Raw genomic sequence first — 57,509 nt, forward strand, 5'->3', positions numbered from 1 at the left:
CTTAGGAGGACAGTTGCTGCCGCAAACCTGGATTGGTATGTTAGGAATTGTGCCGATTGCAATTGGTGTGAATCGCTTGCTCAGCCGCGATCAGGAGGAAGAATCGGAGCAGAATTTAACTGTAGCCGCATCTGCCTCACCCTTTGCGAATTTTCTCTCACCACAGGCTTGTAGTATCGCCGCGATCACAATTGCCAACGGAGGAGACAATATTGGCATTTATATGCCTTTGTTTGCAAGCTGTACAGTAGAAAGTTTACTGGTAATTCTGAGTGTATTTCTTTCACTAGTTGGAGTTTGGTGCTACGCAGCTTACCAGTTAACGCGAGTGCCAATGATTGCAGAGACCCTGACTCGCTATGGCAACCTGCTGGTACCATTCGTTTTGATTGGCCTGGGTGTGATGATTTTGTTTGAGAGCCATACTCTAGAAGATCAGAGCCTATCTATGCTGGCATTGATTGTCAGCGCTGTTGCAACGGTAATGATGAATCGCAAGGTGCTATTACCGCAAAAGAACTAACCAGAATTATGGGCGGGCTGGCCATCGCTACAAAGTTAGCCGCTCAATAAGCTTGTTGCCAAAGTATCTCTCGTTGGCAGCATTAATCTAAGAAAGGGAGAATGTTAAGGAGAACGATGATGAAACCATTGAAAGCGATCTTGGTGTGTCTGGTTGTGTTGATCAATTTGTTAATTGTCCAACCTGCATTCGCCGATGCTCCCAAGTTAGACAAAAACCCCGACTACCAGCAAATTACGACTACTCTGGGTGAGTTGCTCCAGGCTAGAGAAACCCAGCAGTTGCCCGAAGGAATTTCTTCGGCACAAGAACTGCAACAAAAGATAAGTGAACTGCAATATCAGAAATACATTGTGGAGTCGGGTAAGGGTGTGACCGAATGTTTCAATAACACCGGACGCACGATTGCGGTCTACGGCCCAACGGGCAAAAAGTCAACCTCTAAATTCGACAATACGCTCTATTTGCTGCCGAGCGGTGCTGCAACAGATGATGATTGGAACTGTGAAGGCGTGTTTTTGCCCAGTGATCTGAAGGTAGCCGGTCTGGATTTGGGAACTGCCAGCGCCGCTAAATTCCTCAGCGGTACCCGTCTAACGATCAATGAAACCCCAGATGGAGCGATTGAATTCAACCTGCCCCCAGCTCAGTTGTTCAAAGCTGGCAACGTGAATTGGGATATTCCAGATGTGACAGAAGCTGACCTGAATCGCCAATTGCCCCAAGCTCCCACCGATTGAGACTGCTGATTGACTGACAAAACTCTGGATGCTGGCGGCTTTAGACGCATAGCGTCTTCTCCTCGAACCAAAAAACAGGGGCTGCGGCACTTGATCTGTTGATTGTGTGGTGTCAATGCCCCTGTTTCTTATCATTCCACTTGCATCAATTCAATTTATGATTTCAACAATCAAGACTATTTGTTTTTATTGCTTGAGTTCTATAGATTGAGAATAGATCAAGCATGAACGCCTTTCCCCCACATTTCAACTATGCCAGCTTCAGAAGTTTTTTCCCATTACCATCTACCCCAGTCTAGTTTTCAGTCTGCTTCGCAAACACCGCAGCAACGCCAATTCGATCGTCAAACCAATTATCAAACCAATTATCAAACCAGAATTGGCCTGAGCCATTCCCTACTCGACCTACTGCGGATTGTTGTTGTCTTGACCGGATTTGGCCTAGGAATTGCTGCGATTCTGGCCTTTCAGCAGCTTCTGATTCAGATTTACTTTACCTGCTGGCAAATGGCTCTGCTGTTTGCCTTGATTGGTTTAATGGTGGCGCTTTTATTGGGTCAGTTTTATATCAGTCGGCGTCAAATTCAGGCGTTTAACTGGTCTGTCATGTCAAGTATGACTGTGACTGTTTTTGGTTTGGGGGTTGTGCTCTGTATTATGTCTACAACACCAGGACTAACCTAGAGGCAGGAATGGCAGTCCTCTTTAGCTGGGGTTTCTCCAAGCGAGTTCTGCCCGTTGCTCTGCCCGTCGCCTCTTCAGCAAACCATTAATTCGATAGGCGAAATAAGGGACGTAGCCTCACCCCAACCGCTGTTCCTAAAAGCGCGAAACCGATCCAGAGCCAGCCATGCAGACTAGTTGAAGCGATCCCGCTAAAGTAAGCACCGACATTACAGCCAAAGGCGAGTCTAGCGCCATACCCCATCATCAGACCACCCATCAAGGCCGCTGCGACTGCCAATTTAGATGGCGGCTTTTTGAGCCATAATTTTCCTGCCAATGCTGCCGCTAATGTTGCTCCTAGAACAATGCCAAAATTCATCACTGAAATGACATCAGCGAATACACTTTGACTCAAAGCAGTCGCCCCCATGCCCTGACTCCAAAACTCGCTTGTGGCCGGGTTCCATCCGAGCTGCTGTGCAATCTTTGCGGTCCAGAGCGTGAATCCCCAAGTTACGCCCCAGGGGCGTCCTGCGATCAACAGCGTGATCCAGTTGAGCAGCGCTAGCGCAATCGCACCGAATGCTAGCGACCAAGGACCATAGAGTAAAGTTCTGAAGCTAAATGGCTGTGGCGCAGGCTCGATCGCTCTAACCCGGTTCTTTTCTTCCCAGCGCCAGAGTACGGCTGCAATCAGCACTAATCCTAGCAACTGCACAGCTACCCCTGCCCAACCCCACAGCGAAATCAGCGATAGCGGCTCGGTTTTCGGCAGTCCGGCCCATACATTGCCGGTTAAACTAGCCCAAAATGCGCCGATGCCAAAGGTGAGTAAGGTCAACAGCATCATACTGCTGCCGCCGCCAATCGTATAGAGCGTACCGCAGGCACAACCACTGCCCAACTGCATGCCAATGCCAAACAAAAACGCGCCGATTGCTCCCTGAACTGCGACTGGGGCCACCGCACCCGTCACCTCCTGACCAAAGGTCGCGCCACTGATCAGAATCGGAGCGAACAGCACCGTCGCTGCCATCAGCATGAGCAGCTGAGCGCGAATCGCCCTAACTTCACCATAGACAAACAGTCGGCGATAGGCCGAGGCAAAGCCAAAGCTAGCGTGATAGAGACTAACGCCAAATAAACTGCCAATTAAAAACAGTACGCTTTGTCGCCAGCCAAAGCCACTCAGAGCGACTGCACCGGCGGTGAGGAGGGCCAGCACAAACAGCACGATTGCCCGCTGAGTCGGAGGTTGAACACTCTGAGGAGGCAGCGTCAGCCCAGATGCGTTACTCATAATTAGCTCATCGATTAGCTACTCGTTTCTGATTTTTCTTTTTCCTGCTCGGTTTGTTCTTGCTCCTCATCTTCAGGAGGAAGCGTGGGCACACAGCTAACTAGAACTCCCAGGCTTGATGCAGCGCCCGTCGCCACAACCGACAAGATGGCTAATCCTGCTCCGGCGGTGACAATTGCGCCACCCACCAGCAGCATTCCGATTCTCAGCATGGTTCACCTCGCTAGTTCCCTAGACATTCTAGGCTGCATCTCGTCCGGTTTCAATCGGTAGATCAAGCTGTGCCGAATATTCGGTCCAAGAACCTTCATAAACTCGGACCTTAGGATAACCCAACAAGTGCTTTAAGACGTGGTACTGCAAGGTGGCTTCCCGTCCGGTACTGCAAGTGACGATAATATCGTTATCAGGCGTAATGCCGCGAGAGGCCAGAATCTGCTGAATTTCCCCTAGCGGCTTCAGTTGATGGAAATTGGCCTCACCGACGGTAAACGATACCCAGGGAATGTTCTTTGCGCCTGGAATATGGCCATTCCGAATCCAAATATCCTGCTCTCCGGCAAACAGTTCGGGCGGACGCGGATCAATGAACACCACATTCGGTTGACCGAGAGCTTGCTTCACCTGCTCAAGCGTCACTCGCACCGAGGGGTCGTCTTTGATCGTGAAATTACCGGGACTATACTGGGGAAACTCTTTGGTTACAGGCAACTGAGCGGTTTTGTATCCGGTGAAACCCCCGTCCAGAATCGCAACATCGGCATGCCCAGACCGCTCCAGCAGATAGGCCACCATCGTGGCTCCCAATACATCGCGCCCGTCAGAATAAACCAATACCTTACTAGTGTCAGTGATGCCTGCCTGCGTAAACAGCGATCTTAGCTTCTCGGTTTCCCAGTACTGGACGGGCAGGGTCCCATTTGGTCCACGAAAAGTGTTGTCGGCAATGTGAACGGCACCGGGAATGTGAGCAGTAAAATAATCAAACGGATTAACCCGCACATCCAGGATGCGTAAATTGGGATCATTGGCGTGCTCAGCCACCCAGCTAGGCTGGACAATCTGAACAGTCGTAGTGCTGGCCTTAGCTGGATAGAAAGGAAGAAGCGGAATCAGAATCGCAAAGGTGATCAGGGATGCAACAAAGGCCGCTAGTCGCCATTTTGTTCGCATGAATCGCTTCCAAACGCTCATAGTTGTACTTACCTTATCAATGCGGAATCACGAGAAATAGAAACTCTAGCCCTGCACACAAAACGCTCACGGTTGACTTGGCCGCGAATCGAAAAAAGCTGATGGCAGGAATTGGAGTGAATCTATTAAATACGGTAAGTCGCTCAGCGAACCGTATTTTATTGAAGCTATCATCCCACAAGCCTGACCTGATTTGCAAGTCAGCCGCTAGGTAATTTAGAGGATTGCTGAAAAAAGCAGAAGGTAGCTTCAACAACCCTCTGCTCTAATCTCAAATCCGACTCAACGCCCCAAATTTAAATGCCGCATTGTACAGGCATTATTTCCTGCGGAAAGGCTACGCCTATGGCAAAAAATTGTACAGGCGTTTTGGCGAAACATTGTACAGGCATTATTTCCTGCGGAAAGGCTACGCCTATGGCAAAAAATTGTACAGGCGTTTTGGCAAAACATTGTACAGGCGTTTTGGCAAAACGCCTCTACGCTGGCTGATCGACCGGATTTGAATAACTTCAGCCTAATTTCTCGATCGCGTAGATAGCGAAAATAGACAACAGGATCAGAAAAAATCCAACCAGGCAGGACAGACTCAATACAAGCAAAGGCGCATTCCCAACTGGAGAGCTATTGGTTTGCATAGGGCTTATCTCCTGAATCAGTCAGTCAGCGTTTAGCTGGGAAAAATCTTGGTATAGTCGCTTGCTGCTAAGAACGCTTCTTTGACCTGAATTGATTTGGGAATGACTTGGGCTTTGTAAAATATATCTGCCACCTGCTGCTGCGCCTGCTGTACGCTTTCATCGACAGGGAGTACATCCCAACTGCGGCGTTTGTACACCTCTTCCAGAATGGCTACATCTACTTTGATATCCTTAGAGAAGCGTTCGGCCACCTCTCGGATATTTTGCTTGACCCATTCGCCGTTTTGTTTCGCTTCATCGAGCACTACTTTCAGTGACTCTGGCTGGGTTTCAGCAAACTGCTGGGCAGACAGGAAGAATGTGCGTCGCTCTCGCCCAACTTTCAGTTCGCGGATATTGCCATTGGCCTGCACAACTGCCAGAAACGGATCCCAAATCGACCAAGCATCTACATTACCCTGCTCAAACGCGGCTCTGGCATCGGCAGGAGACAACGAAACCACCTCTACCTCGCTAGCATCAATATTGTTTTCTTCCAGCACTTTCAGCAGCAAATAATGGGCACTTGATCCTTTCTGGAGCGCAACTTTTTTACCCTTTAGATCAGCCGGTGATTGAATCGGTGAATTGCTGGGTACAACAATATCCTGCGTTTCTGGTGCGAGGGGCGTGACGCTGGCGTAATAAAACTGTCCTCCTGCCGCTTGGGAAAAGATCGGCGGCGATTCACCCACTCCTCCAAAGTCGATTTTGCCTGCGTTCATTGCCTCCAGCATAGGCGGCCCCGACGGAAACAACGACCACTCAATCGTCCCACCCAACTCCTGAATGCGCTTGTCAAGATTGCCTCTAGAACGCAGCAGGTCCAGCTCGGTCGCCTTTTGATAGCCGATGCGCACCGTTGTACCGGCTGTTGATGGACTATTGGCAGCAGACGAATCAGAACTGGAGCTAGCTTGGTTCGACGCATTATTCGACGAGTTGCTAGCACAGCTTGCCACAATCAGAGGAATACTAAAACCGATCAATCCAGAGAGAACCGTCCTTCGCTTCAGATACATACATGAAACCCTTTGAGAATGCGTTGTGTATTCCTTTTAGATGGAGTGAAATTAAATGGAATGAAAGCTAGGGCTGAAAGGCTGGTAGAACGGAGACATCGCGTTCAGGCTGGCGCTGTCTGCCCAAGATTTGATCGAGTATTCTCATCTTCAGCTCAGCAAATTCGGCACTGCCCTGATTGCGAGGACGCGGCAAGCGGATCGACAAATTCAAGGAAATCTCGCCGTCTTCGATCACAATGACCCGATCGGCCAAGTATACGGCTTCTTCCACTTCATGAGTCACGAGAAATGCGGTAAACTGCTGCTCTTTCCAAAGTGTTTCAATCAAATTTTGCATTTCCAGCCTTGTCAGGGCATCTAGCGCACCCAACGGCTCATCTAGCAACAGCAAGCGGGGCTGACTGACTAGTGCTCGCGCCAAAGCCACCCGCTGCCGTTGTCCGCCTGATAATTGAGTAATCCAGCGATCTGCACGATCGGCCAATCCCACTTCCTGAAGCGCCCACTGCCCCCGCTGCTGACTTTGATACTTCAATCCCAGCGTCACGTTATCCAAAACTCGTCGCCAAGGCAGTAACCGCGAGTCTTGAAACATCACTCTGGCAAATGGATTCAACCCCTTTAGCGGCTGTTCGTCAATATAGATCTGGCCGTTGGTTGGAGTGTCCAAACCGCTCAGCAAGCGCAGCAAGGTACTTTTGCCGCAGCCACTCTTACCGACCACGGCCACAAACTCGCCCGCGTTAATCTCTAAGTTAATCCCTTTGAGAACCTGAAAGTTACCAAATGACTTACTCAAATCTTGAACAATGACATGAGCGCCATTTGCTACGCCATGGGATTCATTTCCATGATGATTTACTGTACCCATTTCGTCGTACTCCAAAAAATCAAACTAGTTAGCTAAACATGTTGGCTGGGATGCCACGGTAACCACAAGCGCTCCAGCACTCGCACGATTGAATCAGCAAGTTTGCCCAATAATGCGTACAGCAAAATGCTCATCACGACTACATCCGTCTGCATGAACTCTCTAGCATTCATCGCCATATAGCCGATGCCAGAATTGGCGGCGATGGTTTCAGCCACAATCAGCGTCAACCACATCAAGCCCAAAGCGTAGCGTAAGCCAACCAGCATATTGGGCAAAGCTCCCGGTAACACAATCTGTGAAAACAATTGCTTACGGCTTAAACCATAAACTTTGCCCATCTCTAACAGATTAGGATCAATCGAGCGAATCCCAGCAAACGTGTTGATGTAAATCGGAAAGAAAACACCTAAGGATACTAGAAAAATCCGAGCCGGATCCCCAATCCCAAACCAGAGAATCACCAGTGGAATCAGGGCTAGGTGGGGAATATTCCGAATCATTTGGATGGAACTGTCTAGCAGCAGCTCAGCTCGCCGAGCTAACCCATTCAGCACTCCTAAACTCAAGCCAATGCTGCCCCCAATCAGGAAGCCTACCAGAGCACGATAAAGACTGACCGCCACGTTGCGCGCCAGCTCGCCGCTGAGAGCCAGCCGAACCGCTGCTTCTACAATTTGGGTTGGGGCTGGCAAAATCCGAGTCGAGATAACGCCGATCTGAGCCAAAATCTGCCAGATCACAATCAGAGCAGCCGGAACCAGCCAGGGTGCAAACTGCTGCCAGGGCAATGACTGCCAAGAGAACTTAGAGGAGTGAGACTGCACTAATTGCATAACTTTAACTGCATTGTTTCAACGGGTGATCAAATCACATGTTCGAGTACGGTGATGGCCTGAAACCCCGGTAAGGGCTGAGTGACAAACTCGAAGTGAGAACCTGCAACGTTTGCCCAACCTTGTTTGACATCTTGGAGATAAAACGGGTGACTAAAATCCTGTTCTACAACCACTGCCAAAAAATCTTCTGCACTGTGATGTCCCCAGGCATACCAGCCTGCGATATCTAGATCAAGATCGATAAAATGCTTGAGCTGAATGGGTTTACCTATCACTGATGGATCTGTTGAGTTTGTGACTAGACCACTCCCCCTCTCTGATGCCGTTGTCTCAATACCAGACTCTACCCCTTGATTGATCCAACCCCCAAACAGCGACTTACTAAACGAACTGAAGCCCATTCCCGGCCTCCTAGGTTGAACTGTTGAATACTGAAATTGACTGGGCCAACCCTGATCTGCCTTGCTTGACGTTCTACTTCCCTACCCTGTGGTCTTTTTAAAACTACGATAAATTGGTCGAATTACCGTAGATTAATAAGGCAATGATTGCACATGCAAAGCTAGAATGCAAGCATTCCAACGATAAATTGAATTTATTCTAAGTAATTCAATTGAGAACTCAGCAAAATATGCTACTCTAAGCTCTCCAAGAAACCCTTGAGGTGAGGCTGTTCCACATTCACACCAATTTCCGCTGCTTTGGCAATCACCTGTTCACGGTTCAATCCCTGCTGGGTTGCTAGCGCAATTAGGGCTAACGCTCCCGCTCTTGCTCCGGCTCCGCAGTGAAAAAAGACTGGCTTGGGAAGATCTTCCAGTTCCCACAGTACTTTGGCCATTAAGCTATCATCTGCTTCTCCAGGACTGAGGGGAACATTGACATATTCCAACCCGGCGTCGGTTGCCTGCTGCTGTTCATCACTTAATGCACCGGCTTCGTCAGGCGAACGCAAATTGACAATCGACTTGAACCCCTGTTCTGCCAACTGCTGAATGGTCTCGGTATCGGGTTGCCCTCCAGCATAAAAGTCTTCGCTGATCTGTTTGGGCGGGTCGTTTGCTTGACTCATAAAACTCCGGTATTCCGATAAAGATTACGTATCTTGTATTTACCAAATCATAACAGAGGTTTAAATTGCCAAGAGGGGTTTCAATCTTAATAATTAAAGTGCTGCTCTGTTATCGGTGAATTGAGGAAAACAACGTGTCCCAGAATACAGAAGAGAATCAGTCCATAGAATCGCTGCCCTATGCTCAACTCAGCCCATCCCAACGGCAGCAACGGCTCAACGAACTGGCGCTTGTTTTCCTGAAGCTTGGCACCATTGCTTTTGGGGGTCCGGCAGCTCACATCGCCATGATGGACCAAGAGGTGGTGAATCGGCGGCGCTGGATGAGCCGCGAAAAGCTGCTGGATTTGTTAGGAGTCACCAATCTAATTCCAGGTCCTAATTCGACCGAGTTGGCGATTCATATTGGCTACGAACGGGCTGGCTGGCGAGGGTTGATGGTGGCCGGAGTTAGCTTTATTCTGCCTGCGATGCTGATTGTCTGGGCACTGGCTGCTGTTTACGCACGCTACCAAACCGTGCCTCAGATGGAGTGGCTGCTCTATGGCATCAAGCCGGTGATTATTGCCGTCGTGCTACAGGCAGTCTGGCAGTTGGGCAAAAAGGCAGCGAAAGATGGCCCCACGATTGCGGCTGGAGTGGCGGCATTAATTGGCTACTTGGTCGGAATCAACGAAATCCTGCTGCTGGTGCTGCTGGGTGTGCTGGTGATGCTGTTGAAGCGCCCTCGTAAAACTCAGTCGATTGGGGCATTTTTAATTCCCTTTAGTCTGCTAGCACAGGTAGGAACGAGTGCGGTCAACGCGGCTTCAGTCGGATGGGTGAATGTATTTCTGTTTTTCCTCAAAATTGGCTCGGTGCTGTATGGCAGTGGCTATGTGCTGCTAGCCTTTTTGCAGCGAGATTTGGTCGAACGTAACCAGTGGTTGACCTCGCAGCAGCTCTTGGATGCCGTCGCCATCGGTCAGGTGACGCCGGGGCCGGTATTTACCACCGCAACCTTCGTTGGCTATTTGCTAGCCGGTCATGCCGGAGCCATCGCTGGCACCATCGGTATTTTTCTGCCGGCGTTTGTGCTGGTGTGGCTGGTGAATCCCTGGGTGAACAAACTGCGGCAATCAGCATGGACCAGTGGGTTTCTGGATGGCGTCAATGCGGCTTCGCTGGGGCTAATGGCGGGTGTGTTCTACACGCTACTAAGAACCGCAGTGGTGGATGGATTAACGGTCATGGTTGCCGTTTTGAGTGTGGTTGCCGTGTTTCGCTTCAAAGTAAATTCGGCTTGGTTGGTGCTGGCTGGGGGAATAATTGGATTGATATCTAATCTATTGTTTTAGAGACAGAAATAAGGATAAAAGTTAATAGTGTGATAACCTCGATCGATAAATTGAGTTAATTGATGTTCGGAGCAAGAACTTGGTTGCTGATTCGCAAGTGTTTAGTGCGAATCACTGCTTTAATCCTATTTCTCTTGAATTAGTTTCTCAGTACAGACATCAGTAGAGACAGAAGCTATATCAGATCCGATGAATGAGCCATTATTCAGTAATAGAGAAGCGCTTTGTCCAGTAGTCTAGGATACAAGCAGACAGATTCATCAGCAACGTGTTTTTATATGTTTGAACGATTCGATGCTCAAGGATTAAAGGCAGTGCTTTTTGCCGGAGATCAAGCCTTCTCTCAAAACTACCCTTCGATCGGCACAGAATTAATCTTGCTAGGTTTGGTAGCTCAGGAAGGAACTGCAACAGGAGCAACTGTACCTTGCTTGAATTCACTGAATTTCTTTCAGCATCGAGGCATTACCGTAGCAGAAGTGCAAGCCGCGATTCGTGATGTTTTGGGGCCGGTTGCAGAGCCAGTGATTCCTTCACCTTCGCCTACTCCACGAGTGATTGAAGTGGGGCCTAACTATACCGTTGCTGAGTTTAAGTTTAACGAAGGATTACCCTTCTCAGAAAGAAGTGTTCGAGCCTTTGAACGAGCCAAAGCCATCGCAGATCGATTGGAACAAAGCCTGATTAGCGCCCTGCATCTGCTGTTGGGATTGATTGAAGAAGGTCAAGAGTTGGTGAATGGCCAGCCCAGCGAAGCGGTGAGAGTACTAGAACATCTAGGTGTAAATCTCAACGAACTTCAAGCCCTAATTCTACAAGCACTATCGAGTATACCCAAAGCAGATACTAACAATGAAGCATAGCCAACTTCAATGACACTCATTGCTCCTGTTGTTAGACATTAGCGAATTCTTTCATTCAATTATTTCATTGATCAAACTCGCTCAGCAATATCCTACAGCGTTTTTCACTCATGTGAGGTATGGGGGGGGGTGGGGGCTTCGCCCCCACGCAAGGGCACTGCCTCTGCACTCCGTTTTCGTACTTCACTAGCCTGAAAATCTCTGTTTGTATCTGGAAGCACAAATGTATTTTGAATCACGAAATATTCGCCTCAGTTCAAAGATCTGAATGCTTAGCATCCACTCAAACATTTCCCAAACGCTTGATTTTCTGCTATTCCCTGTGCTAACGTGCTTGATACGGTAAATCGATAAAGTTACCGTAGATTTGCAAATGAAGATTTGCAATTGAGGTGTGTCAGTGGGGTTTGTAATCAGGCAGACCCTTCCTACGCTCACCGATGCGATGTTGTCAGCAGGAGTTTGGCGATGGATGTTCTTTGGTTTTTTCCAACGCACGGCGATGGCCGCTATCTCGGAACTGCACTAGGTGGGCGGGCCGTAACATCCGACTATCTGAAGCAGTTAGCAGGAGCCATTGATGCGCTTGGGTTTACGGGTGCGCTGTTGCCCACCGGACGTTCCTGCGAAGATGCCTGGATCACGGCTGCATCTCTGATTCATGTGACAAAACGGATGAAGTTCTTAGTCGCCATTCGTCCAGGATTGTCTTCGCCCGGTATGGCTGCTCGCATGGCTGCCACCTTTGATCGCCTCTCCCACGGTCGGCTGTTGATCAACGTGGTCACGGGGGGCGATCCGGTTGAATTGGCCGGTGACGGGCTGCATTTAGATCACGATGCTCGCTATGACCTGACCGATGAGTTTCTTTCAGTCTGGCGAGAGATGATGGCGGGAGAAGTTGTGGATTACCAAGGGCAATATCTAAATGTTAAAGGCGGCAAACTGCTATTTCCTCCCGTGCAAGCGCCTTATCCACCGCTGTATTTTGGTGGTTCCTCACCATCTGCCAAACAGGTAGCCGCCAAACATGTGGACTTGTATTTAACCTGGGGAGAACCGCCTCAGCAAGTGGCTGAGAAAATCGCCTCAGTGCGGCAGCTAGCGGCAGAGCAGGGTCGTACCTTGCGGTTTGGGATTCGGCTGCATGTGATTGTGCGGGAAACCACAGCAGAGGCTTGGGAGGCGGCAGAGCGGCTAATTAGGTATTTAGACGATGATACGATTGCGGCAGCTCAGAAAGCGCTGTCTCGTGCCGATTCGGAAGGGCAACGCCGTATGCAGCAGCTTCATAACGGCGGGCGAGATGCATTGGAGATCAGTCCTAACCTTTGGGCTGGGGTAGGATTGGTCCGCGGTGGAGCTGGAACGGCCTTGGTGGGTGATCCGGATACGGTGGCAGAACGAATGTTGGAATATGCCAATCTTGGTATTGATACGTTTATTTTGTCGGGCTATCCCCATCTAGAAGAAGCCTATCGGGTTGCAGAACTACTGTTTCCGAAGCTACCCGTTGACGTGACCTTACCACCGCCCAGCCGCCAAATGAGTCCAGTCGGTGAGGTGATTGCCAACGAACGAATTCCCACTAGCGCTAGCTGATTTGGTGATTTTTCAAGCTGTTCATGGAGTTGCTGTTCATAGAGTTACTGTCTCTGCTTGCTCCAAGTTTGTAACTACTAACGAGGTACATTATGGCCAACGTTGTTGCGATTGCCGGAAGTCCTTCCCATCCGTCTCGCTCCTATGCCGTGTTGGAACATACAAAGCGGCTTTTGGAGGCAAATGCAATTTCAACTCATCTGTTCTCAGTGCGTGAACTACCGCCTGAGATCCTAGTATTTGCTCAATATAACGATTCGATTATTGAAATTGTTGCTGCAATTGAACAGGCCGATGCTGTAGTGATTGCCACTCCAGTCTACAAGGCATCCTATACAGGCGTGTTGAAAGCATTTCTTGATCTGTTGCCACAGAATGTCCTCAGCAATAAACCCGTCCTACCCATTGCGACCGGCGGCACCATTGCCCATTTGCTAGCGATTGACTATGCCCTCAAGCCGGTTCTCTCTGCCTTGGGAGCAAAACATATCTTAGCAGGCGTATATCTAGTGGACTCGCAAATTCAGCGTCACGAAAGCGGGGAACTTCAGTTCACGGATACAGAAGCCGAGCAGCGCTTGAACCGCTCAGTCGAGGAGCTGATTCAAGTCATTCGTCCTACACCCGCTCTGGTTGGAGCCGGACAGTAGGAAATCAGAAGGGTTAATCCTAGGATAGGAGAAGCGAATGCTTGGGTGAATAGTTGGGTTGATTGGACAAGGGTTCATTTGGCTGCGAAGGCAGCAATTACCTGAGTTTTCAATGCCTAATGCCGTGGTTGACGGTGCGAGAAACATTCGCTTTGGTCTGACAGCTTCTAATCGTGATGTTGACATCGCTCCGATTCTGGCAAAAGTTGGCCTGACGGAATTTGCTGAGGCGCTACTGGAAGAGCAGTCATTACTAAAAGTTAACTAGTTAATAAACTGATCTGAGTACTTTACAGTAATCATCTACCCATCCATTCCAGTCATGCAACTTCTACAAAAACTGCCCCAAACCCAAGATCACTTGGCTCAAGCAAATGCCTTGGCGGCTCAATTTGCCCGAACTGCGGTCGAACGTGACAAAGCAGGTGGCACGCCCAAAGCAGAACGGGACTGGATTCGCGCCAGCGGATTACTGAAGCTGATTATTCCTCCAGAGTATGGCGGGATTGGAGAAAGCTGGATCACGGCGATGCAGATTAATCGCAAGTTTGCTGAAGTCGATAGTTCGCTCGCTCATTTGTTCTCGTATCATCATCTAGGTGTGGTTGCACCGCATATTTTTGGCAGCGAAGAGCAAAAGCAGCGCTACTATACTCTTACAGCAGAGCACAATTGGTTCTGGTGCAATGGCTTTAATCCGCTCGACCGACGAGTCATGCTTACAGCCGATGGTAACCGCTTTCGGCTCAACGGCACGAAGAGCTTTTGTTCAGGTTCCGCCGATTCTGATCTGATTCCGGTGACAGCCGTGCAGGAGGATGTTGCTGGCTTTCGGATTGTGATTGTGCCAACCCAGCGGCAAGGAGTCATCGTCAACGGCGATTGGGATAATATCGGCCAACGTCAGACCGATAGCGGTAGTGTCACCTTTGATAATGTCGTGATTGATCCAGAGGAGATTTTGATTCCATCTGCGGCTGAAGTATTCAAAACCTTTCGTTCTTGTCTAACTCAGATTACGTTCACAAATATATATCTGGGAATCACAATTGGAGCACTGAAAGCAGCAAAAAACTATACGCAAACCCAGACTAGAGCCTGGATTACTTCAGGTGTGGAAAAAGCAACTGCCGATCCCTACCTTTTGCATCACTATGGTGAAGCCTGGACCAACCTAGAAGCCGCCATCTTACTCACCGATCGCGCCAATCAGTTAGTGCAGGCTGCCTGGGAAAAAGGCAACGAATTAACCGCAGAGGAACGCGGTGAATGTGCGGTGGCAATTGCAACTGCAAAAGCCTTTGTGACTCGGATTGGGCTGAACATTACTAGCAGCATGTTTGATTGGATGGGCGCAAGAGCAACCGCCTCTGAGTATGGCTTTGATCGGTTTTGGCGCAACCTGCGTACCTTTACGCTGCATGACCCAGTAGACTACAAAATTCGTGCTCTAGGCAACTGGGTGCTGAATGGTGAATTTCCCACTCCAGATTTCTATTCATAGGAGAGCAAACGATGGCGCAAATGCACCTCGCTGCTTTTCTAATTGCTGGTCCTGTAGCCCACAGTCATGCGCTCTGGAGGCATCCTCAAACTCAGCTTGGCTTTTTGCAGCCAGATTACTATCAGCAGATTGCACAAGTGCTAGAGCGAGGTAAATTCGATCTGCTGTTTTTTGCCGATCGCTTGGCGGTTTCCGATCGGTATGGCGGCGATTTACAGGTCGGAGTGCAGTATGGTGATCAGGATGCCTTTCGGCTAGATCCGGTGCCGGTGCTGTCGCTAATGGCAGCGAGTACATCTCATATTGGCTTAGGGGCAACTCGTTCCACTACCTATTACCATCCCTATCAGGTCGCACGTACCTTTGCCACGCTTGATCACCTCAGCAGCGGACGAGCAGCTTGGAATGTGGTGACTTCGGTGAACAACGCAGAAGCTCAAAACTTTGGTTTACCAGAGCATCTAGAGCATGATCGGCGCTACGACCGAGCTGATGAGTTTTTGGAGCTGACGCTAAAATTGTGGCGAAGTTGGCAAGCAGATGCGCTGATTTTCGATCAAGACGCTGGAACTCTGGCTGACCCCACAAAAGTAGACTATGTTTACCATCAAGGCGAGTGGTTTCAGTCGCGTGGGCCATTGAATGTGCCGTGCAGTCCGCAAGGGCATCCGGTGATTATTCAAGCTGGCTCATCGGGCCGGGGCAAGGAGTTTGCCGCGCGTTGGGCCGAGGTGATTTTTACCATTCAGCCTAGCTTGTCATTGGCGCAGCAATTTTATACCGAAATGAAATCGCGCCTTGTGGCTTATGGACGTTCGCCTGATTCTTGCAAAATTCTGCTGGCAGTAATGCCATTTATTGGCACAACTGAGGCGATTGCTGCGGCAAAGCAAACCGAGCATAACCAGCTTGTTCATCCGCTAGTAGGGCTTTCCACCCTATCTAATCATCTCAACTATGATTTTTCCCAGCATGATTTAGACAAACCAATCGAAGCGGTCAGCGTCCAGGGAATGCGCGGCATTTATGATCTGATTGCACATCTGAGCCAGACCGAATCACTCACCCTAGCCGAAATTGGCCGCCGCTATGGAGCTAGTGTATTAGTGCCGCAACTGGTGGGTACTGCCGTTCAGGTTGCCGATCAGCTAGAGCAGTTGTTTCAAGCCCAAGCTTGTGATGGCTTTGTGATTTCGCCTGCTTATCTACCCGCTGCATTTGAGGAGTTTGTTGAATTTGTGATTCCCGAACTGCAAAAGCGAAGTTTATTTCGAGTCGAATATACGGGTAAAACTCTACGCGATCATCTTAATCTTAGCGATTCTCTTGAGGAAGCTATTCTATGATGTCTGTATCTTTAACTGTTCAAAGAATTTTGCCCTCTGCATTAGGCACAATTTTAATTCTGGGTAGCTTGGCGGGTTGCTCAACCGTTAAATCAACTCAGTCGAATTCAGCCGAACAGCCGAATTCTAACCAACCTGCCGCAAACCCAACTGAAAATTCTCAGCAAGTTGTTCGGATCGGCTATGTCCGCTGGGGGCTATTGCCAATTGCGCGGGAACGGAAAGTATTAGAAGAAACCCTAGCTAAACAAAACATCAAAGTAGAATGGGTCGGGCCGTTTCCTGCCTTTGCACCCGTGTTGGAAGCGGTGAATGCCGGAGAAGTCGATTTTACGTCCGGTGGCGATATTCCCGGCATCTCTGGCTTAGTAGGTGGCACCCCGGTTTGCATTATTGGCTATCAAGCTCCGATTCCGGAAGCGGAAGCGATTCTGGTGCGCTCAGACTCTTCGATTCAAAACCCCAAGGATCTGATTGGCAAAAAAGTGGCCGTGAATCGCGGCGGCTGGGGCGAACATCTACTGCTGAAGGTGCTGGCCAAGGCGAATGTGCCAAAAGAAAAAGTGGAGCGAGTTTATCTCAGCCCTACCGATGCGCTGCCCGCTGTCACCCAAGGCCACATTGATGCTTGGTCGGTTTGGGACCCTAATGTTGCAATCGCGGAAGCTCAGCATAACCTGCGGCCAATTGCCTCTGGCGATGCTGCTTCTCACTACGGCATTTACATGGTGCAGCGCGATTTTCTAGCTCAAAAGCCGGATGTGGTAAAGGCCGTACTAGATACCATTGTGAGTGAAGCAGAATGGGCTGCCAGTAATCGTCAGGCCGCCGCAGAAGCCTTTGGCAAAGCCGCCCAATTAGAACCCGCAGTCGTAGACCAACTCGGCGAACGGCGAATTGTAGAAAAACTGTTGCCCCTAAATGCCAGTATTGTTAGTGATTTACAAAATCGTGCTGACTGGATGTTTGAGCAGAAAGCTGTTCCTAAGCAAATTGATCTGAAACAATCAGTTTGTCCGCGCACGGCTAATTTAGAGAAATACACAGCGTTTCAACCCTAATCATGCCCTCGTGATGCTCTAACGGTAAAGATTATGCAACAAGCTCATCTTCGTTATGCAACTCATATTGAGAAACAGCCTCCTGTTCATCTCCGAATCCGTGTTTATCTTTGTCAGCAGGAGCCAATTGTTTCTCATTTAATTTCTCAGTTTGGCTTGAGTGTCAATGTTAATCAAGTTGTTCTAGAAAATCGAGTTTTCCCCAGGCAGGTTGACTTAGAATTGCATGGCACCATTGCCCAAGTCCAACAGGGATTAGCATACTTGGCTTCCGTGAGTTTAGCTGTGCAAGGTAAACCAAATGCGGATGGCGATAGTTGGTACTACTGAACGTAATCAAAAGGTTAACTAAAGAGAGTGTTTTGATTTGAACGCTAGTCATGATTTGAACTGAGCAGTTCTTTAGCTTCCGTTGACTGTTTAGGCAAGGGCAGGATAGTGGCCAATGCACAACAAAATTAGCTTACTGACACAGCAGCTTTTGCGTACTTAAGAATATAATCACTGAAAAATTGCTTGAGCCGTGGATCGATACAAGCGTAGCTGGCAAACTTGTAGCCAAGTTCTTTTGCCCTTGCTAACGTTTGTTCCGGCGTTAGCCCTTCCTGAAGCGCCACACTTAACAAGGCAATCGCTGTGGATCGAATGCTAGCAGCACAATGGATCACGGCAGGCTTGGGAATCTGATCCAATACAGTCAAAATCTGGGTGATTAACGCTTCATCTAACGCTTCGAGCTTCAGCGGCAGATTCACATAATATAGCCCCAGGGATTCTGCAATCTGCTGTTCCTCAGGCATGAAACCTAGTTCATCTGGTGAGCGTAAATTCAAGACTGATTTGAACCCTTCTTGGACCGCCTGCTTCAGTTGAGCGGGAATCACCTGTCCTGTTGTGGTGAGATATTCATTGACCTGAAATGCGTTAATCACAGCTACTCCTTACATCTGCAAATCCTCATAGAGACGGCGAATTAGGCAGCAAAAGTAGACAAAAATCGAAATCGACCCAAATTAGTTCTGCTGTTTAAAATTACGAAGTCTGCTAGCTGCTTACTTCAACTTGCTCTTGATTGAGGTTAATTCTTTCCTTAATATTAAGATAATATCCGGTTACTTGATAGTTTTACCGTAGATTAAAATAATTTATTCAGTCAATCGATAGGTTTACTGAAGTTTATGATTAGTCAGTCGAGGTAGAGTTTAGATATGAGTCAGTTCATTGAATATGAGGACGCAAGCGACGAAGTACGGACAGTGTACGATGACATCTGCGCGACGCGACAAACTGATCGAATCAACAACTTCTGGAAAGCACTCGCCAATCATCCACCCACGCTGAAACGAACATGGGAATCCGTAAAAGATATAATGACTAGTCCAGGAGAACTAGATCCGTTGATGCGAGAGTTAATCTATATCGCCGTCAGCGTCACTAATGGCTGCGAATATTGCATTGCCTCCCATACTGCTGCTGCTCGCAATCAAGGCATGAGTGAAACCTTGCTGGGCGAATTACTGTCTATTGTAGCCCTAGCTAATACAACGAATCGGTTAGCTAATGGCTATCAGGTTCCAGTCGATGCACAATTTAAGACGTAGGATCACAGTTTGGATTGCAAATATTAGAAAATCGATTGAAATCGACTTGCAGCAGAAACCTGCCGATTTTCTCAGCATTTCTCGTTATGGCAGAGAGCCGGCAATTCAGCATGGCGATGTTGCGATTTACGAGTCGGCCATTATCAACGAGTATCTCGATGAGGTATTTCCAGAACCGCCGCTGCCACCTCGCAATCCGGCTGCCAAAGCCATTGCTCGCATCTGGATTGATTACGCTAATACACGCCTTGTGCCTGCCTTTAACAAGCTTCTACACGGAAAAAATAGGCAGGAGCAAGAACAGGGGCGCAGCAAGTTGCTAGACGTGCTGTTGTACATTGAGCAGGAGGGATTGGCGATAAAAAGCGGCAATTATTGGTTAGGCAACTCATTTAGTTTAGTGGATATTAGTTTTTATCCCTGGTTTGAGCGGTTGCCGGAGCTAGAGCATTTCCGTCAGTTCAGGCTGCTCGCTGAGACGCCGCGTTTACAGCAATGGTGGGAAGCGGTAAGCAATCGCGAATCGGTTCGAACAGTCGCTGATTCAACTGACTTCTATATCGAGCGATTTAGCAAAATTTGGGGTGAGCCTACGGCTAAGCCTGTAGGGGCAGGACAACACTAGATTGACTGCTTCTAGCGTTATTACTAGTCTTTCACTCATTTACTCGCGAATGCTGGATACTAAACGTTCACAAGTGAATCTTGTCAGAATTTGTCTCTGGAACGACAGCCACTTTAACAATGCTATGGTGTTTCGATAGATTTACAGTGTTTTTATAAGAATTTAATTATAGGCCGCTTTGAATTAGAGAGCTTGTTTTCTGTAAATCAACATGTTACAGTACAATCTACTGTTAACTCCTAAAAATCGACTGACTTACTGTATTTTTGAGCGGCCTATTAAGAGAAAAAGTTAGCAGTTTTACACAATGGCAAAATCAACGGCGGAATAAGGCGCGGCTGAGCATACTTTCGCAGAATCAAGGGTTAAAATCTGCGCCGGTTGTTTTATCCTCAATCTGATCTACCCAATCTGGCCTCACAATAAGCATTCCTCTCCATTGCAGTCCTGTTTCTGAGCTTTTTAGCCGCAATTACCGTAATGGCAAGGTTCAAACTCTAGTAATTTAAGCAATGATCACGTGAAGGTGCTGATATGAGTTCCATTTCCTCTTTGCAGTTTTGCTGTCAGCACTGTCGCTTCTATCAGGCGCAAGGTCAGAGAGGTGGCCATTGTCAAATGTTGAATGCTTCAGTACGAGGGCGATGGAGGTCCTGTCGTTTATTTATGCATGTTTTTGAACCGATTCAGAAAACCCCACTTACGCAATCTTGCTCGTAATTATGGCAACATCTTCTACACTATTCTCGTCTAGATCTCAAATCTCTAGACCTCAAGCGCCTATAACATTTGCAGCTCGTTCACTTTTGCCTACTAAGTTCGACCACCTATGGCAAATTGAATCAGGATTTGTGCGCTGCTTAACCTGGTTAGAAGACGGTACAACTGTAGTTTTAGGAATTTGGGGAGATGGAGAAATAGTGGGTAAGCCATTTACTCAAACTGACACTTGTCAAATCGAATCCATGACAAAAGTTAAAGTAACACCTGTGCCGATTGCCAACCTATCGAATTATCCATCTGTGTTGCTAGAGCATATGAATCAACTGGAGAACCTGATGCAAATTCGTAGCTATAAGCGGGTAGATCTGATGCTGCTCAGATTTTTGAATTGGCTATCCGAGCGTTTTGGTAGCGATACTCCACAGGGACGGCTAATCGATTTGCGGTTGACTCATCTGGATATAGCAGAATCCATTGGTACAACCCGTGTCACTGTGACACGAATTCTGAACCAATTTGAGCAACAGGGTGTGATTAAATATTTCCCCCTGAAGCGAATAGTGCTGTGTGAAGCAGACCCTTGGCACTACGAAATTTAGCTTTGTTTCCTGGTATATCCTCAATCTCCTAATCAGGACGCCGTCAAGGTGTCCTTTCTTTTTGCTTTTGCTGATTTCGTTTGTCTCAATTTAGTTTTGACTTAGTTTTGATTTAGTTTACGTTTACAGACTTTTTCAGGCTAGTGAAGTACGAAAAACGGGGTGCAGAGGCACTGCCCCCGTGTGGGAGGTGGGAGCTTCGCCCCACGCCCCACCTCACATGAATGAAAAACGCTGTATCTTTATTCCAATCGCTTCTGAGAGCTTGAGCTATGCGTCCCGCAACCCTTTTCTTGATATTGATTGCAGCATGCCTAATAGCTAAACTCCAGGTGTTTGACCTCCATCCACCAGAATTTCAGTTCCGGTAATCGAAGCAGCCAGATCCGACACCAAAAACAGCACCAAATTGGCAATTTCTTCCGGCTGTACCAATCGACCTAACGGAATTGCTTTTAGGGCATTGGCCTTAAACTCTTCGACACTGATCTGGCGTACTTCTGCCTGCTGCTGGGCTAACTGTTCAGCGCGTTCAGTTGCAGTCAGCCCTGGAGAAATCGCGTTGATCCGAATATTGTGCTGAGCCAGTTCTAGAGCAATTCCGCGAGTGAAATTCAGCAAGGCAGCATTTGTGGTACCACCAGGCAGAAAATCAGGACGAGGCGTGCGTCCGGCTGCACCAACAATGTTGACAATTCGCCCATCGCGACGGCGAATTTGATCGGGTACGACGGCTTTCACGAGGCGAATGTAGCCCAGTAACTTTAGATTCCAAGCATCGATGAATGCAGCATCGCTCAAATCTAGAAATGAACCAGCCCGCGCCGAACCGGCATTGTTGATTAAAATATCGACCTGTCCGAAGGTTGCCAATGTTTGCGAAACGATCGCTGCAATGCTTTCTGCTTGAGTAATATCAGCATCTACTGCAATCACTTTGTTTCCTTGTCCAGGAATGCTCTGAATTGCCTCCATTGCTGTCTCTAATCGCTCTGGATTGCGAGCTACAATTGCGACATTGACTCCTTCTCGGTACAGAGCTTTAGCCGTTGCCAGACCAATTCCAGCACTGCCGCCGGTAACAATCGCTGTTTTGTGATTGAGATTTAATTCTAAACTCATAATCGAAGTTCCTGCGCTGTTGAAAGGGCTGCACGGTTTCGTAAGCTCTTGTGGCCTGTAGCATCAATGTGCCTCGATATTTTGCATTGACGATTTGTAGCCCCACGGGTAACCCTTCTGAGGGGAAAACCACAGAGAGCTGCAGTTGGCTACTAAGTGAGATTAAACTGCTTTTCGTAGGTCTCCAGAGCAGCTGCATAACTTCAACCGGCGAAAGAGAATGCTGGCGATAATGATGGATTAACGCAGTGGAAGAAGTTGATCAACACTAGTGAGGAGCGTTTTGTAATGAATAAAGTTAGGCTACCAGTAATTGATTATAGGCCGAAGAATCGCCCTTGATCGCTTGGCTAGTTCTACCATCGACGCTGACAGGTAAATCACCCACGATCGTAATCCGCTGAACGTGCCGGTCTTGGCTGCCAAAATCATCAATCGCATAGTGTTGCGTGGCTCGGTTATCCCAAAAGGCAACATCACCGGCCTGCCACTGCCAGCGCACCGTATTCTCAGGACGAGTCACATAGGCTTGTAGTAAGTGCACAATCTCAGTTGATTCGGTGGTGGAAAGTCCCTGCAACTGCCGTACAAAACCACCAAGCAACAAACTGCGTTCGCCCGATTCGGGATGAACCTGAACAACCGGGTGTAATGTTTCGTAGACAGTAGACGTGAAGACCTTGTGAAAATCTCTCAGTGGTTCAGAAATATCCACGGCAGCCTCAACATAATCATACGCATTAGTGTGAACAGCCCAAAGCTGATCAGCTGAAATTTGTAATGGTGTCGGCAAATCTTGGTAAGCGGTGGCGGTGTTGGCCCAAATGGTATCTCCACCGACCGGAGGAATTGTAATCGCCCGCAGAATTGAGCCAAGCGGTGGCCGATCCACAAAGGTGACATCCGTATGCCAGTGATTAGCTCGACCAGCTCGATTGCCGTAATCTAGGTCTAGAATTTCGGGATGATCGGGCAGCGAAGGCACAGTCGGATGGGCGGTTGTAATCTGACCGAATCGGCGAGCAAAGGCCGCCTGACCGCTGGCATCGAGCTGCTGAGCGCGAAAGAAAATCACCTTGTATTTGACAAGCGCTTGGCGAATTGCGCGAATCACGTCCTCACTCAAATTGGCACTCAAATCGATGCCGCGAATTTCTGCCCCAATCCGTCCGGCAACAGGATGAATATCAAGGAAATGGGCGGCTTGACTAGCGACGTTTGGCTGAATTGGTAAACTCATACTTTCTCCTGTTCTTCAATGCGCAACTGAGCTGAAAGGGCAACTACTACCTGATTCAGCCTGTAGAGAACGCACCGTAGCAAGTTAAATCAGCAAAATTATAAACTACGGTAACTTGGTAGGTTTATCGTACATTATTTTAGCAAGCTATCACAAAGCTGGTCTACAAAGCAAGCTGTTCGATTAGAAGAACCTGCAAAGCTTGCCATTTAGCCGAACTTATGACAGAGTATTCATTGTAAATCCGGTAAACCCATAGATTTATCGGAGTTTCAATTCAGGCGTCTTTATGAATCAAGTTTTGGAAGCAGTGTTGGCTGCTAATCGAGATTACGTAGCAGAGTTTGGCGATAAGGGTAATTTGCCGCTGCCTCCTGGGCGTCATTTTGCAATTCTCACCTGCATGGACGCGCGTCTCGATCCAGCCAAGTATGCAGGATTAGCCGAAGGCGATGCTCATGTGATTCGCAATGCTGGTGGGCGGGCCAGCGATGATGCCATTCGTTCCCTAATAATTTCCTATAAACTTTTGGGGACACGCGAATGGTTTGTGATTCACCATACCGATTGCGGTATGCAGCTATTTACCGATGAAATTATTCGCGGCTTATTGTCTAGCAGCCTGGAGACAGCGGTGATCGACGAAAATGGCTGGCGCGACGTGGGACGAGGCACAGGTTCTTCAGAAGCAGAATTCATCGACTGGCTGACTTTTAAGGATTTAGCCGAAAGCGTTTATGTAGATGTAAAGCGAATTCGGAATCATCCGTTAGTGCCTGCTGCCATCCCAATCTACGGATTCATTTATGATGTGAAGACAGGGCAGTTAATTGAAGTTCCCAAAGCGACTGAAGTTGGTCAGGCCAAATCTTCTGTAGCTGCCTGAAATTTAGCCTCTATGTTGCATTTATATGATTTCACAGATTGCGCTCTACCCCGAAACCCTATCCCTTTCCCGACTGATATTGGGAGTTTGGCGCATGGTGGAGTGGCAGCAGTCACCTCAGGAAACGTTGAGCCTGATTCAGCAGTGCGTTGATCTGGGAATTACCACGTTTGATCATGCCGATCTCTACGGTGATTACAACTGCGAGGGGCTGTTTGGCGATGCCTTAAAGCTCAATCCAGCCTCACGTTCGCGTATTCAGCTAGTGACTAAATGTGGCATCAAGCTTGTTTCTAAAAATCGTCCTGAGCATAAAATCAAACATTACGACACGAGTTACAATCATATTCTGCAATCGGTCGAGCACTCACTGCAACAGCTACACACTGACTATCTGGATCTTTTGTTGATTCATCGTCCCGATCCACTGATGGATGCTGATCAGGTCGCCGCTGCCTTCACGGAATTGAAGCAGTCCGGTAAAGTGCAGTATTTTGGCGTATCAAATTTCTCGCCCAGTCAGTTTGATCTGCTCGCCTCACGTCTCGATTTTCCGCTAGTCACTAATCAGATTGAGATTTCAGTGATGCATCTAGATGCGTTTACCGACGGGACGCTCGAGCACCTTCAGCGGTTGAGAGCCGCTCCAATGGCTTGGTCACCTCTAGGCGGCGGGCAACTCTTTGGCAATAGTCCTAAAGCCGTGCGGCTGCAAAAAGCTTTAGCAGCAGTGGCTCAGCAGTTAGACGCAACCCTGGATCAGGTGGCTTTAGCATGGTTATTGGTTCACCCATCTCGCATCCTGCCGATTTTAGGCACCGGCAATCTGAACCGGATCGAGAGTGCCACCAAAGCAGAACAGCTCAACCTAACGCGCGAACAGTGGTTTTCAATCTGGACAGCCTCAACGAATAAGGAAGTGCCATAGTTATAGCGATAGTCAGTTTGATTAGAACATTTTTGTGGGCGCAGAGCGCCCCCACAAAAATGTCCGGGGAGCATGTCATTTTTGCAAATTTGCCCTCATCCCCCAACCCCGTCTCCCTGCCTGAAGGAGAGCCGGATTGAAGTCCCGCTCCCTCTGTGGGGCTACCATGTATACACATTTATACATAAGTTTTAACTGATTTCGTTTCAGTCTTTATCGCCCCCGTTTGGCTGAGAGGATTTGTGTATACACAGTAGCTTTTGGGGAGAGGGATTTAGGGTGAGGGTTACAAAGGTGACATGTTCCCAATGTCCATGTCCTAACTTATGTGACTAAAGCTATATATCAAAACGGGTTGATGAGCCAGAATCTGCGTAGAGGTGTTTGCAAAACGTTTGTACAAGCTTAATACTATATCAATAACATTTCAGGCATTGCTGAATGCTGATATGAAACTGCGAGCAAGATGCTCGCACTGTCGGGCAACGATCCGGACAATATGAGCGTCTCACTCAAGTTCCCCATCCGGACATCATTTGCCGATTCAGCAACGCCACATTTCAATACCCTATGGTTTGATCTACTACATTCCGCAAGCAATAGCCAGCTTGATAGCGAGATAAATTGTCGAGAAACAGAGCAATTGTGCGTTCGGTAATTTTAGGCGAGAAACCAGAGCAGTGTGGCGTCACAAACACGTTGGGCAACGACCAAAATGGGCTATCCGGTGGCAGCGGTTCAGTGCAGAAGGTATCTAATCCGGCTCCGGCAATCCAGCCTTGCTGTAATGCGGTAATCAAAGCAGTTTCATCAACTACCGCTCCTCGTGCAATGTTGATTAAATACGCCGTAGGACGCATCGTCTTTAATGCTGTTTCATTGACCAAACCTCTTGTTTCTGAAGTTAAAGGAGTGGCAATTACTACATAGTCCGCTTCAGCAAGCAGCGGCTGCCATTCATTCATACCAACCACTTTCTCAAAGTTTGCTAGCGGTTGAGGACGGCGGCGCGATCCCCAAACTCGCATACCAAACGGACGCGCCCGCTCTGCAATGGCTTGACCAATACCGCCTGCGCCAATGATCAATAGGGTTGCATCGGTCAATTCTTGCAGTGGTAACTCGTCTTCGGCAGAAGCAGATCTAAGCCAGCGACGTTGAGCTTGTAGAGCCTGCAAAGTACTGACTTTTTTAGCATGATAGAGTATATAGGTCAGCACAAATTCAGCAATCGGAATTGCGAATACTCCTGCTCCATTAGTGAGAATGATGTTGCGCTCTAAGAATGTCGGCGTGAGAATATGATTGACACCCGCGCTCGGAGTTTGCTGCCACCGTAGATTTGGCACAGCCGCTAATACCTTATGCAGCGTCTCTGGCGTTAAATAATACCAGTTGAAATAAACCTCTGCATCGCTCGGATCTCCCTCAAAATTTCCTGTCCGATCTACCCAAGCTAGCTCAATATTGGGATAGCGATCAGGCGTGAGTTTAGGCATTAACTCACTGGCGAATTCACTGGGTAACAGTAGTTTCATAGCTTTAGAAATCGCGCAATGCATTTCCAGAATTTGAGGCAAGAGTGGCATTTCGTTGCCCAAAGTGCAAGCATTAGCTGCTGCCTAAAAGTACCAGTATAGTTTAAAATTGCATCTTTCCACCGATTATGCCTTTACTAAGTAGAACAACATAATTAAACATGAAACCCAAAGGTGTCGCCGTCTGAAGGGCGACAACACCCTGATCTTGGTTTTAATTAAGTTGAATTACTTAATATGTCTTTGCTAAATCACTGTCTTTGCTAAATCATCCGCAAAGGCGGATTTTATTTGTGTAGATGCAATTTCAATCACCCACATGCGAAGTTTTGTCAATCAAATTGCAGAACAACCAGTATTTTGTAGTTTCAATCACAACTGTTTTGGAAATCACAAATTTAGAGTTTACTAAAGAGAGTAATCACAATTTTTTATGTAGATTTTGTAATTCAAATCACATTAGTTAATTGATTTACAATTTCTATTTTCGCCTATGAGGACCAATAGGAAATCTTGTAACTCGAAGCACAATTGTTCAATAAATAAAAATGATTAAAGTTAGTTTGCTTGTTAGAAATTGTGGATAAAAGTTTTTTGAATGCTGATAAGAGTCTCAGATTATCTCTATTTGAAGGCGGTTTTGTAAAAACTAAAATCAGCTCAGGCTCATACTGCAAGAGCAATCTGTCTTGAGAAAACAATAATAATCTTAAAGGCAAAGCAACTATTAACAGAGAAAAAATTACTTATTTTGACTTAGAAAATCGATAAATCCAAGGCATTACCCTAACTTAAACTCACAAAATCGTAGGACAGAAATTATACATTTCTTAACAAAAACGATATTAACGATATTGTATAAACAATTTATGAGATGCATTGCAAACAACAGAATTGATTGTGTTTCCATTAGTTGGAAATCAATTGCTTGCTGATCGATTTGCAGTTGCATACTCATAAACTGTCGAGATCTTCTTTTTGGCTCTCACAAGATTCGGTCTGTTATATCAATCGCTGCTAGAGACATGCTCTGGAAATATCTGGCTGCATTTGTTGAGCAGTGATTCACATGATCGCTTGTAATCTATCTAATTGATGTCTGATATCTAATTGATGTCTGATCAATGCTTAATTAAGAAGATGTCGAACTCAACACTCAAATCACTTACCTGAGAACCTGTTTGAAAAGCCTCCTCAATTCCCACTGGTGGGAAACTTGTCCGAATTATCGCTGTTCAAAGTTCCCCAGAGTGGAGGATTTAGAGGGCGGATCTAGACAACGAAATCTTTTCAAACAGCTTCTAAGATTCACATATTCTCAACTAGGAGGTCAAAATCATGGTATTAGATGCTTTCACTAAAGTGATTGCTCAGGCAGATAGCCGAGGAGAATACCTGAGTGATAATCAAATCGATGCGCTGCTGGCCCTCGTCAAGGATGGCAACAAGCGGGTTGACATCGTCAATCGCATCTCCAGCAATGCTTCCACAATTGTGGCGAATGCAGCCCGCGAGCTGTTTGCCGAACAGCCTCAACTGATTGCTCCAGGCGGCAATGCCTACACCAGTCGGCGGGCGGCGGCTTGCTTGCGCGATCTAGAAATCATTCTGCGCTACGTTACCTATGCTATTTTTGCTGGAGATGCCAGTGTGTTGGATGATCGTGCCCTCAATGGGTTGCGGGAAACCTATCTGGCCTTGGGTACACCCGGAGCATCCGTAGCCGTGGGGATTCAAAAGCTGAAAGAAGCTTCAATTGCAATTGCTAACGATCCAAACAACATCACACGCGGTGATTGCAGTAACTTGATTGCGGAATTATCAGGCTATTTTGATCGGGCTGCCGCAGCCGTTGCCTAAACCATTGCGACAAAAATCAATTTTGTAAATCAGGAAAGAATCCATGAGCAAAACTCCGTTAACTGAAGCGATTGCTAGCGCCGATTCTCAAGGTCGCTTTTTGGGCAGCACCGAAATTCAAACAGCTTTTGGTCGATTTCGGCAAGCCGCTGTCAGCCTGGAAGCCGCCAAAGCTCTTTCTAAATCAGCCCAAACCTTGGCTGAAGGTGCTGCAAACGCCGTGTATCAGAAATATCCCTACACGACTCAGTTGCAGGGGCCAAATTATGCGTCAGATCAGCGCGGCAAGAGCAAATGTGTGCGTGACATCAGCTACTATCTGCGGATCATTACCTATGCGCTAGTGGCGGGCGGTACTGGCCCAATTGACGACTATCTGATTGCCGGATTGGCCGAGATCAATCGCTCGTTTGAGCTATCGCCAAGCTGGTACATTGAAGCATTGCGCTATATCAAAGCGAATCATGGTTTATCAGGCGATCCGGCTGTCGAGGTGAATTCTTATATCGATTATGTGATCAATGCCTTGAGCTAATCGATGACTCGACTGTAGATGACTGAGTTACAGATTGCCGAATTACAAGTGTGCAAACGCATCTAACTTTTGCGTAGTAAGCTAAAATGACTCGGTTGATCATTTTACTTACTATGCAAAGGTTTTTCTTAGCGTTTGGGCTGGTAAACTAAATTCAGAAATGCTTGATATAGCTTCGCATTTTTGAGTAGAGCTGCAACCGCAGGTAGCGTAGCTAGCTCAGCCAGACTCTAGCAGGTTGCTTTTTGGCTAGGATCAGACAGACTACATTAAAGCCAACTTCAGGAGTTCTGACCATGTCACAGTTATTTGAACCAGTTACCCTACGCGGCATTAGCTTTCGCAATCGAATTGCCGTGTCACCTATGTGTCAGTATTCCAGTGAAGCAGGCTACGCCAACGATTGGCATTTGGTGCACTTAGTCTCCCGCGCTGTGGGTGGAGCTGGTTTGGTATTTACTGAAGCCGCAGCCGTAGAACCCGCCGGACGAATTAGTCCAACCGATCTGGGCATCTGGAGTGATCAGCATGCCGTTGCCCTAGCCAGAATTGTCACCTTGATTCAGCAGCAGGGAGCTGTAGCCGGAATTCAGCTTGCTCACGCTGGACGCAAAGCCAGCACTGCCCAGCCTTGGATCGGTGGACAACCTCTGGATGAGGCCGCAGGTGGTTGGCGTCCTATTTTTGCTCCTAGCCCAATTCCTTTCAGCGATCACAGCCCGGTTCCAGAAGCGCTTAGTTTGGTTGAGATTCAGGCTGTGACTCAAGCATTTGTTGATGCCGCCAAACGCTCGATTGAGGCTGGTTTCAAGCTGATTGAAATTCATGCGGCGCATGGTTATTTGCTGCATGAGTTTTTGTCTCCCCTGAGCAATCAACGTCAAGATAAATATGGCGGTAGTTTTGAGAATCGAACTCGTCTCCTGCAAGAAATTACCGTTGCCGTTCGCAATGTCATTCCTGAATCATCTCCTCTATGGGTAAGAATTTCTGCAACTGACTGGGCAGCAGACGGCTGGGACATCGAGCAAAGCATTGAGCTGAGCAGCAAGCTGAAAGCCTTGGGCGTGGATCTGATTGACTGCTCATCGGGTGGACTCGTACCCGGAGTCACGGTGCCGGTCGGTCCAGGTTACCAAACTCGATTTGCTGAACGTATTCGCCGCGAAGCCAAGGTTGCCACTGGTGCTGTTGGATTGATCACGACTGCCGAACAAGCCGATCATATTATTCGGACCGAGCAGGCAGATTTTGTGCTGCTGGGGCGGGAATTATTACGCGATCCGTACTGGCCACAACAGGCCGCTCAACAGTTGAGGCAAACCATTTTGGCTCCCAAACAGTATCAGCGAGCTTGGATTTGATGCTTTTTGCTGATGTTTAGCGCTCCTGGTCGGTTGGTCGAATCAGAATTTCGTTAACGTTGACATGCGGGGGTTGGGTGACGGCATACAAAATTGCTGCCGCGATATCCTCGCCTTGTAGTGGTCGAAGCGAGCGTAGTCGATCTAGGTTATGCTGCCTGGCGACTGGATCGGTGACGTGATCAAACAGTTCGGTTTCCACCAGTCCCGGTTCAATCACCGTGACGCGAATCTGATGCTGATAAACCTCTTGTCGCAGTGCTTCTGAGAAAGCATTGACTGCCCATTTGCTGGCATTGTAAGCTCCAACCCCAGCGCGAGCGATCCGACCGGCAACCGAGGAAATATTGACAATATGTCCTGTTTTTTGCGCTTTCAATATAGGTAGAACCGCATGAGTGGTGTACATCAACCCCAGAACATTCAAATCGAACATCCGCTGCCAGTCTGCTGGATTGGCACCATCAATTTCCCCTAAAATAGCGATACCGGCACTGTTTACCAAAATGTCAACCTGTCCAAACACATCATTGGCTTTCTGGATTAATTGCTGCGCCTGCGTCTGATTGGTAACATCTGTTTTAATTGGCAGCGCGTTGCCTCCATTCGCTTGAATCTGTTCTGCCACTTGGTCCAGCTTTTCGCTTCGTCTTGCCGCCAGTACGATTCGTGCTCCTTCTGCGGCCAAGGCAAGTGCCGTTGCTTTACCAATTCCAGATGATGCTCCGGTGACAATTGCTACTTTATCACTCAGCTTTGCTGTCATCAATTCGCTCCTCTGCAAAAATTATGATTACATCACTTACTGTAAAACCAGCGCAGCGTTCTAAAACACTGGTGTATAAAAGAAACCTTAGTCTGTTCTGATATTTTTCTTGATATTTCTGATATTTGCTCTGAAGCGACTCCATCAACTTGAAGCGGTGGTTTTAAAGTAATCTCAGAATCATCTACTTGCTGATCAAGTTGCTGTTCATAAACTGGGACTAAATCATCCTCGATCCATACTCGTTCGATTTGACTATCTAACATATGCTGATAACCTAAGCTGAAGGATTATAGACCAACTCATAGTGCTCTCTTTTTCAAAACAAATAGTTTGTACAACGGTTTCCACTTAATGCTCTGTAGTGAGATTCACTGCACTGCACTCAACTGAATGCAATCCTATAATTCTCTCAAGGTTAAATTGCTAAATCTGATCAACTAGCTTTTAGCAATGTTGTCTGGTAACCATACTGGATTTTGGGCAACCAGTTCACTCACCTGTATTTGCTTCTTGATTAGACCTAGCTTAAAGAATGTGTCAGCAACATTTTGCTGTTCATCTGTGATTTTTTGATCCACTGGAATCACGCCATAGGGACGCCGCCGCGAAGCAGCCTCTAGAACATCCTTGTCGATATTAAGCTGGGGAGCCAGCAATTCCGCAACATCTTTGGGATGTTGATCCGCCCAACGACTAACCTTTTCCAGCTCTTCCAAAATTATTTTGATTGCATTGGGATACTCTTGCGCAAAGGTCGGTGTCGCAATCGTATAGGCCCGATTTGCAGTATAGCCTTCACCATTAATGACGGTGCGGATCTGCATAGTTTTTTCCATGAGTGCATAAAAGGGGTCCCAGATCGCCAGTACATCCAACCCTCTTGACTCAAAAGCCGCCATCCCGTCTGCTGCCGCCGTGATTTTGACCGATTCAATATCAGATGGACTCAATCCATTCGCCTCCAGCGCCTTAACTAAGAGATAATGCAGATTCCAGCCCGTCGCATAACCTACCTTTTTGCCCTTAAAGTCTTTCACACTCTGAATCGGTGAATCTTTGTGAACCACAAATGCCAAACTCTGGGGACGAGGTGGCTCGGCTGTAACATAAACAAACGGTACATCAGAGGCTTGAGCAAATACTAGTGAAGCATCTACACCCGGCCCAAAATCGAGACTGCCCGCATTGAAGGCTTCGAGTTGCACCGGAATCGTCGGAAACTCAGACCATTCGATGCTAACCCCCAGATCGTTGAAGCGCTTGTCGAGTTCGCCCTTTGTCTTCAAAACAAAGAAGCCAATGTTGCCTTTCAGCCAAGCAATCCGCACTGTTTTGGGCAACTGCTCGCCATTACTCTGGCTGTCCGTATGCCCACAGCTAGCAAACAGAGTCGATGCCGCAAAAGCACTCGCGGCGGTGAGAAAAAAGCGACGATTATAGCCATAGCGTATGTAGTGTGTGACTGAAAGCGTTTTCATATGTCACCTCGTTGATCAAATTAGGCTGAAACACTCGATTGTAGAGATCAGCTAGAATTGCGGTCATAGGATTCGATCAATTATTTGGTTTATGCTGCGGATTATTCGTTGATACTGACGAGTTTGGGCAACTGCGCTGCTGGAATTTTCAGAAAATAAGACAGCACCTCTCTGCGCCAAGCGTCATAAATCAGATCAAAGCCTTCGATTTCAAACCCTAGGGCTGCTTGAGCACGCTGCCAGAAATCTTTTAGATAGGAATTGCGGCGGCGCTGAATTTCTTCGTCCAACTCTAATAACTGCACAGTTAACTCCGAGCGCTGACCTGGAGTTGCTTGAGCATATTCTCGCTGCCACCAGTTCACAACGCCTGCTCGGTGAGCAAACTCATCGGGCAGAATTCGTTCGTAGGCATACTGGGCAGATGTAGGTTCGTTAATACGGGTCAAGCGACTCGTCAGCAACAAGATTGCCACAATATGCAGCTCATAGTGCAATTCCCAAGCCATGAATCCCAACCAGCTTCGCGTTGGCAGATCGCCCAGGTAATTCCAGTGCCACTGCACCTGCTGAGTGATTGCCTCAACTGGATCATGTCCAGATAGTTCATAAACTCGCTGCCTAGTGTCCAGCGAATGAGCACCATCATCACCGATTTGCCGACTCAGCAATAGCTGCACATCGGGATCATCCCCAAACAGCCGGTCGAGAGCTTTGGCACAAAGTTGCACAATAAATAAATCATGGGCGGCTCCAGCAATTCGATAAAGGTAGAACTTCTGCCATTCTTGCTCGCTAGCCGGTAGACGTGGTTCGTGTAATTTGGCTAGCGGTAAATGCGGTGCATATTGAACAATTAGCTGGTTGAATGTTTCAATTTCAAACTCGATTGTCCAGGCTGGACAAGTCAGTGTAGTCGTCATGATGTCTACTCTTATTACGAAATTGCTCTAATTCTGATCAACTCAACCATCTATGAGCTATGAAAGAGATATTCTGCAAATGCTTTTTGTGTAGGGGCTGCTGGAATTGCTTTTTGTGATGCCATGAAATCTGCCGTATCTTTCAGGATCAACGAACACCTGCGGCTTCGAGTCGTTGATAAGGTATCAAATTGGCTTTACCCAAGCCGAGATGATCACGTAGGGTATGGCCCGTATACTCTTTGCGGAACAAACCGCGACGCTGGAGTTCTGGTACCACAAACTCAACGAATTCTTCAAACGCTCCTGGTAAATAGGCAGGCGAGATGATAAAACCATCTGCTTCACCATTGCGGAAACTTTCCTCTAGCTGATCGGCAATTTGAGCTGGTGTACCAACCACATGGGGCAGCAAGATGCCTTCTGCGTATAGTCTGCCAATATCGCGCAGCGTCAAGCCTTCCTTTTTGCTCAGCCTCAATGCCACCTCAAATAAACCTCTGATGCCGCCCACTTCCATCTCTTGAACCGGCTCATCCAGCGGATGCTGCGAGAAGTCATAGTCCATGTGGCTGGAAAGGGTAATCAACCCAGAGATTGGGTCAGCTAACTGATTATGAAACGCCTGCTTCTCGCGGGCAATCGTTTCTGTTTCTCCAATAAACGGAATTACTGCCGGAAATATCTTCACATCATCGAAATTACGCCCGTACCTGAGTGCACGAGACTTCACATCATCGTAGTAAGCTTTGCGGCCTTCTGACGTGGGATCAATTTCAAAAATAATTTCGGCCCATCGCGCCGCAAACTCCTTGCCGCGATTCGAGGAACCCGCCTGCATGATTACCGGACGACCCTGCGGCGAACGCGGTATTGTCAGCGGCCCTTTTGACTTGTACCACTGCCCTTGATGGTTAACGTGGTGCACTTTAGTCGGGTCGGCAAACAGTCCCGTGTCTTTGTCTAGCACCAGTGCGTCTTCCTGCCAGCTATCCCATAGCTTGAAAGTCAGTTCGACAAATTCATCGGCACGGTCATAGCGGTTTTCATGCTCCAGATGCGCTTCTAGCCCAAAGTTATAAGCTTCACCAACATTGTGCGAGGTGACTACATTCCAGGCGATTCGTCCGCCAGACAGATGATCCAGCGTGGCAAAAGCGCGAGCCAGATCGTAGGGTTGATGATAGGTTGTAGATCGAGTAATTCCCAATCCGATATACTGAGTTGCTACCGCCATTGTTGCAACAACGTAGGCTGGATCAATCAAAATTGCGCCTTGGGTACCGCGCCTTAACGTTTCTGCAATACTGTCACCATAGCGATGAGGGACGGCCAGTCCGTCAGCAAAAAACACATAATCAAACTTACCTCGTTCCAATATTCGCCCGATATTCTGATAGAATTCTGGACGCAGAAAGTTGAGATCCTGACGCGGATGCCGCCACTGTGGATGGCTGTGGGTAAGCTGAGAAGCAATCAGAAAACCAGCAAGATGCAGTTGCTTAGTCATGTGAGTATTAGGGGAGATGAGTGGTGAGGAGTTTAGTTTACCGACAGTTACTGCCTAGTGGTTATTAAGGTAAATCCCTAACGAGTAGAAATAGAAAGGCTACTAAGTATAAAGTGTGAATACTGGAACTTGTTCGTTTAATATCCAGTTGCCAACTTCGTGAACTTTGTAAACAACTGGATCATGTAAGGTGTGAGTTCGGACATTGCGCCAGAATCGATCAAAGCGATGGCGGGACGCTGCTGCTCTAGTGCCAGTAACTTCAAAGATTTTGCTCGTTGTTTCTAGTGCAACACGAGTGCTTAATACCTTAGCTGTGGCAATTGTAACCGCCACTTCACCTCGTTCTGCTGCCGTAAGCTGTTCACCTTTATCCCAAGCTGCCTGCAACACAGTCGCAACATAATCAGTGTGGCTGATCGTAGCTCGCAGATTCACCCAAAGGTCGCCATATTGCTCGATGATGTAAGGGTCTTGTCTGGCAGTTTCTGCGGGTGAGAAAATCCAGGGGCGGGTTGTCGAGAGTGTATACCTTCTGGCTGCTTCAAACGCGCCTAAGGCAATGCCAAGATAGAGATTGACGAACACACTTTGAATCAGAGGCGTGACCAAAGTAGCGAATGGACTGGGATGCGCTTGTGAATCTGGGTCGCCCAAAATCTCATCGTGATGAATCAGGACATTACGAAACTCAACGCTGCCGCTGTCAGTTTGGCGCTGTCCAATATAATCCCAATCGTCATTCAGAATTACCCCTTCGCGGTTGCTGGGAACCAACGCAAACAGCACATTACCCAGATCGCTACGAATTCCGGTAATCACAATAATGTCTGAACTTTTTGCCCCGGTTGAAAAATGCTTGATGCCATTCAGCCGAAAATGTTCACCATCAGGGATCAAAATTAGATCCGGATCACGTGGATTAACCGAATCGCCAAAGTACCAGTCATGTTGGGCTAGATTGGTGTAATATCTTATCTTTTGCTCTGGAGTACCAAACAGTTGAGGCACAACCGAATTGACATAGTGGTAGCCCAGTAACTGGGCCAGTGAGCCATCGGCCTTGGCAATCTCGCGGACTAGCTTGAGAGCAGTAATCCAGTCGTTGCCCCAACCGCCATAGGCTTCGGGGATATGCAGTTTGAGTAGACCGCTTTCCCGAATCCGACTCAGTTCTTTGGTCGGACTACCACCTCTAGCGTCGCGTTCAATCGCCGTTTCAGCAAATTCATCGGCTAAAGAAGTCGCAATTGTGAAGGGATCAATGGTGCGATTCGGTGCGGATACCATTCTGATTCTCCTGGTTGTTCACAAAATAATCTTAATAATGCCTAACAAAGTAAAGCCGTTCAAAATGCTCCATGCCGGGGCGGATTCACCCCATTCAAGAAGTAATTGCCGATGTTGATATACTTCCAGCGCACCGGATCATGTAGCGTATGAGTGCGGGCATTACGCCAGTGACGGCTGTAGTTGAACTGTTCCAGCGTAGACTTGGTGCCGCTCAGCTCAAAAAACTTATTGGTGATAAAGATAGCGGCTTCATCGGCTAAGGCTTTGGCTTCTGCAACAGCAATAGATGCCTCGATTGCGCTCTTTTCAGTTGCGTCTTGCAGAGCGCGGTCAATAAATTCTCCTGATCGTTTCAGCAAGGCTTCAGCGGCATGAAGCTTCACTGACATTTCACCTACTCCATAGATGATCAGCGGCTCTTCATAGCCATGCTCATACTCGGTTTCGATCCAGGGTCTTGTATGGTGGCGAATGAACTGAAGCGCATCCTGATAAGCCGCTCTAGCAATGCCAACGTCAACGGCGGCATGAATGATTTGAGCTACGGCTCCCATCGTTGTTTGCTGTTTAAAGGCAAGATGGTGATAGAGAATGTCTTGCTCTTGCACTGAAATATTTTCGATCAACGTGGTACCACTGGCTGTGATACGCTGTCCCATACCTGTCCAGTCATCAATTACGGTCAGTCCGGGCGCTTGGCGATCGATAAACGCAATCACAACTTGATCTTGGTCATTCAGGGCAACGACCGGCACAATGTCAGCAAACAAGGCTCCGGTCGAATAAAACTTCCTGCCGTTCAGGACATAGCCCGAATCACTGCGCGTCAAACGAGTTTTGAATGCCGTCGCCGTTTTTGTTCCCACTTCTGTAAACGCATTGCCAAACCGCTTGCCCTCTAACACCAAGCGAAACCAGCGCTGCTTCTGCTCCTCGCTGCCGTTGAGCCGAATCGCCTCTACCATATAGAGATGATTTTGAGGAATCTGGCCTAAGTTGGCATCCCCTTGAGACAGCAGCGCGATCACTTCCGCCAGCGTGACGTTTGAGACCGCAGCTCCCTCATACTGTTTGGGAACGGTGATCCCTAGCAGCCCACTCTCGGAAAGCCGATCCAGTTCAGCAAACGGTAGTCTGCGCTCTCGATCCCGCTCGGCTGATGCTTGGGCAAATTCGGCTGAGAGTTGCTGAGCAATTTCAATCGCTTCCCGATCGCTGGTGATCAGATGGGCACGGCGGCGAGTAATAGCTTGAGTCATAACCAGTTAGGATAAACAGCGAATCGAGCAACAGTTACCAATCGTTCATCATCTAAATCTGTGCAAACTAATGAGAAAGTAGAACTACCTTATACAGGCTGCAACCTTGCAACTCGCGGCATCACTTCTGTGGCAAACCGTTCCATTTCAGTTGTAAAAGGCTGGAATTGCAGCATGAATGTATCGATACCAACCTCTGTAAACTCAGCGATGCGGCGAGCGACGGTGTCGTAGCTTCCGACTAGTCCAGCGGCGGTTCCTCCGTTGCTGCCTACTCCCGGATACTTCGCCATATTCTTGAACATCACCACCTCTGACTCCACCCCTTTCAGCAGCTCTGAACGATCGTCTTGGGCTACTAATGTCATTAGATAATCATATTCAGCTTGAGCTTCGGCATCGGTAGGGCGAGCAATCACAAAAGCGGATAGGGCAAAGCGAAGCGGCAACGGCTGGAGACGCGGATAACGTTTCACTTCGGTAATCGTTGTCCTGATTACGTCGATTGGGCGCCCGTTGAGGAAAAACAGATCGGCCTCGCGCATGGCTAGGGATCGAGCCGGTTCTGACTCACCGCCCAAATAAACTTTTGGGGGCACGGGCGGCACCGGATGTAAACTGAGATTGCTAATCTGAAAATACTGACCTGAAAAATTGACTGGTTCGCCACTCCAAAGCAACTTCACGACACGCAGCCATTCTTCGGAATAGCGATAGCGCTCATCATGAGGCAGGAACTGAATTCCAGCTTTCTCAATTTCCGGCTTAAACCAAGCACTCACTAGATTGACTGCAAAGCGTCCCTGGCTAATTGCCGCAATATTCAACGCCATTTTTGCTAGCACGACTGGATGAAATAGCAGAGGCTTGATCGCTGCGATAATTTCGATTTGATCAGTGGCCTCTGCTAGTGCGGCTGCCGTCGTCCAAGTTTCAAGCTGATCAAGCTGCTGATTGCGGGGGTTGATTACATGTTGTGCAATCAAAGTTGTGCTAAAGCCAAGCCGTTCGGCAAGCTGAATCAGGGTCTTCGAGCGGGCATAGCTAGCATCACACGGTTCCGCTGGATGACGCATTGCCCCACAGTTGCCGTAAACAGGAAGCCAGATTCCGTAGCGTGGTTCAGGCATTAGACCACTCCAGCGATTTGAATAGATTGCTTGCAATCGGAAAATCAGACCTAGACAGGGAAACCGATAGCGATAAAGCAATATAGCTGAGGCAAACGAACGAATAATCTACGGTTAGCCGGTAGAGTATTAGTAGATTAGATTAACTGCTAGTTTTGCATAGGCATTTAGAGAAAGCAAGCCTTTCGTTGATTTTGGTCATCTCAGTTTATGATTTGAATTCCTGTTTCGATTAATCAGCGCTATAGTGAGTCAAAGAAACGATAGTTGATTAGTAGCTGTAAATTCTGATCTGGCTCTTGAAATAAAGGTTATTTGTATACTCAAGCACTTTTTTGATTATCAGAAACGCAACTGGTCGGTGAATGAAATGTTGATTCGAGCATGAGCAATTTACAGACAGCAAACTCTCCAATTTCACATATTCCAGTAATTGATATTCGCGCGCTGCTTGCCCGAACCGAAGAACGTTACCGCGTGGCTGAGCAGATAGGTCAAGCCTGCCGCGATTGCGGTTTCTTTTACATAGTTGGGCATGGTGTTGATGAGGAGTTGCAGCGGCGTCTAGAGCAGTTGAGCCGGCAGTTTTTTGCTCAAGATCTGGCTGAGAAACTAGAAATTTGCATGGCGCGAGGCGGTAGAGCATGGCGGGGCTACTTTCCAATAGGAGGCGAACTAACTTCTGGTCAACCTGATTTGAAAGAAGGCATTTATTTTGGGGCCGAACTAGCCGAGAGTCATCCCTTGGTGCAAGCAGGGGTGCCCATGCATGGACGCAATCTGTTTCCGACGAATTTGCCCCGATTGCGCGAAACCGTGCTCGGCTACATGGCAGCAATGACCCAACTAGGGCATACATTAATGGCAGGAATTGCCTTGAGTCTGGGGTTGCCCGAATCCTACTTTGCAGAACGCTATACTTGGGAGCCGTTGATTCTGTTTCGTATTTTTAATTATCCGCCTGCCGTTGCATTATCCGAGTCTGAGTGGGGGGTTGGAGAACATACAGATTATGGGTTGCTGACAATCCTCAAGCAAGACCATTCAGGCGGGCTGCAAATCAAAGTCAATCAGCGTTGGATAGAAGCGCCCCCGATTCCCAACTCGTTTGTCTGCAACCTTGGCGATATGCTCGACCGCCTAACCGGAGGTTTGTATCGCTCTACTCCGCATCGGGTCAGAAATTTATCTGGGCAGCATCGTCTGTCGTTTCCCTTCTTTTTTGATCCCAACTTTGAGGCTGAGATCAAACCAATTAAATCGGTTCATCCAGAGCTGCTCCAGGCTGATCGAAATCATCGCTGGGACAACGCTAGCGTTCACGAGTTTCGTGGCACTTATGGAGATTATATACTCAACAAAGTCTCCAAGGTGTTTCCAGAGTTGAAACGAGAGGTAATCTAAACCTTTGCTCGGTTCGGGCTTTTGTTTGCAATTGCTATATATTGCTGCTTGAACTAATTTGAAGCAAACAGCGTCAGTGTTGCTTAGCGCAACTCAAAACCGAGCTGGTGCAGAATTTCGCGCAGATGGGCACGATTCCGCAACGCTTCGCTGCTGGCAATTCGTTCGCTGGAGTGGTGCGCCCAATCTCCGGCTACATTCATTTGTTGATTAGCATAAAATGCGGTCATGATGTTGTTATAGTCGTCAATGGCAGCGTTTTGATCCAAACTGTAGGTTTCTCGATGCAAGACGGCGGCTTGAGGCAAACGGGGTTTAATGGCGGTTGCTACCGCCGGATCGGCATAGCCGACGCATAAACCAAACACCGCAAATACTTGTTTAGGTAGTCCTAATTCGGCAGCAACCGCCAGTGGATTGTTTCGCATTGCTCCGATGTAGACTGTCCCCAATCCCAGCGACTCGGCAGCAACGACAGCATTTTGAGCGGCGAGGCTGGCATCGATGGCGGCCATTAGAAACATTTCCAAATAGTTGAGGCCATCGTGGGGCAGTCCTCGCTGGTGGGCAATTTGAGTCAGACGAGCTAAATCCGCCAACCAAACTAGAAATAAAGGAGCCTATTGGATGTAGCTTTGATGGTTTGCCAACTGCGACAAGCGCTGTTTGCGGGCCGCCTCTTCAACGGCAATCACACTCCAAGTTTGGAGATTAGAGGAGGTTGAGGCAGATTGGGCTGCTGCAATCAAAATTTCCAGCGTTCCGGCGGGCAAGGGATCGGGCCGGTAGGCTCGCACAGAGCGATGGGAGAGTAACGTGGTGAGGCTATCATTCCAAGCCGCATCTAGCTCCAATTCAATTGCAGTGCCGTAGCGCTCGCTGAGGAGCTGGTACGCTGCTTGTAGATTTGCACCATCAGCAGTAAGGGTCATAAAGCATAGTCCTTTAGTGGTGAGGAAATAATCAGCTTATCGAAAACAACAGTTTTATCCGGACCTTATGATTTTTAACATAATACTGTTTATCTATCGATTTATCGCACTTTCTGCTGGTTTTTGAGTTTGGGATCTTGAAGAGATTTTGTTAGTAGACCGTATTTGCAGACCGCTCTGACTTGCTTTCTTCAGTTAGGTGTGGGATACTCTCTTCATCTAAACTACCTAATCTTTATCGATAAACCGTAGTTTAAGAGTAATTTAGAGGTAGTTTAGAGCGCAGGTTCTGTTCTAACTCGCGTCTAACTCACCGGCAACGGGGCAGGCGTGAGTGAATGAAGCTATTGCCTTAATGCTGCTTCCCAGTTCTCTAACTACTCGATGCTCGATATCAAATTTGTTTCTTCTCTCGTTCATGAGTAGATCGCTACAAGCATTCCCACGAACATGCTCAGGTTTTGCCTGGAGACAAGCTTAGGAAGTAATCCAAGAAAAATCTGCAAGAAAATCTGTCCTGTTTTGGAGCAAGCAATCATGGTTGAATTTAGTCGCTTAAATACATCTCCCTCTGCTGCGATCCGGGCAAAGCTAGATTATCCGGTAATTGACACTGACGTACACACTAACGACTTTACACCTGCACTGGAAGATTACATTGCCAATTACGGCGGTGCCAAGCTAGTAGACGAATTACGCAGATCAGAAAATTCTCGACTCAATTCTAAGAGTGACGGCAAAGACTGGTATCAACAAACTCCCGAAGAGCGGCAATACTACCGCACGATTCGCTCTCCTTGGTGGGCACGAGTTACGCGCAACACATTAGATCTAGCTACCTATACGCTGCCTGAACTCTTCTATGAACGTCAGGCCGAACAGGGGTCTGACTATTCTGTCCTGTTTCCTAACAATGCACTAGCTGCCGCCGGAGCCAAACCGGAACATCGTCAGGCATTGCAGCGGGCAATCAATCACTATCATGCTGACCTCTATCGCAAATACAGCGATCGTCTGACGGTTGTAGCAGGCATCACGCTAACCACGCCCCAGGAAGGAATTGAAGAACTGGAATTTGCTGTGAATACACTGGGGCTGAAGGTGATTAACATTCCTGGTGGAGTGAAGCGGCCAATCAAAGCGATTGCCGAAAAGTATCCACCAGAGCAATTCCCCGAAATTGCCAAATATGCTTCCTATATTGATTTCTACGGTCTCGACAGCGAATATGATTACGATCCCTTCTGGGCAAAAGTGGTCGAACTGGGAGTTCCTGTTACGACCCACTACGGCAGTCAAGGTTGGACCGGACGCGCTTCTATCAGCAACTACATGAATAATCACATCGGTCATTTTGCGGATGGTTCGCAGGCGTTTGCCAAAGCGTTGCTCTTTGGCGGCGTGACGAAGCGCTTTCCGCAACTGCGCGTGGCGATGTTGGAGGGCGGAGCTGATTGGGGTGCGCATGTCTACATTCATTTGGTCGATCGGTTCTCTAAGCGCAATCGCAAGGCACTGCAAAATTACAATCCGGCGTTGACTAACGCGGATGAATTGTTTGAGTTGTTTGAACACTATGGCCGCGAGATCACCCAAGGATACGCGCTTAGCAAAGCAGAATTGACCCAAACCGTATTGGGTTCATCGTTTACGCGGTTTAGCCGTGATCCGGTTGGTGATGAACTAAATGATTTCGCGGCGGCTGGAATTGAAACCATCGAAGATATCCGCGATCGTTGGGTGAATAGTTTCTTCTTTGGTTCCGAATCTGATGATCGCACAATCGCTGCCGCGTTCAACGACAAAGCAAATCCCCTAGGAGTCAAAATCAACGCCATTTATTCTTCGGATGTAGGCCACTGGGATGTGCCCGATCTAACTTCTCCACTGGCGGAAAGCTGGGAACTCGTCGAGGAAGGCGTAATTTCAGAAGCCGATTTCAAAGCCTATGTCTTCTCGAATCCTTACAAACTCTATACCGAAGCCAATCCCAATTTCTTCAAGGGCACGGTGATCGAGGCTCAGCTTGGCACTGCGGCTGAAGCAGAAGATAAAAGTTTGGTGCCGGTATAGAGAATTGCAGCGTCAGGCTCTCACGGTCGCATATCGCTAAGCAGATACTCTGCGTTAAAAATAGATAACCTGGCGATATGAGAGTCACAATCGAGCAATGAATGTCACCCATCTGTACTGTTCCTCCTGCAACAAATCCTATGCACCCCGTCGTCTCTACAATCTCTGTGTCTGCGGTAAGCCACTGTTCGTAGCTTATGATCTCAATCGGGCCGCCGCTAGTCTGACTCGTGCTGCATTGGCAACTCGTCCGGCGACGCTGTGGCGCTATGCGGAGGTTCTGCCGGTTGATCATCCTGCCAATCGCGTCAGTTTGGGAGAAGGCATGACTCCGCTACTGAACGCAGAACGGCTAGGACAAGAACTAGGGCTGAATCATCTATACATCAAAGATGAATCGCAGAATCCCACGGCATCGTTTAAGGCGCGGGGAATGACCACTGCCGTTTCAATGGCAAAAGAATTAGGCGTGAAAAAATTAGCGGTTCCTTCAGCCGGTAATGCCGCCGGTGCACTTGCGGCCTATGCTGCTAGAGCTGGGCTAGAGGCGTTTATTTTCATGCCTCAGGATACGCCTCAGGCTAATCTGATCGAATGTCAGCAAAACGGTGCCCATGTCACTTTGGTGAACGGGTTGATTACCGACTGTGGACGAATAGTGGCCGAGCAAAAAACTGCCGCCGGATGGTTTGATGTTTCCACGTTGAAAGAACCCTATCGAGTCGAAGGCAAGAAAACAATGGGCTACGAACTGGCAGAGCAGTTGGGCTGGGAACTGCCTGATCTGATTCTTTATCCCACGGGTGGCGGAACGGGTTTGATCGGCATGTGGAAGGCGTTTGACGAGATGGAACAGATGGGCTGGATCGGCCGGCATCGTCCTCGCATGGTGAGTGTGCAGGCAGCGGGCTGTGCGCCGATTGTGCAAGCATTTGAGGCCGGTCTACCAGCCGGAGCAACGATTGCTAATCCTCACACGATCGCCTCTGGGCTGCGGGTACCTCAGGCCATCGGAGATTTTATGATCCTGCATATTCTGCGTCAGAGCGGTGGAACTGCCGTGGCTGTGACGGACGCAGCGTTGCTCACCGGCGTGAAACGGTTGGGATCAACCGAAGGAATTTTTGCTGCTCCTGAAACTGGGGCTTGTGTGGCTGCCCTGCAACAATTAATCGATCAAGGTAAGGTGGATCGAGACGAGCGAATTGTGTTATTCAATACTGGCTCCGGCTTGAAATACCTGGAAGCTTTTAGCAGAGTCTAAACATAGATTGGTGGCTCCGTAATTTTAGCATGAATCACATACCACCGCTAACCTTATTCAACGCAGTGCTGCTGTTTAGCACCGCGTTTTTTGCCAGTGGTTTAAATGCGATTGCTGGAGGTGGCAGTTTTATTACCTTTCCTGTTTTGATCTTCACTGGCGTGCCGCCAATTACTGCCAATGCCACTAATAACACGGCAATTTGGTTCGGAGTGTTGGGAAGTGTTCGCGCCTATCGTCAAGATTTTGGTATTCCCCGCAACCAACTGGTTTTGCTGTGTGGCATCAGCTTGATTGGTAGCGTCATTGGCTCTGTTGCGTTGCTGTTTACCTCAGCCGCTATATTTGATCAATTAATTCCTTATCTTTTACTGTTGGCAACATTAATATTTTTGTTTGGCGAACCGTTGAGATCTTGGCTTCAACGTCATAGGCTTCAACGTTACAGGCTTCAACAGCCCAGGCCAGCTTCCCGATCCACCCTAGCATTGGTCCAACTAGCGATTGCAATTTATGGAGGCTTCTTTGGTGCGGGCCTAGGGATTTTGATGCTGGCGGCATTTACTTTACTAGGCTTCAAAAATATTCACACGATGAATGCCTTTAAGACTTTTTTAGGCAGTTGTATCAACGGAATTGCAATTGTTCCGTTTGTATTTGCGGGTATCATCGCTTGGCAGCAGGCAATCTTGATGGCAGTCGGCAGTTTATTGGGTGGATACTTCAGCGCTTACTACGCCCGCAGACTTGATCCGCGTTGGGTACGGCGATTTGTCAGTGCTGTTGCCGTTAGTATGACTATCTATTTTTTTGTTCGTAGCTAATTTCTTTGTTTGTAGCCAATGTTAGATTGCAATCGACGCCAGCTTCTTATCGATACTGATGATTGGTTGTTAACTCAATTGTCAACTCAAGCTTGCTGTTGAAGTAAAAGTGCTCATTCTACTCTCATTTGTTATGGTTCTGGCAGCTTCAATCAATCGAGTTTATGCCATAAACCTTTTGTAATGTTTCTAGTCTTGCTTGATCAGCAGGAATATGACACACTTTTGCTATGGTTTTGTATTGTATCTCTATCAATTCACATCTCTATCAATTTATATCCCTATCAATTTACCGTAGATTAAATTGTTTAAAGATATTGGTTTGAGGAGCCATAATTGGCACTACTTCAGTCAGAATTGCAGGCGATGTATAGTTTGCGATTACCAATGAGAAGGCTTTTTCCAAGGGAGTGCAAATAGGGAGTGCGAATAGTTGCGTGAGGTCTCTAGTCAGCTTGCGGCGGATTCAGTTTGGGATAGCGTTCATCCGCGCGCTAGTACATCTTCTATGCCTCGGACTGCTTATTCCGATCAGTTTACTAAGCAATCCTGACCAGGTATGGGCAGATCCCTGTCCGGCAGGCATGGTGCTGATTCCAGGCGGTAGTTTTACCATTGGTTCTAATCATCTCAATTATCCAGAAGAACGTTCAGCCGCGCATGTTCATCTTGATCGCTTTTGTATTGATCAAACTGAAGTTGCCAATGCTCAATTTGCCGCCTTTGTAGCCGCGACTGGCTATGTCACTGTTGCTGAGCGTCCCCTCTCAAAAGTACAGTTTCCCGATTTGCCAGATCAGCAGCGATTGCCTGGTTCACTGGTGTTTGAGATGGCTAAACCAGGGACTAAAGTTGTACCTGAACTGAGTTGGTGGCATTGGCAAACAGGAGCAAACTGGCGACACCCATTTGGCGAGAAAAGCACCATTGTCGGTAAGGAAAACTATCCGGTGGTTCATATTGCCTACGAAGATGCCCTTGCCTATGCCAAATGGAGTGGTAAGTCACTGCCGACAGAAGCGCAATGGGAATTTGCGGCCCAAGGCGGATTGAATAATGCTATATACACCTGGGGGAATCAATATTCTGCTAAAAAAGCAAACACTTGGCAAGGTATTTTCCCCTTTTTTAATACCAAAGCAGATGGCTACATCGACAGTGCTCCGGTTGGCTCCTTTCCACCGAATGGCTACGGCTTGTACGATATGAGTGGCAATGTCTGGGAATGGACCTCTGACTGGTATGCCGCAGGTCACGCCAGCAAAGTTCACCAGTCGAATCCCAAGGGGCCAGACCAAGCGCAGAGTTTTGATCGCCACAAGCCACACGAACCGGCATTGCATGTGATCAAAGGTGGCTCTTATCTTTGTGCATTAAATTATTGCAGCCGCTTTCGGCCTGCGGCGCGGGAGTCGGAAGCTTCAGATACCGGAACAACCCATATCGGGTTTCGTTTAGTCAAAAATTTGATCTCAAAAATTTGAAAGGAGCGGTGATTGATGTTGAAGGTGTGCTGGAAAGCTGGGCAGCAAGTCGGAATTTTGCACTTGATTGTCTTTGGTTTGGCGTTATGCATGGTTCTGCTGCCGTTGCCGGCATTTGCCGAAACCTCGAACGTTCTGCCCGCTCCAGAGCCAAAATTTCAAGGAAAAATTGGCATCACGTACAAAGAGTCTCAGCCGGATTTTCCTCAACCGATTGCCGCTCCAGCACAAGCACCGAATGTGCTGCTGATTTTGCTAGATGATATGGGCTTTGGGCAAACCAGCACCTTTGGCGGTGTGATCGACACGCCGAATTTCACCCGCTTGGCAGAGCGAGGATTACGCTACAACCAGTTTCATGTCACAGCGCTTTGTTCACCAACTCGTGCCGCTCTTTTAACCGGACGCAATCACCATTCGGTTAACACCGGCGTTGTAGAAGAATTAGCAACTGGATTTCCCGGTTACACCACGATTTTGCCCAAGAGTGCTGCAACAATAGCAGAAGTACTGCGGCAGAATGGTTACAGTACAGCCGCCTTCGGCAAATGGCATAACACACCCGACTACGAAACCAGTGCAGCCGGACCCTTTGACCGTTGGCCCACACAGCTAGGCTTTGATTATTTCTACGGATTTTTGGGTGGCGATACCAATCAATGGAGTCCGGCTCTGGTCGAAAATACCAAGCGTGTCCAACCGCCCAGCAACGACTCCAACTATCACTTAACTCCCGATCTGGTCGATCATGCCATTGGCTGGATTCGCACTCAGCAATCAATCGCACCCGACAAACCCTTCTTCGCCTACTTTGCTACCGGAGCCACCCACGCGCCCCACCATGCCCCCAAAGCCTGGATCGATCGCTATCAAGGCAAGTTTGATCAAGGTTGGGACAAATTGCGTCAAGACATCTTTGCTCGTCAGAAACAGCTAGGCGTGATTCCGGCCAATGCCCAACTCACTCCTCGTCCACCAGAGTTCCCGGCCTGGGATTCTCTTTCTGCATCAGAGCAAAAACTCTATGTCCGTCAGGCAGAAGTATTTGCTGGATTCACTGCCTACACCGATGCCGAGGTAGGACGACTGATTGACGCCATCGAGCAATTGGGAGAACTAGACAATACCCTTGTCCTCTATATTGCTGGCGATAACGGTGCCAGTGCCGAGGGTGGCTTAACGGGCAGTGTGAACGAGTTAAAAGTCTTCAACGGAGTGCCGGAAAATCCTCAGCAAGTGCTGGATGCGCTAGCCGATCTGGGCAGTCCCAAAACCTTCAACCACTTCCACGCCGCTTGGGCCTGGGCTGTAAATACTCCCTTTCAGTGGACCAAACAAGTTGCGTCCCACTTTGGCGGCACTCGTGACCCGTTGGTGATTGCCTGGGGCGATCGAATTCGGGATCGGGGCGGTTTGCGGACCCAATTCCATCATGTGATCGACATTGCTCCGACGATTCTAGAAGCTACTGGCATTACAGCGCCTACTGTCGTCAATGGAGTAGAGCAACAGCCGATCGAAGGCACGAGTTTGGTTTACACCTTCGACCATCCACAGGCTGCTTCTAGACGCACAACGCAGTATTTTGAGATGTTTGGGCATCGGGCTATTTACGACAAGGGTTGGGTAGCAGCGGCGCGGCGCGGCCGCTTACCCTGGGAAACGGTTTCTGCCACCACCTTTGATCAAGATCCGTGGGAACTTTACAACATTACAAAAGACTTCAGTGAGGCGCAGAATCTGGCGCAACAGAATCCAGCTAAATTGCAGCAATTGCAGCAATTGTTTTTGTCAGAAGCTCGCAAATACAAGGTTTTGCCCTTGGATGATCGGATCTTAAATCGCTTTGATGTGAGCAGTCGTCCTAGCTTCACAGCCGGTCGCACCCACTTCACCTACTATCCTGGTGCGGTAGGCATTCCCGAAGGCAGTGCGCCTGATATCAAGAATAAATCCTTTCGCATCACAGCCGAACTAGCCATCCCCGCAGATACTAACGAGGCGGAAGGCGTTCTAGTGGCTCAGGGCGGACGTTTTGCCGGATGGAGTTTGTTTCTGGAGCAGGGCAAGCCCACCTTTGCGTACAACTTTTTAGGCATTGATCGCACCCTTATCCAGGCGCAGGAAACCGTGCCCGCTGGAGCTTCAACCATTCGGTTTGAATTCGAGTTTGACGGCGGCTCTCCAGGGGCGGGCGCAACGGGCAAATTGTTCATCAATGACAAGCCAGTCGGCGAGGGCCATATTGCTAAAACCGTGGCCTACCGCTGGAGCTTAGATGAAACCTTTGATGTGGGTCAAGATCTGGGTACCCCTGTGGTCGAAACCTATCAAGTGCCCTTCACGTTCACCGGCAACTTGCAGAAAGTCACGCTAGATCTAAAGACCTAATTCTCGACTTTGATTCAGAGCGATGGCAGCGAACGCAATTGATATTGGAGTCGTGGGAAATTTGCCGCCTATTTTTGCCCAAGTTGCTGATAATCCGGTGGTTTATGTCGCGGCAACACCATCGAATGCTGCTACTCAGGCGATTATTGTGCCAAAAGCCTCTTCGATTTGAAAACCGTAAGACCGATCTAAGTAAATGATATCCAAGTAAATAATAACGGCATGAATTGATGAATCAAATTCTGGCTGCTGTTGACTTGCCATTACTGAATAGATTAGCATTCCTGATTCTCATCCTGTCTATGCTGGTGGATACAGGACTCAGCCTGACGCTTCAGCAACTCTGGGACCCGCTGCGCAACGGTTGGTTGGTGCTGCGATCGCTGCTGGCTAATTTCGTTCTGGTGCCTCTGTTTGTGTACTTTCTGCTTCAGATTGTTCCCTTGAGCGAACCCATCAGAATTAGCTTTATCATCATGGCAATTGCCGCTGGTCCGCCTGTCTTGCCCAAACTGGCGCAGTTAGTTCATGGCAATCTGGCCTATGCAGCCGGGTTGATGCTGTTGATGATGGGACTTACCGCTGTCTATATGCCGTTTGCGCTTGCATTAGCACTCCAAAATGTACAGGTGAATCCTTGGGACATTGCCAAGCCGCTGTTAACGCTGATGCTGATTCCGTTAGTAATTGGGCTACTGATTCGTTCTCGGAATGAAGCAATCGCATTTACCTTGCAACCCTTGATGCGACAACTCTCCAGCAAATCGCTCATTCTAGGCTTAGCGACTTCACTCTTTCTCCAGTTTGACCGTTTAATTGCAATGGTGAGAACAGGGGAAATCCTGGCAATTGCTGGGTTTATCTTGGTCGGCTTCGGTATCGGCTATTTGCTGGGTGGTCCTGACAGCGACACTCGCCGCACCCTAGCCGTCGGAACTGCCCAGCGAAATATTGCTGCGGCTCTTTTGGTGGCAGGAACGAACTTTGATGACCCCGCAATTGCCAGCGTTATTGTTGTCACTAGTCTGTCGCTGTTTGTCGGGATTCGCCTGATCGCCAAACAAGTCTTTACCACCGAAGTTGAACCGCTAGAAGAACCAGTAGAAAGACCAATAGAAGAGCAGGTCGAAGCGTCCTGACATTTCCAAAGAAAACAGCCTGTAGACATTCACTCTAGCAAATCAGGTTCCTCACGCACGATGCGGTCTTAGAGAGGTTGAAACGAAAACCAGCCCACCCGATGCTCCACCTAGAGAAAGCATCGAACTGCGCATCTTGGTATTCTATGCCTATTCTAAATTTCACGAATAGTCAATCTCAACGATGTTTACCCTCTGAAAGTTGAGTTATCAATCAGGCAAAGGTGCTGGTATGAGTTCCATTTCTGCTTCGCAGTTTTGTTGTCGGCACTGTCGCTTTTATCAGCTACAAGGACAAAGAATCGGCTATTGTGAGGTGTAATTGGCTGGAATCGACAGCAGGGGGGTAGACCAGCGGGAATGCGAACGTTTATGCTGGTTAGTATGGGAGCTTCATTTTTTGTGATGATTCCGTTGCAAGCTGAAGGCGATAGTTCGTTTGCTAGCACCAATACTTTAAGCCGCACGATTCAAGGAGTTGCTACGGGCATCGGTTTTTTAGGCGCAGGCTTGATTTTACAGCAGTCTTCTCGCAAATCAGGTGTTGTAAAGGTGCGTGGATTGACTACAGCCGCTACAATTTGGGCTGCGGCTGGTCTGGGAGCCGCGATTGGGTGTGGCCTATGGCAAATGGGGCTATTAGGAACGCTGTTTGTGTTGCTGCCGCTAGGCGGCGTGAAGCAAGTCAAGGACAAGGTGAAGATTCGGGTGCTTCGTCGTCAGCAGTCGAGGCAACCTCAGTCAGCACAGCCTCAAGAGCAGCTCAGCTCTCGTCCTGACTAGGTCCAAAATCTGACTAAGTCCAAAATAGAGGTCTAAGGGTTTGCCTTGGTGCAGGGGCAATCTGAAGCAATGCAGCCAAATGATGTAGGGGCGTTTTGACAAAATGCTTTACGTATCCGGACTCCGTATTATATTAAACCTCAATTTAAATGCCACATTGCACAGACGTTATTTCCTGCGGAAAGGCTACGCCTACGGCAAAACGTCTCTACGTTGGCGGATCAACCGGATTTGCTATTACTCATCCACTAATAGATTGATGCTAATACGCTATCAGCCGCTGCCCGAAATGCGGTTGCTGCTCCTGCACTCATATCCCGTGGGGCACAAATCCGATTCCGCACATAGGCGAGCGTAATTGCGCCGACGGCTGGAATAATTGGGTCGATATTTTCCTTACCGCCGGTTTTACCGCCTAACACAGGCAAGTTATTGCCGTTGAGAAGATAGTCTGCTAATAGCCGTAAATGTAAATCAACTGCCCTCTGAAGCACAGCTAAATCGCTACTCAATGCTTGCACCCCAGAGTTCTGAATAATATCGCCAATCGCTGCTTCACGATTATCACTCAGCCGTTCTGCTGCTTCAGCTCGGTATTGTAAATTTTCGCTGTCTGCCGGATTGAGCGGCAAAGGATGGCCAATCGGTTCCACACCCCATCTACGGCGCAGCAGCAGATTGTTTGTTGTTGCATCTGAGCGGACCCGGTGATAGGCAGGCCGCTGATTGATGGCCTCAAACCAAGCATTCAGACGCGGATAGCGAGGATTATTTTTGAGGTGATAGTTGCGATACACCGGCAAATTGGCCGCTAAGCGATCTAGGTGGGGGCTGTACATAATATCGACCAAGCTAAAGCGACTGAGAAAAAACGCTCCCGGATATTGACCCAATGCTTGCTCTAGCTCATCTAGCTGCGTTTCTAAAGTTGCCTGAAGCGTCACCAACTCATCGGGATCGGCGGTCGTGGCCCGCACAAAGCTGTAGCTAGCTGCCAAAAAGCCGCCCGTTTCCGATTCCTCGATCCACTGTCTGGCTACCGCATTTTCGGTTGGATCATCTGGCAGCAAGGGCAGCGTGCTAAACCGTTCTTCTAACGCCAATAGAATATCTTTCGACTCGTAAACCAGCTTGCCTTCAATTTTGGCAGCCGGAACCAGCGCCGTCGGCACCAAATCGGTATACCATTTGGGCTTATTGCTCAAGTCAATAAATTCGGTCTCAAACGGGATTTCCTTTTCCTCCAGAGCAAACCAAACCCGCTCGCAGAAAGGACACCAAGAGTTGGTATCGCGGTAGAGCAATACAGGTGGAGTTTCGCCAGCCGCCAGTTTGTGAAGACTGCTAGGAATGGGGGCCGTAGAGGGATGCTCTCCCGGTCGGCGAACTCGTCTAGCGGTGGTTTGAGATTGGGAAATCTGTAGAATTTCTTCCCATGTGAATAGGGTTTGAGCAGCCATGAGTTACCTCTCGATTTCAGAACGAGTTCGCTTCAGCAAGATAAAAGACAGAAATCTTGCCCTACCGGAAAACCTATGTCACGATGCTACTAAATAATATACGGTATATCTATCAATTTGCCGTATTTTTTGACAAACAGTTTATGCAAAAGAGTTGTCGTAAGCTTCTTCATTTCTGATTCAGCAGCATGACCACCAACAAAACCATCTCAAGATTGGAATCTGATTTTGCTAAACTCAAAGCTAAAATTGCGGACTATCCTCAAGCAGCGGTTGGAACGCTAATCTTTGTCACCTGCGTTTTTGTCTATTTGGCAAATCGCAGCACCACGCTGACTTCAAGCGATAATGTCACGCATACGCTGTTGGCCTTCAACTGGCTGGAGAACCAAACGCTACACTTCGACGCATTTCGCAACGGGCATTTGTATGAAGGAGGCGGCATTCCCTATTATTTAGTCGAAGCTCCGAACGGCCACTTAACTTCTCGCTATCCAATCGGCACAGCGTTGGTTTCGTTTCCACTCTATTGCCTCTTTTATCTTTATCTGAAGCTGGCTAATTTACTGCAAACGCTACTAGCCCAATCTCCAATTCCCTCAGTAACCAGTCCAGAATTTGAAGTTTACCGCAGAAGTTTTGGTAAACTCGCGGCAACGCTGCTCAGCGCACTGACGGTTGTAATCTTTTATCTGACTGTGCGGTTGAAGTTTACGCCATTAGTCGCAATTCTCACGACGTTCATTTTTGCCTTCGCAACTGGAACCTGGGTAATTAATGCTCAAGATCTACGACAGCATACCATCTCTAACCTGCTGTTGATTAGCATTCTATTTTGTCTGTTTAAAGCCGAACGCAGCGAAGGTCAGTATCGCAGGGTTTTATTGCTAGTAGCAGGTTTGTTTTGCGGCCTGTTGCCTGGTGTGCGGATCACCAGCTCGATCTTTTCCCTGGCTACGGCGATCTATATAATCTGGCGCTATGGTAAAGCCGCCTTGCCCTTTCTGTTGGGGTTGGTCAGTATTGGTTTTCATCTGCTGTGGAACTTCTACTATTTTGGCTGGGACAATATCCTCGTCGGAGGCTATATCAAGCATTTAGAAGAACGGCCTGCCTCTTACGCCTTTACTCTCAAGCAGTTTACAACCGCTTCGCTCGGATTGCTGATTAGCCCCAGCGATGGATTTTTTACCTATTCTCCGGTTTTGCTGTTCAGTATTCCGGGCTTATATTATGTCTGCAAACGCCGATTCACCAACGATGAGAAACTAGTATTAACGCTAACTTCTGCTTGTCTGATTCTATACCTTCACTACTGCTTTTATTTATTTTGGATGGGCGGCAGTGATTCTTATGGTTCACGGGTATTAACGGATACGTTACCCGTAGTTTGTTTATTAATCGCCTACTTCCTGTCAGTGCAAATTATCAAACAAGAGAAAACCAGAAACTGGCTCAATCCGGTTCTAGCAATCTTTCTAATCAGTTTAGTGGTTTCCACCGGAGTACAGGCGGTAGGAGCCTTTACCCGAACCAACTGGGGAACCAGCCCGTTACCGATCTTCGCCAACAAAAGCCGAGTTTGGAGCTTAACAGATAGTCAAATTGAGCGGCACTTCCGCAATCTTCTAGCTCGGATTACCAATCCAATCACCGATGAGCGAACCTACAGCCAAAATCTCCAGGCCACAGTTGAGTCAGTAGTTGTGACCAATCGAGCCGGAGCAGAGATTGCCCTGAGTACCGCGAAAGTTAAAGCAGGACAGCGACGCATTCTCAAAGCCACGCTCAAAAACACAGGCGCATCTCCTTGGTTTGGCTACCAGACTGGACTAGACGACAGGGGAGAAACTAGACTGAGGGTGCGTTTCTATAACGGCAATCAGAAAATTAAACAGCGAGGCGGTGACTGGCTCTATATTGCTGGAACGCCAAAATTCGGGGAGGTGACTCAGGCCACGGGCTTGATCGCTTTTCCTCAACAGGCGGGTCAGTACCGAGTCAGCTTTGAGATAGTTGCAGTCGGTGTTTCTGAAGCTGCGGATTATCCATACCAGATAGTCGCTAGTTATGACCTAGAAGTACTGCCCAAAGCTGTGAAATAAATCGGATGATTGGTGCTGTGTTGGTGCTGTGGATTCCTGTGTGTAATTCCCATTCAATATATTTCTGTTGTAGCTCAGCGTTTGCGTAACCGGCGGGCAATTGTATCGCCAATAAACTGGACAATTTGCACCAAGGCAATCAACAGAACGACGGTAATAATCATCACCCTAGTATCAAATCGCTGATAGCCGTAGCGTATTGCCAAATCTCCCAATCCACCACCGCCCACCACACCTGCCATTGCCGAATAGCCAATCAAGCTAATCACCATCAGAGTCAACCCCAACACCAGTGAGGGAAGTGCTTCTGGGATTAAGACTTTGCGAATGATTTCCCCCGGAGTACAGCCCATTGATTCAGCCGCCTCAACTAAACCTCGATCAACTTCTAGCAGCGAAGTTTCAGCCACGCGAGCAAAAAATGGAATGGCTGAAACTACCAAAGGAACGAGGGCGGCGGTGCTGCCAATCGTAGTGCCGACAATCAAGCGAGTCAAGGGAATAATTGCCACCAGCAGAATAATGAAGGGCAGCGAGCGTCCAGCATTAATAATGGTTCCCAGAACTTGATTCACGACCGCGTTGGGCAAAAAGCCTTGAGGAGCCGTAATTACCAGCAGCAGCCCCAGCAGCAGCCCAAAAATGGCCGCCAGAAGCGCGGAGACTGTCACCATATACAGGGTTTCAAGCGTTGCTGTCCACAAACTGCTCAGAAGCTGTGCGTCCATGATGCACCTCTACTTCAATATTCAAACTCCGCAGGTAGTCCAAGGCCGAGCGAATATCTGAGCCAAATAGCTCGATCTGAAACTGCCCGACTGGTTCCGCTCCAATCGTCTCCACACTGCCATTCAGAATGTTGACATCTACATCAAACTGCCGGACTAAACGACTGAGAAACGGTTCATTCGCCACAGCCCCACTGAAGGCAATCGTGGCTACTGCTGCCCCCTCTCGCACCCGATGCCCATAACGGCGGGGAAAGAGGTCGTTGGCTAAGCGGGAACCGAGCTGTGCGGCCAGATCGACAACAGTGCCTCGTTCGACAACTTTGCCGCGCTCCAGTACCGTCACTCGATCACAAATGTGCTTAACGACGCCCATATCGTGAGTAATCAACACAATGGTCAAACCGATTTGCTGATTCAGCTCTTTGAGCAAATCCAGGATTGATCGCGTTGTTTGCGGATCAAGAGCAGAGGTCGCTTCATCCGAGAGCAGTACTTTTGGATTGGCGGCTAGCGCGCGGGCAATTCCAACTCGCTGTTTTTGTCCGCCCGATAGCTGAGCCGGATAGCTGTCTCCCTTGCCTTCTAGACCCACCAGCGCCAGTAATTCTTCCACTCGTGCCTTGCGCTGTAAGCGGCTCTGCCCAATCACCTCCAAAGGAAAGGCAATATTCTCGGCTGCGGTACGAGAGCTGAGCAAATTGAAGTGTTGAAAAATGATGCCAATGCGCTGACGTGCTTTGCGCAGTTGATCTCCGGCCAGGGACGTGATATTTTGCCCATCTACCCAAACGCTGCCAGAACTTGGTTTCTCCAGTCCGTTGAGGCAGCGAAGCAAGGTACTTTTGCCAGCACCACTCTGCCCAATCACTCCAAAAATTTCTCCGGCCTGAATGTCTTCATTGAAGGTGTCCAGAGCCACAAACTCTCCGTAAACTTTGCGCAATTCTCGGATACTAATCATGAAGTTTACCTGGAGCGACAGAAAGAACTGGTTCTAGAATGCTGGAAACAACAATCGGATATTAGCTTGAGGAGAAGCAAAGCTCCAGATTAGAGGCACCACCGAAGCCACCACAACTGTTAGCAGCATAACCAGAAGATACAAAGGTTTTTTCATACGGCTCCTACAGGGCAATGCTGAACGTGACTAAAATAGTATGACTAAAATAGTGTGACTAAAAAGCAGCAATAACGGCTCCTTGATACTTATCATTGATAAACTGCTTCACCTCTGGTGAGGTCAGCAGCTTACCCAGTTGTTGAATATTGGCATCGTTCTCTCGTCCTCGCAAAACAACTAGTCCATTAGCATAGGGATTGCCTGCTGCTTTTTCCAGCGCTAGAGCATCTTTAGCCGGATTGAGTCCTACTTCCAACGCATAGTTGCCGTTGACAATCGCCAAATCTACGTCGTCCAGTGAACGCGGCAATTGCGCAGCTTCTAACTCGACCAGCTTTAGATTTTTAGCATTTTGCTGAATGTCTGCTGTAGTGGCCTCAACTCCAGCGCCACTCTTGAGTTGCAAAAGCTGATTGTCTTGCAGCAGTTTGAGCGACCGTCCCAGATTAGTAGCATCGTTGGGAACGGCAAGCTGCGCTCCGTTACTCACCTCACTTAGAGATTTAATTTTCTTCGAGTACAGCCCCAAGGGTTCAATATGAACTCCGGCAACGAACACCATATCAATGCCGCGTTGTTTGCCAAAATCTTCCATATAGGGCACATGCTGAAAGTAGTTAGCATCAAGCTGTTTATCATTCAGTGCCAGATTAGGCTGCACATAATCGGTAAATTCAACAATTTCGATATTTAAGCCTGCCGCAGACGCCAAATTGTCCTTCACAAATTTGAGAATTTCCCCATGCGGGACAGGATTGACACCCACTTTCAGCGTAGCATTGGCTGCGGGGGAAGCTGAGCCACCCACAGAAGCGTTTTCTTGGGAAGGTGTGCAGCTTGCAAAGGTTGAGGCGATAAAAGATCCGGCTGCGATTAGAAAAAAGCGACGATTCAGCCGAACTGCAATTGGAGCATGATCTGGTTTGTTCATGGATTTAATCCAATTTCTCTAGTAATAAACAAGCGACAAACCGGCCAGGATGCACAGTTCCTTGCAAAGTCCTCCAGAATATAGCGCTCACGGAGGTTCGAGCGAGCAAGACTAATGCCTTCGCGCAGCCTAAAAACAGCGAGGGCAATTGATTCGAGCCTGTTTAACAAACTCCAAACGTCCTTCTAGTATAGAATCTTTATTCTTAATCT

Annotated in this window: 56 protein-coding genes (1 of these 56 cut by a window edge); 30 read left to right on the forward strand and 26 right to left on the reverse strand. The window is 48.2% G+C overall.

Translation table 11 applies throughout. The features are described from left to right. The 3 genes from HJG54_RS29240 to HJG54_RS29250 all read left to right on the forward strand — a co-directional run. Positions 1-523 carry the 3' portion of a cadmium resistance transporter gene (locus HJG54_RS29240; RefSeq protein WP_316436601.1) on the forward strand. 182 nt of this gene lie to the left of the window's left edge, so only the last 523 of its 705 coding nucleotides appear in the window; its start codon lies beyond the left edge, outside the window; the stop codon is at positions 521-523. A 116-nt stretch (positions 524-639) separates the two neighbouring features. After that, a complete protein-coding gene (locus tag HJG54_RS29245) occupies positions 640-1,263 on the forward strand; it encodes a hypothetical protein (RefSeq protein ID WP_316436602.1) in 624 nt (207 codons plus the stop codon). Positions 1,264-1,515: 252 nt separating this feature from the next. Then, on the forward strand, positions 1,516-1,947 hold the full coding sequence (locus tag HJG54_RS29250; RefSeq protein WP_316436603.1) for a hypothetical protein: 432 nt from the start codon (positions 1,516-1,518) through the stop codon (positions 1,945-1,947). Positions 1,948-2,032: 85 nt separating this feature from the next. Here the strand turns inward: HJG54_RS29250 and HJG54_RS29255 are convergent, their stop codons facing one another. From HJG54_RS29255 to HJG54_RS29290, 8 genes are all read right to left on the reverse strand, one after another. Then, a complete protein-coding gene (locus tag HJG54_RS29255; RefSeq protein ID WP_316436604.1) occupies positions 2,033-3,229 on the reverse strand; it encodes a YeeE/YedE family protein in 1,197 nt (398 codons plus the stop codon). Positions 3,230-3,243: 14 nt separating this feature from the next. Further along, positions 3,244-3,441 (reverse strand): hypothetical protein, encoded by a 198-nt coding sequence (locus HJG54_RS29260; protein WP_316436605.1) that lies wholly within the window; start codon positions 3,439-3,441, stop codon positions 3,244-3,246. A gap of 28 nt (positions 3,442-3,469) precedes the next feature. Next, the gene (locus HJG54_RS29265) at positions 3,470-4,402 is read right to left on the reverse strand and encodes a sulfurtransferase (RefSeq protein WP_316436606.1); all 933 of its coding nucleotides are present in this window, start codon (positions 4,400-4,402) and stop codon (positions 3,470-3,472) included. A 691-nt stretch (positions 4,403-5,093) separates the two neighbouring features. Next, positions 5,094-6,125 carry an aliphatic sulfonate ABC transporter substrate-binding protein gene (locus tag HJG54_RS29270; RefSeq protein WP_316436607.1) on the reverse strand — a complete coding sequence of 344 codons (1,032 nt, stop codon included), beginning with the start codon at positions 6,123-6,125 and terminating at the stop codon, positions 5,094-5,096. Between the two features lie 67 nt (positions 6,126-6,192). Then, a complete protein-coding gene (locus HJG54_RS29275; RefSeq protein WP_316436608.1) occupies positions 6,193-6,999 on the reverse strand; it encodes an ABC transporter ATP-binding protein in 807 nt (268 codons plus the stop codon). A gap of 32 nt (positions 7,000-7,031) precedes the next feature. Further along, on the reverse strand, positions 7,032-7,835 hold the full coding sequence (ssuC, locus tag HJG54_RS29280) for an aliphatic sulfonate ABC transporter permease SsuC (protein ID WP_316436609.1): 804 nt from the start codon (positions 7,833-7,835) through the stop codon (positions 7,032-7,034). Between the two features lie 29 nt (positions 7,836-7,864). Then, positions 7,865-8,113, reverse strand: coding sequence for a hypothetical protein (locus HJG54_RS29285; RefSeq protein WP_316436610.1), 249 nt, complete (start codon positions 8,111-8,113; stop codon positions 7,865-7,867). A 359-nt stretch (positions 8,114-8,472) separates the two neighbouring features. Beyond that, a complete protein-coding gene (locus tag HJG54_RS29290) occupies positions 8,473-8,910 on the reverse strand; it encodes a beta-lactamase hydrolase domain-containing protein (protein WP_316436611.1) in 438 nt (145 codons plus the stop codon). 134 nt (positions 8,911-9,044) lie between these two features. Here HJG54_RS29290 and HJG54_RS29295 point away from each other — a divergent pair, with 134 nt between their 5' ends. The 9 genes from HJG54_RS29295 (at position 9,045) to HJG54_RS29335 (ending at position 17,603) form a co-directional block, all read left to right on the forward strand. Then, positions 9,045-10,247: a chromate transporter gene (locus HJG54_RS29295; protein WP_316436612.1), complete on the forward strand. Its 1,203-nt coding sequence runs from the start codon at positions 9,045-9,047 to the stop codon at positions 10,245-10,247. 278 nt (positions 10,248-10,525) lie between these two features. Further along, entirely contained in the window at positions 10,526-11,110 is a 585-nt protein-coding gene (locus HJG54_RS29300; protein ID WP_316436613.1) for a Clp protease N-terminal domain-containing protein, read from the forward strand. A gap of 468 nt (positions 11,111-11,578) precedes the next feature. Continuing rightward, a complete protein-coding gene (gene ssuD / locus HJG54_RS29305; RefSeq protein WP_316436614.1) occupies positions 11,579-12,712 on the forward strand; it encodes an FMNH2-dependent alkanesulfonate monooxygenase in 1,134 nt (377 codons plus the stop codon). A gap of 92 nt (positions 12,713-12,804) precedes the next feature. Next, a complete protein-coding gene (ssuE, locus tag HJG54_RS29310; RefSeq protein WP_316436615.1) occupies positions 12,805-13,362 on the forward strand; it encodes an NADPH-dependent FMN reductase in 558 nt (185 codons plus the stop codon). 112 nt (positions 13,363-13,474) lie between these two features. Continuing rightward, positions 13,475-13,630, forward strand: coding sequence for a hypothetical protein (locus tag HJG54_RS29315; RefSeq protein WP_316436616.1), 156 nt, complete (start codon positions 13,475-13,477; stop codon positions 13,628-13,630). Between the two features lie 54 nt (positions 13,631-13,684). Further along, on the forward strand, positions 13,685-14,866 hold the full coding sequence (locus tag HJG54_RS29320; protein ID WP_316436617.1) for an acyl-CoA dehydrogenase family protein: 1,182 nt from the start codon (positions 13,685-13,687) through the stop codon (positions 14,864-14,866). 11 nt (positions 14,867-14,877) lie between these two features. After that, positions 14,878-16,212 carry an LLM class flavin-dependent oxidoreductase gene (locus tag HJG54_RS29325; protein ID WP_316436618.1) on the forward strand — a complete coding sequence of 445 codons (1,335 nt, stop codon included), beginning with the start codon at positions 14,878-14,880 and terminating at the stop codon, positions 16,210-16,212. Beyond that, on the forward strand, positions 16,209-17,273 hold the full coding sequence (locus HJG54_RS29330; RefSeq protein ID WP_316436619.1) for an aliphatic sulfonate ABC transporter substrate-binding protein: 1,065 nt from the start codon (positions 16,209-16,211) through the stop codon (positions 17,271-17,273). Before HJG54_RS29325 ends, HJG54_RS29330 begins: the two co-directional genes overlap by 4 nt. 33 nt (positions 17,274-17,306) lie before the next feature. Continuing rightward, complete coding sequence (locus HJG54_RS29335; RefSeq protein ID WP_316436620.1) at positions 17,307-17,603, forward strand: hypothetical protein; 297 nt, start codon at positions 17,307-17,309, stop codon at positions 17,601-17,603. A gap of 128 nt (positions 17,604-17,731) precedes the next feature. On the opposite strand, the gene HJG54_RS29340 is transcribed toward HJG54_RS29335, so the two are convergent. Then, positions 17,732-18,205 (reverse strand): beta-lactamase hydrolase domain-containing protein, encoded by a 474-nt coding sequence (locus HJG54_RS29340; protein WP_316436621.1) that lies wholly within the window; start codon positions 18,203-18,205, stop codon positions 17,732-17,734. Positions 18,206-18,481: 276 nt separating this feature from the next. On the opposite strand from HJG54_RS29340, the gene HJG54_RS29345 reads away from it, so the two are divergent. The 3 genes from HJG54_RS29345 to HJG54_RS29355 all read left to right on the forward strand — a co-directional run bounded on the left by HJG54_RS29345 (position 18,482) and on the right by HJG54_RS29355 (position 20,821). Beyond that, the gene (locus tag HJG54_RS29345) at positions 18,482-18,874 is read left to right on the forward strand and encodes a carboxymuconolactone decarboxylase family protein (protein ID WP_316436622.1); all 393 of its coding nucleotides are present in this window, start codon (positions 18,482-18,484) and stop codon (positions 18,872-18,874) included. Further along, positions 18,855-19,499, forward strand: a complete 645-nt coding sequence (locus tag HJG54_RS29350) for a glutathione S-transferase family protein (protein ID WP_420717427.1) — start codon at positions 18,855-18,857, stop codon at positions 19,497-19,499. The genes HJG54_RS29345 and HJG54_RS29350 overlap by 20 nt, the downstream gene beginning before the upstream one ends. Before the next feature lie 806 nt (positions 19,500-20,305). Beyond that, entirely contained in the window at positions 20,306-20,821 is a 516-nt protein-coding gene (locus tag HJG54_RS29355; protein WP_316436625.1) for a Crp/Fnr family transcriptional regulator, read from the forward strand. 321 nt (positions 20,822-21,142) lie between these two features. Here HJG54_RS29355 and HJG54_RS29360 read toward each other — a convergent pair whose 3' ends face one another. Further along, on the reverse strand, positions 21,143-21,943 hold the full coding sequence (locus HJG54_RS29360; RefSeq protein ID WP_316436626.1) for an SDR family oxidoreductase: 801 nt from the start codon (positions 21,941-21,943) through the stop codon (positions 21,143-21,145). A 298-nt stretch (positions 21,944-22,241) separates the two neighbouring features. After that, on the reverse strand, positions 22,242-23,183 hold the full coding sequence (locus HJG54_RS29365; RefSeq protein ID WP_316436627.1) for a TauD/TfdA dioxygenase family protein: 942 nt from the start codon (positions 23,181-23,183) through the stop codon (positions 22,242-22,244). A 289-nt stretch (positions 23,184-23,472) separates the two neighbouring features. On the opposite strand from HJG54_RS29365, the gene HJG54_RS29370 reads away from it, so the two are divergent. Then, positions 23,473-24,069, forward strand: a complete 597-nt coding sequence (locus HJG54_RS29370; RefSeq protein ID WP_316436629.1) for a beta-class carbonic anhydrase — start codon at positions 23,473-23,475, stop codon at positions 24,067-24,069. Between the two features lie 25 nt (positions 24,070-24,094). Beyond that, on the forward strand, positions 24,095-24,997 hold the full coding sequence (locus HJG54_RS29375; RefSeq protein ID WP_316436630.1) for an aldo/keto reductase: 903 nt from the start codon (positions 24,095-24,097) through the stop codon (positions 24,995-24,997). Positions 24,998-25,557: 560 nt separating this feature from the next. On the opposite strand, the gene HJG54_RS29380 is transcribed toward HJG54_RS29375, so the two are convergent. Beyond that, positions 25,558-26,535 (reverse strand): D-2-hydroxyacid dehydrogenase, encoded by a 978-nt coding sequence (locus HJG54_RS29380; protein WP_316436632.1) that lies wholly within the window; start codon positions 26,533-26,535, stop codon positions 25,558-25,560. 1,338 nt (positions 26,536-27,873) lie between these two features. Here HJG54_RS29380 and HJG54_RS29385 point away from each other — a divergent pair. The 3 genes from HJG54_RS29385 to HJG54_RS29395 all read left to right on the forward strand — a co-directional run bounded on the left by HJG54_RS29385 (position 27,874) and on the right by HJG54_RS29395 (position 30,294). Then, a complete protein-coding gene (locus HJG54_RS29385) occupies positions 27,874-28,395 on the forward strand; it encodes a phycocyanin subunit beta (protein WP_316436633.1) in 522 nt (173 codons plus the stop codon). Positions 28,396-28,438: 43 nt separating this feature from the next. Then, a complete protein-coding gene (gene cpcA / locus HJG54_RS29390; RefSeq protein WP_316436634.1) occupies positions 28,439-28,930 on the forward strand; it encodes a phycocyanin subunit alpha in 492 nt (163 codons plus the stop codon). A 296-nt stretch (positions 28,931-29,226) separates the two neighbouring features. Next, positions 29,227-30,294: an NADH:flavin oxidoreductase/NADH oxidase gene (locus tag HJG54_RS29395; RefSeq protein ID WP_316436636.1), complete on the forward strand. Its 1,068-nt coding sequence runs from the start codon at positions 29,227-29,229 to the stop codon at positions 30,292-30,294. 16 nt (positions 30,295-30,310) lie between these two features. Here HJG54_RS29395 and HJG54_RS29400 read toward each other — a convergent pair whose 3' ends face one another. The 8 genes from HJG54_RS29400 to HJG54_RS29435 all read right to left on the reverse strand — a co-directional run bounded on the left by HJG54_RS29400 (position 30,311) and on the right by HJG54_RS29435 (position 38,656). After that, complete coding sequence (locus tag HJG54_RS29400) at positions 30,311-31,060, reverse strand: SDR family NAD(P)-dependent oxidoreductase (RefSeq protein WP_316436637.1); 750 nt, start codon at positions 31,058-31,060, stop codon at positions 30,311-30,313. A 32-nt stretch (positions 31,061-31,092) separates the two neighbouring features. Then, a complete protein-coding gene (locus HJG54_RS29405; protein ID WP_316436638.1) occupies positions 31,093-31,326 on the reverse strand; it encodes a hypothetical protein in 234 nt (77 codons plus the stop codon). 174 nt (positions 31,327-31,500) lie between these two features. Next, entirely contained in the window at positions 31,501-32,541 is a 1,041-nt protein-coding gene (locus tag HJG54_RS29410; protein ID WP_316436639.1) for an aliphatic sulfonate ABC transporter substrate-binding protein, read from the reverse strand. A 101-nt stretch (positions 32,542-32,642) separates the two neighbouring features. Next, positions 32,643-33,464 (reverse strand): hypothetical protein, encoded by an 822-nt coding sequence (locus HJG54_RS29415; protein ID WP_316436640.1) that lies wholly within the window; start codon positions 33,462-33,464, stop codon positions 32,643-32,645. A 148-nt stretch (positions 33,465-33,612) separates the two neighbouring features. Then, entirely contained in the window at positions 33,613-34,974 is a 1,362-nt protein-coding gene (locus HJG54_RS29420; RefSeq protein WP_316436641.1) for an LLM class flavin-dependent oxidoreductase, read from the reverse strand. Between the two features lie 102 nt (positions 34,975-35,076). Further along, on the reverse strand, positions 35,077-36,264 hold the full coding sequence (locus tag HJG54_RS29425) for an acyl-CoA dehydrogenase family protein (protein WP_316436643.1): 1,188 nt from the start codon (positions 36,262-36,264) through the stop codon (positions 35,077-35,079). Positions 36,265-36,323: 59 nt separating this feature from the next. Then, the gene (locus tag HJG54_RS29430; RefSeq protein ID WP_316436644.1) at positions 36,324-37,526 is read right to left on the reverse strand and encodes an SfnB family sulfur acquisition oxidoreductase; all 1,203 of its coding nucleotides are present in this window, start codon (positions 37,524-37,526) and stop codon (positions 36,324-36,326) included. Between the two features lie 89 nt (positions 37,527-37,615). Beyond that, the gene (locus HJG54_RS29435) at positions 37,616-38,656 is read right to left on the reverse strand and encodes an LLM class flavin-dependent oxidoreductase (RefSeq protein ID WP_316436645.1); all 1,041 of its coding nucleotides are present in this window, start codon (positions 38,654-38,656) and stop codon (positions 37,616-37,618) included. Positions 38,657-39,040: 384 nt separating this feature from the next. Between HJG54_RS29435 and HJG54_RS29440 the strand changes: the two genes are divergently transcribed. Continuing rightward, positions 39,041-40,060 (forward strand): isopenicillin N synthase family dioxygenase, encoded by a 1,020-nt coding sequence (locus tag HJG54_RS29440; RefSeq protein WP_316436647.1) that lies wholly within the window; start codon positions 39,041-39,043, stop codon positions 40,058-40,060. 83 nt (positions 40,061-40,143) lie between these two features. Here HJG54_RS29440 and HJG54_RS29445 read toward each other — a convergent pair whose 3' ends face one another. Both HJG54_RS29445 and HJG54_RS29450 read right to left on the reverse strand, forming a co-directional pair. Beyond that, positions 40,144-40,659 carry a nitroreductase family protein gene (locus HJG54_RS29445; RefSeq protein WP_316436648.1) on the reverse strand — a complete coding sequence of 172 codons (516 nt, stop codon included), beginning with the start codon at positions 40,657-40,659 and terminating at the stop codon, positions 40,144-40,146. 21 nt (positions 40,660-40,680) lie between these two features. Beyond that, complete coding sequence (locus HJG54_RS29450) at positions 40,681-40,992, reverse strand: nitroreductase family protein (RefSeq protein ID WP_316436649.1); 312 nt, start codon at positions 40,990-40,992, stop codon at positions 40,681-40,683. A 537-nt stretch (positions 40,993-41,529) separates the two neighbouring features. On the opposite strand from HJG54_RS29450, the gene HJG54_RS29455 reads away from it, so the two are divergent. From HJG54_RS29455 to HJG54_RS29490, 8 genes are all read left to right on the forward strand, one after another. Further along, positions 41,530-43,065: an amidohydrolase family protein gene (locus tag HJG54_RS29455; protein ID WP_316436650.1), complete on the forward strand. Its 1,536-nt coding sequence runs from the start codon at positions 41,530-41,532 to the stop codon at positions 43,063-43,065. Positions 43,066-43,162: 97 nt separating this feature from the next. Beyond that, entirely contained in the window at positions 43,163-44,329 is a 1,167-nt protein-coding gene (locus tag HJG54_RS29460; protein ID WP_316436651.1) for a threonine synthase, read from the forward strand. A 29-nt stretch (positions 44,330-44,358) separates the two neighbouring features. Then, entirely contained in the window at positions 44,359-45,153 is a 795-nt protein-coding gene (locus tag HJG54_RS29465; protein WP_316436653.1) for a sulfite exporter TauE/SafE family protein, read from the forward strand. A 584-nt stretch (positions 45,154-45,737) separates the two neighbouring features. Next, positions 45,738-46,637 (forward strand): formylglycine-generating enzyme family protein, encoded by a 900-nt coding sequence (locus HJG54_RS29470; protein ID WP_316436654.1) that lies wholly within the window; start codon positions 45,738-45,740, stop codon positions 46,635-46,637. Between the two features lie 15 nt (positions 46,638-46,652). After that, positions 46,653-49,028, forward strand: coding sequence for an arylsulfatase (locus tag HJG54_RS29475; protein WP_316436655.1), 2,376 nt, complete (start codon positions 46,653-46,655; stop codon positions 49,026-49,028). A gap of 22 nt (positions 49,029-49,050) precedes the next feature. Beyond that, the gene (locus tag HJG54_RS29480; RefSeq protein WP_316436656.1) at positions 49,051-49,200 is read left to right on the forward strand and encodes a hypothetical protein; all 150 of its coding nucleotides are present in this window, start codon (positions 49,051-49,053) and stop codon (positions 49,198-49,200) included. Positions 49,201-49,258: 58 nt separating this feature from the next. Further along, on the forward strand, positions 49,259-50,167 hold the full coding sequence (locus HJG54_RS29485; protein WP_316436658.1) for a bile acid:sodium symporter family protein: 909 nt from the start codon (positions 49,259-49,261) through the stop codon (positions 50,165-50,167). Positions 50,168-50,539: 372 nt separating this feature from the next. Then, the gene (locus HJG54_RS29490; protein WP_420717440.1) at positions 50,540-50,950 is read left to right on the forward strand and encodes an MgtC/SapB family protein; all 411 of its coding nucleotides are present in this window, start codon (positions 50,540-50,542) and stop codon (positions 50,948-50,950) included. 248 nt (positions 50,951-51,198) lie between these two features. On the opposite strand, the gene HJG54_RS29495 is transcribed toward HJG54_RS29490, so the two are convergent. Then, the gene (locus HJG54_RS29495) at positions 51,199-52,410 is read right to left on the reverse strand and encodes a glutathione S-transferase family protein (RefSeq protein ID WP_316436660.1); all 1,212 of its coding nucleotides are present in this window, start codon (positions 52,408-52,410) and stop codon (positions 51,199-51,201) included. A gap of 188 nt (positions 52,411-52,598) precedes the next feature. Here HJG54_RS29495 and HJG54_RS29500 point away from each other — a divergent pair, with 188 nt between their 5' ends. Continuing rightward, positions 52,599-54,515 carry a hypothetical protein gene (locus HJG54_RS29500; RefSeq protein WP_316436661.1) on the forward strand — a complete coding sequence of 639 codons (1,917 nt, stop codon included), beginning with the start codon at positions 52,599-52,601 and terminating at the stop codon, positions 54,513-54,515. 74 nt (positions 54,516-54,589) lie between these two features. Here HJG54_RS29500 and HJG54_RS29505 read toward each other — a convergent pair whose 3' ends face one another. From HJG54_RS29505 to HJG54_RS29515, 3 genes are all read right to left on the reverse strand, one after another. After that, positions 54,590-55,243: a methionine ABC transporter permease gene (locus tag HJG54_RS29505; protein ID WP_316436663.1), complete on the reverse strand. Its 654-nt coding sequence runs from the start codon at positions 55,241-55,243 to the stop codon at positions 54,590-54,592. After that, positions 55,200-56,207 (reverse strand): methionine ABC transporter ATP-binding protein, encoded by a 1,008-nt coding sequence (locus tag HJG54_RS29510; protein ID WP_316436664.1) that lies wholly within the window; start codon positions 56,205-56,207, stop codon positions 55,200-55,202. Before HJG54_RS29510 ends, HJG54_RS29505 begins: the two co-directional genes overlap by 44 nt. Positions 56,208-56,421: 214 nt before the next feature. Then, the gene (locus HJG54_RS29515; protein WP_316436665.1) at positions 56,422-57,297 is read right to left on the reverse strand and encodes a MetQ/NlpA family ABC transporter substrate-binding protein; all 876 of its coding nucleotides are present in this window, start codon (positions 57,295-57,297) and stop codon (positions 56,422-56,424) included. Positions 57,298-57,509: the final 212 nt, after the last annotated feature.

The organism is Leptolyngbya sp. NK1-12, from assembly GCF_032598965.1.
Classification (GTDB): Bacteria; Cyanobacteriota; Cyanobacteriia; order Elainellales; family Elainellaceae; genus Elainella.

Excerpts from the sequence above, each read along its gene's own strand:
- HJG54_RS29245 (WP_316436602.1), top strand. The coding sequence starts at position 640 with ATGATGAAACCATTGAAAGCGATCTTGGTGTGTCTGGTTGTGTTGATC.
- HJG54_RS29250 (WP_316436603.1), top strand. The coding sequence starts at position 1,516 with ATGCCAGCTTCAGAAGTTTTTTCCCATTACCATCTACCCCAGTCTAGT.
- HJG54_RS29255 (WP_316436604.1), bottom strand. The coding sequence starts at position 3,229 with ATGAGTAACGCATCTGGGCTGACGCTGCCTCCTCAGAGTGTTCAACCT.
- HJG54_RS29260 (WP_316436605.1), bottom strand. The coding sequence starts at position 3,441 with ATGCTGAGAATCGGAATGCTGCTGGTGGGTGGCGCAATTGTCACCGCC.
- HJG54_RS29265 (WP_316436606.1), bottom strand. The coding sequence starts at position 4,402 with ATGCGAACAAAATGGCGACTAGCGGCCTTTGTTGCATCCCTGATCACC.
- HJG54_RS29270 (WP_316436607.1), bottom strand. The coding sequence starts at position 6,125 with ATGTATCTGAAGCGAAGGACGGTTCTCTCTGGATTGATCGGTTTTAGT.
- HJG54_RS29275 (WP_316436608.1), bottom strand. The coding sequence starts at position 6,999 with ATGGGTACAGTAAATCATCATGGAAATGAATCCCATGGCGTAGCAAAT.
- ssuC (WP_316436609.1), bottom strand. The coding sequence starts at position 7,835 with ATGCAATTAGTGCAGTCTCACTCCTCTAAGTTCTCTTGGCAGTCATTG.
- HJG54_RS29290 (WP_316436611.1), bottom strand. The coding sequence starts at position 8,910 with ATGAGTCAAGCAAACGACCCGCCCAAACAGATCAGCGAAGACTTTTAT.
- HJG54_RS29300 (WP_316436613.1), top strand. The coding sequence starts at position 10,526 with ATGTTTGAACGATTCGATGCTCAAGGATTAAAGGCAGTGCTTTTTGCC.
- ssuD (WP_316436614.1), top strand. The coding sequence starts at position 11,579 with ATGGATGTTCTTTGGTTTTTTCCAACGCACGGCGATGGCCGCTATCTC.
- ssuE (WP_316436615.1), top strand. The coding sequence starts at position 12,805 with ATGGCCAACGTTGTTGCGATTGCCGGAAGTCCTTCCCATCCGTCTCGC.
- HJG54_RS29315 (WP_316436616.1), top strand. The coding sequence starts at position 13,475 with ATGCCTAATGCCGTGGTTGACGGTGCGAGAAACATTCGCTTTGGTCTG.
- HJG54_RS29320 (WP_316436617.1), top strand. The coding sequence starts at position 13,685 with ATGCAACTTCTACAAAAACTGCCCCAAACCCAAGATCACTTGGCTCAA.
- HJG54_RS29325 (WP_316436618.1), top strand. The coding sequence starts at position 14,878 with ATGGCGCAAATGCACCTCGCTGCTTTTCTAATTGCTGGTCCTGTAGCC.
- HJG54_RS29330 (WP_316436619.1), top strand. The coding sequence starts at position 16,209 with ATGATGTCTGTATCTTTAACTGTTCAAAGAATTTTGCCCTCTGCATTA.
- HJG54_RS29335 (WP_316436620.1), top strand. The coding sequence starts at position 17,307 with ATGCAACAAGCTCATCTTCGTTATGCAACTCATATTGAGAAACAGCCT.
- HJG54_RS29345 (WP_316436622.1), top strand. The coding sequence starts at position 18,482 with ATGAGTCAGTTCATTGAATATGAGGACGCAAGCGACGAAGTACGGACA.
- HJG54_RS29350 (WP_420717427.1), top strand. The coding sequence starts at position 18,855 with ATGCACAATTTAAGACGTAGGATCACAGTTTGGATTGCAAATATTAGA.
- HJG54_RS29360 (WP_316436626.1), bottom strand. The coding sequence starts at position 21,943 with ATGAGTTTAGAATTAAATCTCAATCACAAAACAGCGATTGTTACCGGC.
- HJG54_RS29365 (WP_316436627.1), bottom strand. The coding sequence starts at position 23,183 with ATGAGTTTACCAATTCAGCCAAACGTCGCTAGTCAAGCCGCCCATTTC.
- HJG54_RS29370 (WP_316436629.1), top strand. The coding sequence starts at position 23,473 with ATGAATCAAGTTTTGGAAGCAGTGTTGGCTGCTAATCGAGATTACGTA.
- HJG54_RS29375 (WP_316436630.1), top strand. The coding sequence starts at position 24,095 with ATGATTTCACAGATTGCGCTCTACCCCGAAACCCTATCCCTTTCCCGA.
- HJG54_RS29380 (WP_316436632.1), bottom strand. The coding sequence starts at position 26,535 with ATGAAACTACTGTTACCCAGTGAATTCGCCAGTGAGTTAATGCCTAAA.
- HJG54_RS29385 (WP_316436633.1), top strand. The coding sequence starts at position 27,874 with ATGGTATTAGATGCTTTCACTAAAGTGATTGCTCAGGCAGATAGCCGA.
- cpcA (WP_316436634.1), top strand. The coding sequence starts at position 28,439 with ATGAGCAAAACTCCGTTAACTGAAGCGATTGCTAGCGCCGATTCTCAA.
- HJG54_RS29395 (WP_316436636.1), top strand. The coding sequence starts at position 29,227 with ATGTCACAGTTATTTGAACCAGTTACCCTACGCGGCATTAGCTTTCGC.
- HJG54_RS29400 (WP_316436637.1), bottom strand. The coding sequence starts at position 31,060 with ATGACAGCAAAGCTGAGTGATAAAGTAGCAATTGTCACCGGAGCATCA.
- HJG54_RS29405 (WP_316436638.1), bottom strand. The coding sequence starts at position 31,326 with ATGTTAGATAGTCAAATCGAACGAGTATGGATCGAGGATGATTTAGTC.
- HJG54_RS29410 (WP_316436639.1), bottom strand. The coding sequence starts at position 32,541 with ATGAAAACGCTTTCAGTCACACACTACATACGCTATGGCTATAATCGT.
- HJG54_RS29415 (WP_316436640.1), bottom strand. The coding sequence starts at position 33,464 with ATGACGACTACACTGACTTGTCCAGCCTGGACAATCGAGTTTGAAATT.
- HJG54_RS29420 (WP_316436641.1), bottom strand. The coding sequence starts at position 34,974 with ATGACTAAGCAACTGCATCTTGCTGGTTTTCTGATTGCTTCTCAGCTT.
- HJG54_RS29425 (WP_316436643.1), bottom strand. The coding sequence starts at position 36,264 with ATGGTATCCGCACCGAATCGCACCATTGATCCCTTCACAATTGCGACT.
- HJG54_RS29430 (WP_316436644.1), bottom strand. The coding sequence starts at position 37,526 with ATGACTCAAGCTATTACTCGCCGCCGTGCCCATCTGATCACCAGCGAT.
- HJG54_RS29435 (WP_316436645.1), bottom strand. The coding sequence starts at position 38,656 with ATGCCTGAACCACGCTACGGAATCTGGCTTCCTGTTTACGGCAACTGT.
- HJG54_RS29440 (WP_316436647.1), top strand. The coding sequence starts at position 39,041 with ATGAGCAATTTACAGACAGCAAACTCTCCAATTTCACATATTCCAGTA.
- HJG54_RS29450 (WP_316436649.1), bottom strand. The coding sequence starts at position 40,992 with ATGACCCTTACTGCTGATGGTGCAAATCTACAAGCAGCGTACCAGCTC.
- HJG54_RS29455 (WP_316436650.1), top strand. The coding sequence starts at position 41,530 with ATGGTTGAATTTAGTCGCTTAAATACATCTCCCTCTGCTGCGATCCGG.
- HJG54_RS29460 (WP_316436651.1), top strand. The coding sequence starts at position 43,163 with ATGAATGTCACCCATCTGTACTGTTCCTCCTGCAACAAATCCTATGCA.
- HJG54_RS29465 (WP_316436653.1), top strand. The coding sequence starts at position 44,359 with ATGAATCACATACCACCGCTAACCTTATTCAACGCAGTGCTGCTGTTT.
- HJG54_RS29470 (WP_316436654.1), top strand. The coding sequence starts at position 45,738 with ATGGTGCTGATTCCAGGCGGTAGTTTTACCATTGGTTCTAATCATCTC.
- HJG54_RS29475 (WP_316436655.1), top strand. The coding sequence starts at position 46,653 with ATGTTGAAGGTGTGCTGGAAAGCTGGGCAGCAAGTCGGAATTTTGCAC.
- HJG54_RS29480 (WP_316436656.1), top strand. The coding sequence starts at position 49,051 with ATGGCAGCGAACGCAATTGATATTGGAGTCGTGGGAAATTTGCCGCCT.
- HJG54_RS29485 (WP_316436658.1), top strand. The coding sequence starts at position 49,259 with ATGAATCAAATTCTGGCTGCTGTTGACTTGCCATTACTGAATAGATTA.
- HJG54_RS29490 (WP_420717440.1), top strand. The coding sequence starts at position 50,540 with ATGCTGGTTAGTATGGGAGCTTCATTTTTTGTGATGATTCCGTTGCAA.
- HJG54_RS29495 (WP_316436660.1), bottom strand. The coding sequence starts at position 52,410 with ATGGCTGCTCAAACCCTATTCACATGGGAAGAAATTCTACAGATTTCC.
- HJG54_RS29500 (WP_316436661.1), top strand. The coding sequence starts at position 52,599 with ATGACCACCAACAAAACCATCTCAAGATTGGAATCTGATTTTGCTAAA.
- HJG54_RS29505 (WP_316436663.1), bottom strand. The coding sequence starts at position 55,243 with ATGGACGCACAGCTTCTGAGCAGTTTGTGGACAGCAACGCTTGAAACC.
- HJG54_RS29510 (WP_316436664.1), bottom strand. The coding sequence starts at position 56,207 with ATGATTAGTATCCGAGAATTGCGCAAAGTTTACGGAGAGTTTGTGGCT.
- HJG54_RS29515 (WP_316436665.1), bottom strand. The coding sequence starts at position 57,297 with ATGAACAAACCAGATCATGCTCCAATTGCAGTTCGGCTGAATCGTCGC.